The 53,514-nt window shown below is 72.2% G+C and carries 54 protein-coding genes, 3 tRNA genes and 1 pseudogene (2 of these 58 running past the window's edge); 34 read left to right on the top strand and 24 right to left on the bottom strand.

What is annotated here, in order from left to right; all coding sequences use genetic code 11:
* On the top strand, positions 1-978 hold the 3' portion of the coding sequence (gene mgrA, locus ACQPZZ_RS32500; RefSeq protein WP_432925384.1) for an L-glyceraldehyde 3-phosphate reductase. Its footprint begins 18 nt before the window's first position; 978 of the gene's 996 nt are visible here — the last part of the coding sequence; the start codon falls outside the window, past its left edge; its stop codon occupies positions 976-978.
* 90 nt (positions 979-1,068) lie between these two features.
* On the opposite strand, the gene ACQPZZ_RS32495 is transcribed toward mgrA, so the two are convergent.
* Positions 1,069-2,022: an SDR family NAD(P)-dependent oxidoreductase gene (locus tag ACQPZZ_RS32495; RefSeq protein ID WP_432925382.1), complete on the bottom strand. Its 954-nt coding sequence runs from the start codon at positions 2,020-2,022 to the stop codon at positions 1,069-1,071.
* Positions 2,023-2,077: 55 nt separating this feature from the next.
* On the opposite strand from ACQPZZ_RS32495, the gene ACQPZZ_RS32490 reads away from it, so the two are divergent.
* Positions 2,078-2,497: a MerR family transcriptional regulator gene (locus ACQPZZ_RS32490; RefSeq protein WP_432925380.1), complete on the top strand. Its 420-nt coding sequence runs from the start codon at positions 2,078-2,080 to the stop codon at positions 2,495-2,497.
* Positions 2,498-2,515: 18 nt separating this feature from the next.
* Here ACQPZZ_RS32490 and ACQPZZ_RS32485 read toward each other — a convergent pair whose 3' ends face one another.
* Genes ACQPZZ_RS32485 through ACQPZZ_RS32475 form a run of 3 tightly spaced genes read right to left on the bottom strand, consistent with a single transcriptional unit; the run spans position 2,516 to position 6,532 of the window.
* Positions 2,516-3,373 carry an NAD(+)/NADH kinase gene (locus tag ACQPZZ_RS32485; RefSeq protein WP_363646661.1) on the bottom strand — a complete coding sequence of 286 codons (858 nt, stop codon included), beginning with the start codon at positions 3,371-3,373 and terminating at the stop codon, positions 2,516-2,518.
* A gap of 55 nt (positions 3,374-3,428) precedes the next feature.
* Positions 3,429-4,877: an ATP-binding protein gene (locus ACQPZZ_RS32480; RefSeq protein WP_432925378.1), complete on the bottom strand. Its 1,449-nt coding sequence runs from the start codon at positions 4,875-4,877 to the stop codon at positions 3,429-3,431.
* Positions 4,874-6,532 carry an FAD-dependent oxidoreductase gene (locus ACQPZZ_RS32475; RefSeq protein ID WP_432925376.1) on the bottom strand — a complete coding sequence of 553 codons (1,659 nt, stop codon included), beginning with the start codon at positions 6,530-6,532 and terminating at the stop codon, positions 4,874-4,876. The genes ACQPZZ_RS32480 and ACQPZZ_RS32475 overlap by 4 nt, the downstream gene beginning before the upstream one ends.
* 129 nt (positions 6,533-6,661) lie before the next feature.
* On the opposite strand from ACQPZZ_RS32475, the gene ACQPZZ_RS32470 reads away from it, so the two are divergent.
* Both ACQPZZ_RS32470 and ACQPZZ_RS32465 read left to right on the top strand, forming a co-directional pair.
* Positions 6,662-7,360, top strand: coding sequence for a CBS domain-containing protein (locus ACQPZZ_RS32470; protein ID WP_432925374.1), 699 nt, complete (start codon positions 6,662-6,664; stop codon positions 7,358-7,360).
* Positions 7,357-7,836 (top strand): CBS domain-containing protein, encoded by a 480-nt coding sequence (locus ACQPZZ_RS32465; protein ID WP_432925372.1) that lies wholly within the window; start codon positions 7,357-7,359, stop codon positions 7,834-7,836. Before ACQPZZ_RS32470 ends, ACQPZZ_RS32465 begins: the two co-directional genes overlap by 4 nt.
* On the opposite strand, the gene ACQPZZ_RS32460 is transcribed toward ACQPZZ_RS32465, so the two are convergent.
* Together ACQPZZ_RS32460 and ACQPZZ_RS32455 are read right to left on the bottom strand one after the other, a co-directional pair.
* On the bottom strand, positions 7,823-8,827 hold the full coding sequence (locus ACQPZZ_RS32460) for a zinc-binding alcohol dehydrogenase family protein (RefSeq protein WP_432925370.1): 1,005 nt from the start codon (positions 8,825-8,827) through the stop codon (positions 7,823-7,825). The two genes, ACQPZZ_RS32465 and ACQPZZ_RS32460, sit on opposite strands and share 14 nt — an antisense overlap.
* 7 nt (positions 8,828-8,834) lie before the next feature.
* On the bottom strand, positions 8,835-9,260 hold the full coding sequence (locus tag ACQPZZ_RS32455) for a pyridoxamine 5'-phosphate oxidase family protein (protein ID WP_363646608.1): 426 nt from the start codon (positions 9,258-9,260) through the stop codon (positions 8,835-8,837).
* Between the two features lie 169 nt (positions 9,261-9,429).
* On the opposite strand from ACQPZZ_RS32455, the gene ACQPZZ_RS32450 reads away from it, so the two are divergent.
* The 10 genes and pseudogenes from ACQPZZ_RS32450 to ACQPZZ_RS32405 all read left to right on the top strand — a co-directional run bounded on the left by ACQPZZ_RS32450 (position 9,430) and on the right by ACQPZZ_RS32405 (position 18,041).
* Complete coding sequence (locus ACQPZZ_RS32450) at positions 9,430-9,837, top strand: VOC family protein (protein WP_363646609.1); 408 nt, start codon at positions 9,430-9,432, stop codon at positions 9,835-9,837.
* A gap of 73 nt (positions 9,838-9,910) precedes the next feature.
* Complete coding sequence (locus ACQPZZ_RS32445) at positions 9,911-10,123, top strand: hypothetical protein (protein WP_432925368.1); 213 nt, start codon at positions 9,911-9,913, stop codon at positions 10,121-10,123.
* 5 nt (positions 10,124-10,128) lie between these two features.
* Entirely contained in the window at positions 10,129-10,464 is a 336-nt protein-coding gene (locus ACQPZZ_RS32440; protein WP_432934626.1) for an ArsR/SmtB family transcription factor, read from the top strand.
* Positions 10,461-12,194, top strand: coding sequence for a SulP family inorganic anion transporter (locus ACQPZZ_RS32435; RefSeq protein WP_432925366.1), 1,734 nt, complete (start codon positions 10,461-10,463; stop codon positions 12,192-12,194). Before ACQPZZ_RS32440 ends, ACQPZZ_RS32435 begins: the two co-directional genes overlap by 4 nt.
* An 81-nt stretch (positions 12,195-12,275) precedes the next feature.
* Positions 12,276-13,598, top strand: coding sequence for a lanthionine synthetase LanC family protein (locus ACQPZZ_RS32430; RefSeq protein ID WP_432925364.1), 1,323 nt, complete (start codon positions 12,276-12,278; stop codon positions 13,596-13,598).
* A 210-nt stretch (positions 13,599-13,808) separates the two neighbouring features.
* A complete protein-coding gene (locus ACQPZZ_RS32425; RefSeq protein ID WP_432925362.1) occupies positions 13,809-14,771 on the top strand; it encodes a zinc-dependent alcohol dehydrogenase family protein in 963 nt (320 codons plus the stop codon).
* Between the two features lie 195 nt (positions 14,772-14,966).
* On the top strand, positions 14,967-15,236 hold the full coding sequence (locus tag ACQPZZ_RS32420; RefSeq protein ID WP_432925360.1) for a cellulose binding domain-containing protein: 270 nt from the start codon (positions 14,967-14,969) through the stop codon (positions 15,234-15,236).
* A pseudogene (locus ACQPZZ_RS32415) lies at positions 15,233-15,301 on the top strand (hypothetical protein); the annotation flags it as partial. The gene ACQPZZ_RS32420 and the pseudogene ACQPZZ_RS32415, both read left to right, overlap by 4 nt.
* Positions 15,302-15,523: 222 nt before the next feature.
* On the top strand, positions 15,524-16,498 hold the full coding sequence (locus ACQPZZ_RS32410) for a glycoside hydrolase family 5 protein (protein ID WP_432934624.1): 975 nt from the start codon (positions 15,524-15,526) through the stop codon (positions 16,496-16,498).
* Positions 16,499-16,766: 268 nt separating this feature from the next.
* Entirely contained in the window at positions 16,767-18,041 is a 1,275-nt protein-coding gene (locus ACQPZZ_RS32405; RefSeq protein WP_432925358.1) for a hypothetical protein, read from the top strand.
* 32 nt (positions 18,042-18,073) lie between these two features.
* Here the strand turns inward: ACQPZZ_RS32405 and secA2 are convergent, their stop codons facing one another.
* Positions 18,074-20,380, bottom strand: coding sequence for an accessory Sec system translocase SecA2 (gene secA2, locus ACQPZZ_RS32400; protein WP_432925356.1), 2,307 nt, complete (start codon positions 20,378-20,380; stop codon positions 18,074-18,076).
* Positions 20,381-20,469: 89 nt separating this feature from the next.
* Between secA2 and ACQPZZ_RS32395 the strand changes: the two genes are divergently transcribed.
* The 3 genes from ACQPZZ_RS32395 to ACQPZZ_RS32385 all read left to right on the top strand — a co-directional run bounded on the left by ACQPZZ_RS32395 (position 20,470) and on the right by ACQPZZ_RS32385 (position 22,953).
* Positions 20,470-20,826, top strand: a complete 357-nt coding sequence (locus ACQPZZ_RS32395; protein WP_432925354.1) for a VOC family protein — start codon at positions 20,470-20,472, stop codon at positions 20,824-20,826.
* A 147-nt stretch (positions 20,827-20,973) separates the two neighbouring features.
* A complete protein-coding gene (locus ACQPZZ_RS32390; RefSeq protein WP_432925352.1) occupies positions 20,974-21,936 on the top strand; it encodes a hypothetical protein in 963 nt (320 codons plus the stop codon).
* Positions 21,937-22,065: 129 nt separating this feature from the next.
* Positions 22,066-22,953, top strand: a complete 888-nt coding sequence (locus tag ACQPZZ_RS32385; protein ID WP_363646618.1) for a DMT family transporter — start codon at positions 22,066-22,068, stop codon at positions 22,951-22,953.
* A 24-nt stretch (positions 22,954-22,977) separates the two neighbouring features.
* On the opposite strand, the gene ACQPZZ_RS32380 is transcribed toward ACQPZZ_RS32385, so the two are convergent.
* The gene (locus ACQPZZ_RS32380; protein WP_432925350.1) at positions 22,978-24,135 is read right to left on the bottom strand and encodes an FAD-dependent oxidoreductase; all 1,158 of its coding nucleotides are present in this window, start codon (positions 24,133-24,135) and stop codon (positions 22,978-22,980) included.
* A gap of 68 nt (positions 24,136-24,203) precedes the next feature.
* On the opposite strand from ACQPZZ_RS32380, the gene ACQPZZ_RS32375 reads away from it, so the two are divergent.
* Positions 24,204-24,776 (top strand): TetR/AcrR family transcriptional regulator, encoded by a 573-nt coding sequence (locus tag ACQPZZ_RS32375; RefSeq protein WP_432925348.1) that lies wholly within the window; start codon positions 24,204-24,206, stop codon positions 24,774-24,776.
* A gap of 78 nt (positions 24,777-24,854) precedes the next feature.
* On the opposite strand, the gene ACQPZZ_RS32370 is transcribed toward ACQPZZ_RS32375, so the two are convergent.
* The 3 genes from ACQPZZ_RS32370 to ACQPZZ_RS32360 all read right to left on the bottom strand — a co-directional run bounded on the left by ACQPZZ_RS32370 (position 24,855) and on the right by ACQPZZ_RS32360 (position 26,138).
* The gene (locus tag ACQPZZ_RS32370) at positions 24,855-25,040 is read right to left on the bottom strand and encodes a GNAT family N-acetyltransferase (protein WP_432925346.1); all 186 of its coding nucleotides are present in this window, start codon (positions 25,038-25,040) and stop codon (positions 24,855-24,857) included.
* Positions 25,040-25,435: a GNAT family N-acetyltransferase gene (locus ACQPZZ_RS32365; protein WP_432925344.1), complete on the bottom strand. Its 396-nt coding sequence runs from the start codon at positions 25,433-25,435 to the stop codon at positions 25,040-25,042. Before ACQPZZ_RS32365 ends, ACQPZZ_RS32370 begins: the two co-directional genes overlap by 1 nt.
* A 106-nt stretch (positions 25,436-25,541) precedes the next feature.
* Entirely contained in the window at positions 25,542-26,138 is a 597-nt protein-coding gene (locus ACQPZZ_RS32360) for a GNAT family N-acetyltransferase (protein WP_432925342.1), read from the bottom strand.
* A 112-nt stretch (positions 26,139-26,250) separates the two neighbouring features.
* Between ACQPZZ_RS32360 and ACQPZZ_RS32355 the strand changes: the two genes are divergently transcribed.
* Genes ACQPZZ_RS32355 through ACQPZZ_RS32340 form a run of 4 tightly spaced genes read left to right on the top strand, consistent with a single transcriptional unit; the run spans position 26,251 to position 30,727 of the window.
* A complete protein-coding gene (locus ACQPZZ_RS32355; RefSeq protein WP_432925340.1) occupies positions 26,251-27,201 on the top strand; it encodes a phosphotransferase family protein in 951 nt (316 codons plus the stop codon).
* Positions 27,201-28,406: an acyl-CoA dehydrogenase family protein gene (locus ACQPZZ_RS32350; RefSeq protein ID WP_432925338.1), complete on the top strand. Its 1,206-nt coding sequence runs from the start codon at positions 27,201-27,203 to the stop codon at positions 28,404-28,406. Before ACQPZZ_RS32355 ends, ACQPZZ_RS32350 begins: the two co-directional genes overlap by 1 nt.
* 6 nt (positions 28,407-28,412) lie before the next feature.
* On the top strand, positions 28,413-29,585 hold the full coding sequence (locus ACQPZZ_RS32345) for an acyl-CoA dehydrogenase family protein (RefSeq protein WP_363646625.1): 1,173 nt from the start codon (positions 28,413-28,415) through the stop codon (positions 29,583-29,585).
* Positions 29,564-30,727, top strand: a complete 1,164-nt coding sequence (locus ACQPZZ_RS32340; protein WP_432925336.1) for an acyl-CoA dehydrogenase family protein — start codon at positions 29,564-29,566, stop codon at positions 30,725-30,727. The genes ACQPZZ_RS32345 and ACQPZZ_RS32340 overlap by 22 nt, the downstream gene beginning before the upstream one ends.
* A gap of 19 nt (positions 30,728-30,746) precedes the next feature.
* Here ACQPZZ_RS32340 and ACQPZZ_RS32335 read toward each other — a convergent pair whose 3' ends face one another.
* A complete protein-coding gene (locus tag ACQPZZ_RS32335; RefSeq protein WP_432925334.1) occupies positions 30,747-31,376 on the bottom strand; it encodes a TetR/AcrR family transcriptional regulator in 630 nt (209 codons plus the stop codon).
* 152 nt (positions 31,377-31,528) lie between these two features.
* Here ACQPZZ_RS32335 and ACQPZZ_RS32330 point away from each other — a divergent pair, with 152 nt between their 5' ends.
* On the top strand, positions 31,529-32,296 hold the full coding sequence (locus ACQPZZ_RS32330) for a nuclease-related domain-containing protein (RefSeq protein ID WP_432925332.1): 768 nt from the start codon (positions 31,529-31,531) through the stop codon (positions 32,294-32,296).
* Between the two features lie 39 nt (positions 32,297-32,335).
* On the opposite strand, the gene ACQPZZ_RS32325 is transcribed toward ACQPZZ_RS32330, so the two are convergent.
* Positions 32,336-33,670, bottom strand: a complete 1,335-nt coding sequence (locus ACQPZZ_RS32325) for a vWA domain-containing protein (protein WP_432925330.1) — start codon at positions 33,668-33,670, stop codon at positions 32,336-32,338.
* Positions 33,671-33,687: 17 nt separating this feature from the next.
* The gene (locus tag ACQPZZ_RS32320; RefSeq protein WP_432925328.1) at positions 33,688-34,536 is read right to left on the bottom strand and encodes an AAA family ATPase; all 849 of its coding nucleotides are present in this window, start codon (positions 34,534-34,536) and stop codon (positions 33,688-33,690) included.
* Positions 34,537-34,625: 89 nt separating this feature from the next.
* Here ACQPZZ_RS32320 and ACQPZZ_RS32315 point away from each other — a divergent pair.
* Positions 34,626-34,702, top strand: a tRNA-Lys gene (locus tag ACQPZZ_RS32315).
* An 81-nt stretch (positions 34,703-34,783) separates the two neighbouring features.
* On the top strand, positions 34,784-35,242 hold the full coding sequence (locus tag ACQPZZ_RS32310) for a hypothetical protein (protein WP_432925326.1): 459 nt from the start codon (positions 34,784-34,786) through the stop codon (positions 35,240-35,242).
* Positions 35,243-35,259: 17 nt separating this feature from the next.
* On the opposite strand, the gene ACQPZZ_RS32305 is transcribed toward ACQPZZ_RS32310, so the two are convergent.
* Positions 35,260-36,201 (bottom strand): helix-turn-helix transcriptional regulator, encoded by a 942-nt coding sequence (locus ACQPZZ_RS32305; protein ID WP_432925324.1) that lies wholly within the window; start codon positions 36,199-36,201, stop codon positions 35,260-35,262.
* 100 nt (positions 36,202-36,301) lie between these two features.
* Here ACQPZZ_RS32305 and ACQPZZ_RS32300 point away from each other — a divergent pair, with 100 nt between their 5' ends.
* Both ACQPZZ_RS32300 and ACQPZZ_RS32295 read left to right on the top strand, forming a co-directional pair.
* Positions 36,302-37,222 carry an oxidoreductase gene (locus ACQPZZ_RS32300; RefSeq protein WP_432925322.1) on the top strand — a complete coding sequence of 307 codons (921 nt, stop codon included), beginning with the start codon at positions 36,302-36,304 and terminating at the stop codon, positions 37,220-37,222.
* A 93-nt stretch (positions 37,223-37,315) separates the two neighbouring features.
* A complete protein-coding gene (locus ACQPZZ_RS32295) occupies positions 37,316-38,512 on the top strand; it encodes a hypothetical protein (protein ID WP_432925320.1) in 1,197 nt (398 codons plus the stop codon).
* A 53-nt stretch (positions 38,513-38,565) separates the two neighbouring features.
* On the opposite strand, the gene ACQPZZ_RS32290 is transcribed toward ACQPZZ_RS32295, so the two are convergent.
* The 7 genes from ACQPZZ_RS32290 to ACQPZZ_RS32260 all read right to left on the bottom strand — a co-directional run bounded on the left by ACQPZZ_RS32290 (position 38,566) and on the right by ACQPZZ_RS32260 (position 47,860).
* Positions 38,566-39,813 carry an endonuclease Q family protein gene (locus ACQPZZ_RS32290; protein ID WP_432925318.1) on the bottom strand — a complete coding sequence of 416 codons (1,248 nt, stop codon included), beginning with the start codon at positions 39,811-39,813 and terminating at the stop codon, positions 38,566-38,568.
* Between the two features lie 103 nt (positions 39,814-39,916).
* Positions 39,917-42,970 (bottom strand): AAA domain-containing protein, encoded by a 3,054-nt coding sequence (locus ACQPZZ_RS32285; RefSeq protein WP_432925316.1) that lies wholly within the window; start codon positions 42,968-42,970, stop codon positions 39,917-39,919.
* Between the two features lie 105 nt (positions 42,971-43,075).
* Positions 43,076-44,683 (bottom strand): SMI1/KNR4 family protein, encoded by a 1,608-nt coding sequence (locus ACQPZZ_RS32280; RefSeq protein WP_432925314.1) that lies wholly within the window; start codon positions 44,681-44,683, stop codon positions 43,076-43,078.
* Between the two features lie 45 nt (positions 44,684-44,728).
* Positions 44,729-46,213 carry a hypothetical protein gene (locus ACQPZZ_RS32275; protein ID WP_432925312.1) on the bottom strand — a complete coding sequence of 495 codons (1,485 nt, stop codon included), beginning with the start codon at positions 46,211-46,213 and terminating at the stop codon, positions 44,729-44,731.
* A gap of 29 nt (positions 46,214-46,242) precedes the next feature.
* Positions 46,243-46,315: transfer RNA gene (locus ACQPZZ_RS32270), tRNA-Gln, on the bottom strand.
* 16 nt (positions 46,316-46,331) lie between these two features.
* Positions 46,332-46,404: transfer RNA gene (locus ACQPZZ_RS32265), tRNA-Lys, on the bottom strand.
* A gap of 43 nt (positions 46,405-46,447) precedes the next feature.
* Entirely contained in the window at positions 46,448-47,860 is a 1,413-nt protein-coding gene (locus ACQPZZ_RS32260; protein ID WP_432925310.1) for a hypothetical protein, read from the bottom strand.
* A 100-nt stretch (positions 47,861-47,960) separates the two neighbouring features.
* Here ACQPZZ_RS32260 and ACQPZZ_RS32255 point away from each other — a divergent pair, with 100 nt between their 5' ends.
* The 3 genes from ACQPZZ_RS32255 to ACQPZZ_RS32245 all read left to right on the top strand — a co-directional run bounded on the left by ACQPZZ_RS32255 (position 47,961) and on the right by ACQPZZ_RS32245 (position 49,979).
* The gene (locus ACQPZZ_RS32255) at positions 47,961-48,464 is read left to right on the top strand and encodes a GNAT family N-acetyltransferase (protein WP_432925308.1); all 504 of its coding nucleotides are present in this window, start codon (positions 47,961-47,963) and stop codon (positions 48,462-48,464) included.
* 1 nt (position 48,465) lies between these two features.
* Positions 48,466-48,894 (top strand): hypothetical protein, encoded by a 429-nt coding sequence (locus ACQPZZ_RS32250; protein WP_432925306.1) that lies wholly within the window; start codon positions 48,466-48,468, stop codon positions 48,892-48,894.
* 128 nt (positions 48,895-49,022) lie between these two features.
* Positions 49,023-49,979 (top strand): DUF2332 domain-containing protein, encoded by a 957-nt coding sequence (locus ACQPZZ_RS32245; protein WP_432925304.1) that lies wholly within the window; start codon positions 49,023-49,025, stop codon positions 49,977-49,979.
* Between the two features lie 6 nt (positions 49,980-49,985).
* On the opposite strand, the gene ACQPZZ_RS32240 is transcribed toward ACQPZZ_RS32245, so the two are convergent.
* On the bottom strand, positions 49,986-50,663 hold the full coding sequence (locus ACQPZZ_RS32240) for a hypothetical protein (protein ID WP_432925302.1): 678 nt from the start codon (positions 50,661-50,663) through the stop codon (positions 49,986-49,988).
* 104 nt (positions 50,664-50,767) lie between these two features.
* The gene (locus tag ACQPZZ_RS32235) at positions 50,768-51,487 is read right to left on the bottom strand and encodes an SDR family oxidoreductase (RefSeq protein WP_432925300.1); all 720 of its coding nucleotides are present in this window, start codon (positions 51,485-51,487) and stop codon (positions 50,768-50,770) included.
* Between the two features lie 122 nt (positions 51,488-51,609).
* Between ACQPZZ_RS32235 and ACQPZZ_RS32230 the strand changes: the two genes are divergently transcribed.
* The 4 genes in view from ACQPZZ_RS32230 to ACQPZZ_RS32215 are tightly spaced (at most 52 nt apart) and all read left to right on the top strand, a layout consistent with a single transcriptional unit that may run on beyond the window.
* Positions 51,610-52,461 (top strand): LysR family transcriptional regulator, encoded by an 852-nt coding sequence (locus ACQPZZ_RS32230; RefSeq protein ID WP_432925298.1) that lies wholly within the window; start codon positions 51,610-51,612, stop codon positions 52,459-52,461.
* A 52-nt stretch (positions 52,462-52,513) separates the two neighbouring features.
* Positions 52,514-52,891 (top strand): hypothetical protein, encoded by a 378-nt coding sequence (locus ACQPZZ_RS32225; protein ID WP_432925296.1) that lies wholly within the window; start codon positions 52,514-52,516, stop codon positions 52,889-52,891.
* Positions 52,892-52,930: 39 nt separating this feature from the next.
* The gene (locus ACQPZZ_RS32220) at positions 52,931-53,242 is read left to right on the top strand and encodes a hypothetical protein (RefSeq protein WP_432925294.1); all 312 of its coding nucleotides are present in this window, start codon (positions 52,931-52,933) and stop codon (positions 53,240-53,242) included.
* A gap of 22 nt (positions 53,243-53,264) precedes the next feature.
* Positions 53,265-53,514, top strand: partial view of a HesB/IscA family protein gene (locus ACQPZZ_RS32215; protein ID WP_432925292.1) — the 5' portion only. It continues 26 nt past the right edge of the window; only the first 250 of its 276 coding nucleotides appear in the window; the start codon lies at positions 53,265-53,267; its stop codon lies beyond the right edge, outside the window.

The raw sequence follows: 53,514 nt of genomic DNA, 5'->3' as shown, positions 1-53,514 counted from the left end.
GCCCCCGTCCCCACCCGGTACGACGACATGCGGTACCGGCGCAGCGGGAGGAGCGGGGTGCTGCTTCCCGAGATCTCCCTCGGCCTGTGGCACAACTTCGGCGACGGGCACCCGTTCGACGTGCAGCGCGCCGTTCTGCGCCGGGCCTTCGACCTCGGCGTCACCCACTTCGACCTGGCCAACAACTACGGCCCCCCGTACGGCTCCGCGGAGGAGAACTTCGGCCGTCACCTGGCCGCGGACTTCCGGCCCTACCGGGACGAGTTGTTCATCTCGACGAAGGCGGGCTACGACATGTGGCCCGGGCCGTACGGCGAGTGGGGGTCGCGCAAGTATCTGCTGGCCAGCCTCGACCGGTCGCTGAGCCGGATGGGCCTCGACTACGTCGACGTCTTCTACTCCCACCGGCCCGACCCGGACACCCCGATCGAGGAGACCATGGGCGCCCTCGACACGGCGGTGCGCTCCGGCAAGGCGCTCTACGTGGGCATCTCCAACTACTCCGCCGAGCAGACCGAGCGGGCCGCCGCCGTGCTGCGCGAGCTGGGCACCCCGCTCCTGATCCACCAGCCGCGCTACTCCATGCTCGACCGCTGGGTGGAGGACGGGCTGCTCGACACGCTGGAGCAGGCAGGAGCGGGCTGCATCGCGTACTCGCCGCTGGCGCAGGGCCTGCTCACCGGGCGCTACCTCGACGGCGACGTGCCGGCCGACTCCCGGATGGCGATCGGCCATTTCCTCACGCGCGACCGGCTCACCCCCGAACTGCTGGAGACCCTGCGCGGGCTCAACAAGATCGCACAGGAGCGCGGCCAGTCGCTCGCCCAGCTCGCCCTGTCGTGGATCCTGCGCGACCCGCGGGTCACGTCCGTGCTGATCGGGGCGAGCTCGGTCGGGCAGCTCGAACAGAACATCGCGGCCCTCGACGCGCCCCCGCTCACCGCAGGGGAACTGGCCGAGATCGAGAACCTGCTGTAGGCCACACGGACGCGGTCCCCGGGGCCGGCGCGCACGCGCCGCCCCGGCCGGCCGCGTCAGGAGGCTGTCCGTGTCAGGAGGCTGTCCGTGTCAGGAGAACGCGTCGACGCCGGTGAGCTCGGACGACAGATCCCAGAGCCGCGACGCCTCCCCGGGGTCGATCGCCCACGGCTTGACCCCTCCGGTGTCCATGTCGTCGCCCGTGGCGAGCTCGGCGACGTCGCAGTCCTGGCAGTAGACCCCGCCCCGATCCGCGAGCATGGGAGAGGTCGCCGCCCAGACCGTCGTGGCCGCGCCCTGCTCCGGAGTCTTGAAGCCCTCCGCCGCCGTGCCGTCCGGAGAGATCCAGCCGAGGGCGATCTGCTCCTCGCGGGGGATGTGCCGCTGGAGGGGAGTGAGAATCTCGCCCGGATGCAGGGAGAAGGCCCGTACGCCGGCGGCGGCCCCGAGCGCGTCGAGGCGCACGGCGAACAGGATGTTCGCCGTCTTCGACTGGCCGTAGGCCAGCCACCTGTCGTACCCGTCGCGGAAGTGGATGTCGTTCCATCGGATCCCGGTCGCGAAGTGGCCGGCGGAGGACACCGACACCACCCGCGATCCTCCGCCGGCCAGGGCGGGGCGGAGGCGGTTCACGAGGGCGAAGTGACCGAGGTGGTTGACCGCGAACTGGGCCTCCCACCCGGGGCCGACGCGGGTCTCCGGGCAGGCCATGACGCCGGCGTTGGCGACGAGGATGTCGATGGTCCTGCCGGTCTCGACGAGCGTTTCCGCGAACACGCGCACGCTGTGCAGGTCCGCCAGGTCGAGCTCGCGGGTCTCCGTGCCCGGGATGTCGCGCAGCGCCTCCTTCGCCGCCGCCGGCCTGCGCGCGGGGACGATCACCTGAGCCCCCGCCGTGCTCAGCGCCCGCGTCGTCTCCAGGCCGAGCCCGGAGTACCCCCCGGTGACCAGGGCCGTCCGCCCGGACAGATCGATGCCCGCGAGCACCTCGCGCGCGGTGCTGCGGGCACCGAAACCACTGCCGATCCTGTGCTGTGTCGTCATGAGAAGGACGGTAGAAACTAGAGTGTGCTCCAGGTCAAGCTGTACGATCCGCCGCATGACCAGGCGTACGGAAGCTCTGTCCATCGGGCAGGTCTCGGAGGCGACCGGGCTGAGCGTGCACGCGCTGCGGTTCTTCGAACGCGAGGGGCTCTTCCTCCGCCCGATCCCCCGATCGGCCGGAAGGCAGCGGGTGTACGACCCGGCGGACGTGCAGTGGCTGGTCCTGTGCAACCGGCTGCGCGACTCCGGCATGTCCATCGCCACCCTGCGCAGGTTCGCCGAGCTCGTACGGTCGGGGCCGGGCAACGAGCACGAGCGCCTCGCTTTGCTTGAGGAGCACGAGCGCACCGTCAGGGCACGGATCGCCGAGCTCGACGCGAGCCTCGCGGTCATCCACGACAAGGTGGTCACCTACCGCGGGCACCTGCGCGACGGGACCGCGACGGGACTGTGGGCGCCCACGCCGTCCCCCTGATCGGCCCTTGAGGCCGGCTCAGTCGATCTCGGCGCTGCCGTTCACGCGGAGCTTGCGCCGGGCCCGCTCGTAGAAGGTGGTCGTCCCGAGCCGCACCACGCGGGCGGCGGCGCGCAACGCGGTCACGGTGAGCCGGTCGCCTGGGCACAGGTGGCCGCCGATGGTGCCGTCGACCTCCAGCGCGAGCTGTCCGCTGGTGGGGAGCACGTCGAGCGTCACCTCCTCGTCGGCCGACAGGACCAGCGCCCGGTTGAACGCCGAGTGGGCGGCGGCGGGGACGACGAGGAAGCCCTCGACGGTGGGGGAGACGATCGGGCCGCCGGCCGAGAAGCTGTACGCGGTGGACCCGGTGGAGGTGGAGACGATCACGGCGTCGGCGGCGTACCGCACGAACGGCTCGCCGTAGACCGAGACGGAGACGGCCGCGAGCCCGTCGCCGGGGATGCGGACGAGGGCGATGTCGTTGAACGCGGTCACCATCCGGCCGTCGTGGCTGGTCGCGCGGACCGCCATCCGTGGCTCGACCGTGTATCTGTGCTCGTCGATCGCGGACAACGCGGGCGCTAGCTCGTCCACGTCGATCTCGGCGAGGAAGCCGAGCCGTCCCAGGTTGACGCCGAGGACGGGGGTCGGCCGCCCGGCGATCAGGCGCATCGTGCGCAGCATGGTGCCGTCGCCGCCGAGGCTGACGAGGAGGTCGGACCGTCTCACCAGGGCCGGGGCGTCCACCGCGACCGCGCTGCAGTCGATGCGCCCGACCTCGTCGGGCAGCCCGAGCACCGTGCAGTCCCGCTTGCGCGCCCACTCGACGATCGTGTCGATCGCCTCCTTGGAGTCGCGTTGCGGATGCAGGACGAGACCCACGGTGCTGACCATGCCCACGCCCTCACTGTACGGCCACCGGCCCGTGCGTCTGTCCCCGCCGGGTTCCCTACGGCCGGTCCTCTCGGGGCGCCTGCACGAGGGGCAGGTAGACCCGGAACCGGGTGTCCCCGGGCGCCGACTCCACCCGGATGTCCCCGTGGTGCTTGTTGACCACGATCCGGTAGGAGATGTCCAGGCCCAGGCCGGTGCCCTCGCCGACGGGCTTGGTGGTGAAGAACGGCTCGAAGATGCGGGGCCGGATCTCGGGCGGGATGCCGGGACCGGTGTCGCCGACCTCGACGATCAGGTGGCCGTCCTTCCGCCGCGTGCGGAGGGTCAGCGTGCCCGTGCCGTCCATCGCGCCGAGCGCGTTGTCGATGAGGTTGGTCCACACCTGGTTCAGCTCCGCGGCGTACGCCGGGATGGGCGGCAGCGACCGGTCGTACTCCTTGACCGTGCACACGCCCTCGGGGATCTTGCCGTGCAGCATGGTCAGCGTGGCGTCGAGCAGGTCGTGCACGTCGACCGTCTGGTGCGGGGCGCGGTCGAGCTGGGAGTACTGCTTGGCGGCCGCGACCAGGCCGGAGATCCGGTTGACCGTGTCGTCGATCTCGCACATCAGCAGCTCGGTGTCCACCGTGTAGGTGAGCCACCGGACCGCGGCCTCCAGGTTCTCCTCGCCCACCGCCCCGGCGATCTGGTCGAGCCAGGCCGCGTCGAGGCCGCCGGCCACCAGCGTCGCCGCCAGGTCCCAGCCGCCGACGATGTCGTGGTCGTCCAGCCAGTCGGCGACCGCGTCCTCGGCGTCGGAGCGCGTCAGCGGCGTGAGGTCGGGGGCGGAGGCCGACCGCTTGACCGCGTCCTCCTGCAGCTCCACCAGGTCGTGCAGCTGACTGCCGTCCAGCCGCCCGTCGGCGATCATGGCGAGCTTGTGCCGCATGCCCGCCACCCGCTCGCGCAGCGCCGACGTCGCCCGTACGGCGGCGGCCGCCGGGTTGTTCAGCTCGTGCGTCAGGCCGGCCGACAGCGAGCCGAGCGCGAGCAGCCGCTCCCGCTCGCCGACGATCGTCTGGGTGGCGCGCATGCCGAGGAACAACCCCTCCAGCAGGTGCATCGCCATCGGGAACCACTCGCGCACGCAGGCACCGATCACCTCGGCCGGCAGAACGAAGAACTCGGCGTCGGTGAGCGCGGTGAGCGTGTTCAGGTAGAGCTGGGAGAACTCACCGGTGATGTACGCCTGGGTGGCGCCGCCGTACACGCCGCGCTGGCCGGTGCGGCTCACCTCGACCTCGTCGCCCTGCACCCGCCTGCTCATCGCGACCGTGCCGCTCAGCAGCACGAAGAAGCAGGTCGCGGGATCGCCCTCCTGGTAGACGAGGGTGCCGGCGAGCCGCTGCTCCACCCGGCCCGCCTCCGACAGCCGGACGAGCTGCGCGTCGTCCAGCGACTCGAACAGGAAGAGCGTGCGCAGTTCGTCGGGTGACAGGGTCGGCTCACTCGGATGGTCGGTCATCTGGCCTCCAGGTAACGGTGCACGAGCGAGACCGCCATCGCGCCCTCGCCCACGGCCGAGGCGACGCGCTTGACCGACCCGGCCCGTACGTCGCCCGCCGCGAAGACGCCGGGCATGCTCGACTCCAGGTGATAGGGGTCCCTGGACGGCGTCCACCCTGCCGGGCGGTTGCCGTCCGCGAGCAGGTCGGAGCCGGTCAGCACGTAGCCGCTCGCGTCGCGGGCGACCACGTCGCCGAGCCAGTCGGTGCGCGGTTCCGCCCCGATGAAGACGAACAGCCACGACGCCGGCACGGTCGTCGTCCGGCCGGTCCGCCCGTCGCACAGCGTCAGGCGCTCGAGGTGGTCGCGGCCCTGGCCGCCGACCACCTGCGTGCGCGGGTGGACCTCGATCGACGCGATGGCCTCGATCTGGTCGATCAGATAACGCGACATCGACCGGGTGAGGTCATCACCCCGGATGAGGATGTGCACTTTGCTGGCGAACCGGGAGAAGTACACCGCCGCCTGGCCGGCCGAGTTCGCCCCGCCCACGATGTAGACCTCTTCTCCGGCGCAGCTCGGGGCCTCGGTCGCGGCCGCGCCGTAGAAGACGCCGCGGCCGGTGAACTCGGCCAGGCCGGGCGCGTCCAGCAGCCGGTACGACACGCCGGTCGCCAGCACGATGGTGTGCGCCGTCACGGCGGTGCCGTCGACGAAGCGCAGCACCGTGGCCGAACCGCTGCGTTCGAGGCCGACGACCTCCCGGGTGGTGAGCAGTTCGGTGTTGAACTTGAGCGCCTGCCTGCGGGCGCGGTCGGTGAGCTGGGCGCCGGACACGCCGTCGGGGAAGCCGAGGTAGTTCTCGATGCGGCTGCTCTGCCCGGCCTGGCCGCCGGTGGCGCGCTGCTCCACGAGCAGGGTGCGCAGCCCCTCGGACGCGCCGTACACCGCGGCGCCGAGACCCGCGGGGCCCGCGCCGATCACGGCGAGGTCGTACAGATCCGCGGCCGGGGTGGTGGCCATGCCGACATGCGCGGCGAGGTCGGCCTCCGTGGGCCGCGCCAGGGCCTTGCCGTCCGTGGTGATCACCACCGGCACGTCCGTCTCGCTCATCCCGGCGGCGGTCAGCAGGCGCACGCCCTCGGCCTCGTCGGCCCGCAGCCAGCGGTACGGCACGAGGTTGCGGGCCAGGAAGTCGCGCACCGTGAACGAGTGCGCGGACCAGCGATGACCCACGATCTTGGTCTCGGGCATCGTCACGGCGGGGGTGGCGAGCCAGGCGTCGAGCAGCGCGTCAAGCACCGGGTAGAGCTTCTCTTCCGGCGGGTTCCACGGCTTGAGCAGGTAGTGGTCGAGGTCGACGATGTTGATCGCGTTGATGGCCGCGTCGGTGTCCGCGTAGGCGGTCAGCAGCACCCTGCGCGCCAGCGGGAAGACGTCCATGGCCGCCTCGAGGAATTCGAGGCCGTTCATCTGGGGCATCCTGTAGTCGGCCAGGATGACGGCGACCTGCTCGCCGCGCAGCTTGATCTCACGCAGCGCCTCGAGCGCGCTGGGGCCGGACTCGGCTCGGATCACCCGGTAACGGTCGCCATATCGGCGGCGTACGTCACGAGCCACAGCCCGGGAGACGGAAGGGTCGTCGTCGACGGTGAGGATCGCGGCATTCTGCACAACACACAAGGTACTGGCGGATATTCGCTTAATGGGACCCCCGGGACATAGGTCCCACGGTAGGGGGACGTTCGCCGGTCGCCCCGCCGCCGCTTGTGGCCAAGGCTGGGGAGAACGAGGGAGGGTGTCATGCCGATGACCGTCCGCGACGTCATGAACAGGTTCGTGGTGGCCGTCGAGGCGACTGCCTCGTTCACCGACGTGGTCACCGCGATGTGCCGGTTCCATGTCGGGGCCGTCCCCGTCGTCGACGCCGACAGGCGGGTGGTCGGCATGGTGAGCGACGAGGACCTGCTGCTCAAGGACCTGGACAGGCGGCTCGGCGATCTGCTCTTCGAGGGGCCGTCCCGGCACAGGGAGCGCAGGAAAGCGCACGGCCGCACCGTCTCCGAGATCATGAGCAGCCCCGCGATCACGGTCACCGAGGACACCCCGCTGAGGCGGGCGGCCATGCTGATGCACCGCAACAGGATCAAGGATCTGCCGGTGGTGGACGGGCAGACCGGGCGGATCACCGGAGTGGTCAAACAGTCCGACCTCATCAGGGCGTTCTGCCGGCCCGCCGAGGACCTTCGCGACGACGTCCTGGAGGTGGTGGCCCGCCACTCCCGGGACTGCGCCGTACGGATTGAGGGCGGGGTCGTCCACCTCGACGGCGGAGTGGAACGGCGGTCCCAGCTCTGCGCTCTGATCGGAGAGGTCTGGCGGGTGGACGGGGTGGTGGACGTCGAGTCCTCCATGACGTACGAGACGGACGACGTGGGCCGGGACGTCTCCGCGGGCGCGCCCCCGGGGACCGGCCCGGCGGAAGGCGGGAAAGTTCGATGAGCGTCGAGACCATGACCGCGTCAGAGGTGATGAGCCGGACGCTCGTCACGGTGGAGCCGGAGGAGTCGCCGCTCATGGCCTGGGAACTGATGTGGCGGGCAGGCGTCCACCACCTCCCGGTCGTGGACGCCTGCTCGCGGCTCGTCGGCGTGCTCACGCGTGAGGACGTCGCCGCGCACTGGTCGGGCGGCCCCGCCGAGCAGTCCCTGGCGGCGGTGCGCACGCTCGTGCGGGGGCGGTGCTGTCCCCGCGTCGCCCCGGACGCCCCGCTCCGCGAGATCGCCGCGCTGATGACCGACGCCGACTGCGGCGCGGTCCCCGTGCTCGGGCCTGACGACGTTCTTCGGGGCCTGGTCACCACCACCGACGTGCTGATGGCGCTCGCCGGGAGGACGGCGCGACCGGCCGGCGGCCCCACGGACGTGAAGGGCGGCCTGTTCCGCCTGGAGCCGGTGCCGCCCGTCACCGGTCCATGAGCAGGACGGCCGCCCCCTCGACGCGGTCGGCGGCCAGGTCGGCCAGGGCCCGGTCGGCGGCGTCGAAGGAGTAGGGCGTCGTCGCGACCCGCGGGTGGTGGCGGGCCGCGAGCCCCAGGAACTCGTGCCCGTCGGCGCGGGTGTTGGCCGTGACGCTGCGCAGCGTCCGCTCCTGGAACAGGTGGCGCCGGTAGTTCAGCACCGGGATGTCGGTGAGGTGGATCCCCGCCACGGAGAGCGTGCCGCCCCGGTCGAGCGCGGCCAGCGCGACCGGCACGAGGTCGCCCACCGGGGCGAACAGGATGGCCGCGTCCAGGGGCTCGGGCGGCGGGTCGGCGCTGCCCGCGGCGGAGGCCGCGCCCAGCCGGAGCGCGAGCTCCCTCGCCGCCGCCGACCTCGTCATCACGTGCACGGTCGCGCCCTCGGCGATCGCGATCTGGGCGGTCAGGTGCGCGGACGCGCCGAAACCGTAGATCCCCAGCCGCCCGCCCGGGGGCAGGCCGGCGCGGACCAGCGCGCGGTATCCGATGATCCCCGCGCACAGCAGCGGCGCGAGCGTCTCCGCCGGGGGGTCCTCCGGCAGCGGGTAGACGTACGCCGCGGGGGCGGTCAGCAGCTCCGCGTACCCGCCGTCGGCGTCCCAGCCGGTGTAGGCGGACGCGGGGCACAGGTTCTCCGCGCCGCGCAGGCAGTAGCGGCACCGGCCGCAGGTCGAGCGCAGCCAGGCCACCCCCACGCGGGCGCCGGGCGGCGGCCCCGCCGTGTCCGGGCCGAGCCCCGCCACCCGTCCCACGACCTCGTGGCCGGGCACCGTACGAGGGCGTCTCGGGGGGAGGTCGCCCTCGGCGAGATGCAGGTCGGTGCGGCAGACCGCGCACGCCTCGACGCGGACCAGCAGTTCCCCGGGCCCGGGCACGGGATCCGGCAGCGCGGACCGCTCCAGCGGCCGCGTCGAGACGGGCCCCGGCCGGGCCACGACCCAGGCGTCCATGACCCGGCTATCCGTGCTGGATGCGCCGGCCGCTGATCTCGACGGGCACGATCCGGATGTAGAGCTCCCGCTCGCCGCCCGCCCACGTCTCGACCTTCTTGTTCACGTCGCCGGTCACGTGGTGCGCCCCGCCGCGGACGAGCACGCTCCAGCCTTCCCGGGTGCTCTCGTCGATGTGGTCGACCTCGAAGGCCACCATGAAATCGGCCCCCTCGACCCCGGTGCGCAAATCGGCGTCCATCGGGCCGCCGAGTGCCGTCCGGAACAGCACGGCGCCCTGCTCGACCGTGTAGTTGACCGGCAGGATCACCGGCCCGCTGGGGTTGTTGAAGGCGATCCTGCCCACCCCGCCGGGCGAGATCAGCCGCAGGCACTCCTCGCGGTCGAGCTTGTCCAGGCGCGGCATGCCCGCGGGTGCGGTGTCTTCAGTCATGCGGACCTCCACAGTGATCTCATGGGCCGTCGGCACACTAACGTCCGGTACCCCTCGTGGCGGCAGGGCCGTCCGTCGTCCGCCGGAGGGACGAAGGGCCCGGAAGGCTTGGCCGCCGCTTGCCGTAATCCATCCTTAACCGCATGCCCCAGATGGGCACGACCGTCACGTGGAAGTGCTGAGCAGCCGCATACTCCTGCGACCGGCCGACGGTGTCGAGAGCCGCCGTTTCTACCGTGACGTCCTGGGCCTGGCCGTCAGCCGGGAATTCGGGCCGGCCGAGGACCCCGGGGTGGTGTTCTTCCTGGGGCAGGGGCTCCTCGAGATCTCCCCGCACGGCTCCGGCGCCGGACAGGAGGGCACGGCGATCTGGTTGCAGGTTCGCGACGTCCAGAAGGAGTACGACCGGCTGCTGGAGGCCGGCGTACGGGTGTCCAGGCCGCCCCGGCTGGAACCGTGGGGGCTGGTGGAGATGTGGATCGAGGACCCCGACGGCCTGCCGATCGTGCTGGTCGAGGTCCCCGAGGGCCATCCGCTGCGGCGCGATCACCGTTCCTTCGCGCCGTTCCCCGCCTGAGCCCCTCCGCCTCCCCGAGTGGGCCGAGTGGACTGCGGTGCTGCTGAATTGAAGAATTCTTCATATTGTGAATATGCTGGGCCTCGCCGACGAAGGAGAGGACGACATGCACGAGTTCACGGCGGAGCTGCGTGCCCGGCTCGCGGAGGCGCGCGAGGAACTGCGGCGGGCGCGGGAGAGCGGCGACGAGCACGGCATCCAGATCGCCTTGGGTCGACTGGACAACCTGAACCGCCTGGCCGCCGACCACGGGATCGGCCCGGAGGCGGCGGGAGGGGCGGAGTGAGCCCGATGCCCGTCCCGCTCTACCAGGCCAAGGCCGACTTCTTCCGCACCCTGGGACATCCGGTGCGCATCCGCGTGCTCGAACTCCTGCGGGACGGCCCCCGCCCGGTCCGCGAACTGCTGGGCGAGATCGAGGTGGAGGCGTCGAACCTGTCCCAGCAGCTCGCCGTGCTGCGCCGTACCGGCCTGGTGAGTGCGGTCAGGGAGGGCGGCACGGTGGTCTACTCGCTGGCCACCCCCGACGTCGTGGACCTGCTCGCGGCGGCCCGGCGGATCCTCACCGAGATGATCACCGGCCAGGGTGAGCTGCTGGCCGAGCTCCAGGCGGAGGCGGCCGAGTGACCGGCACGGCCAGGCGGTTGTACGGGCGGGTCGCGCGGCTGCTTCCCTCGCCCGCCGATTGGCGGCCGGCCCGTCGCAGCCCCGGCCGCGACCTGATCGCCGGGCTCACGGTCGCCGTGGTGGCCCTGCCGCTCGCGCTCGCCTTCGGGGTCGGCTCCGGGCTGGGCGCGCAGGCCGGCCTCGCGACCGCGGTCGTCGCGGGCGCGGTCGCCGCCGTCTTCGGCGGCAGCAACCTCCAGGTGTCGGGCCCGACGGGCGCCATGACCGTCGTCCTCGTCCCGATCGTGCACGGTCACGGCCCGGGCGGAGTGCTCGCGGTCGGCCTGCTCGCCGGACTCGTGCTCGTCGTGCTCGCGCTGGCCCGCGTCGGCAGGTACGCCCGTTACATGCCGGCACCGGTGATCGAGGGCTTCACCGCGGGCATCGCCGTCGTGATCGCGCTCCAGCAGGTGCCCGCGGCGCTCGGGGTGACCGGCCGGGGGGAGCGGGTGTGGCAGGCGGCGGGCGACGCGCTCGCGAACTTCGCCCGCGATCCGCGCCCGGCGCCGGTCGCGATGGCGCTCGCGGTCGCCGGGGTCATGCTGCTGGGGGCGCGGTGGCGGCCCGCGGTGCCGTTCTCCTTCCTCACGGTCGTGGCCGCCACGGTCGTGGCCGAGATCGGCGGACTGGACGTCGCCCGCATCGGGACTTTGCCTGCCGGGCTGCCCGCGCCGTCGGCGGGTTTCCTCGACCCCTTCCTCGACCCCGGCGCCATCACCGCGCTGCTTCCGGCGGCCTTCGCCGTGGCCGCCCTCGGCGCGCTGGAGAGCCTGTTGTGCGCCTCGGTCGCCGACGGGATGAGCGTGGGGGAGCGGCACGACCCCGACCGCGAGCTGTTCGGGCAGGGCCTGGCGAACGTCGTCTCCCCGCTGTTCGGCGGCATCCCCGCCACCGCCGCGATCGCTCGTACGGCGGTCAACGTGCGGTCGGGCGCCCGCTCGCGCCTGGCCTCCCTCACGCACGCCGTCGTGCTGGCCGTCATCGTGTTCAGCGCGGGCGGCCTCGTCGGGCGCATCCCACTCGCCGCGCTGGCCGGGGTGCTGCTGGCCACGACGGTCCGCATGGTCGAGGTCGGCTCCCTGCGCGCCATCGCCAGGTCCACCCGGGGCGACGCCGCGGTCATGGTCCTCACCTTCGCCGTGACCGTCGTCTTCGACCTCGTCACCGCGGTCGCGACCGGCGTCGGCGTCGCGGTCGTGCTCGCCCTGCGGGCCGTCGCGCGCAGCGCCCAGATCGAGCAGGTCCCGCTGGAGACCGGCGACCACGGCGACGAGGAACGGCGCCTGCTGACCGAGCACATCGTGGCCTACCGGTTCGACGGGCCGCTGTTCTTCGGCGCGGCCCACCGCTTCCTGCTGGAGTTGTCGGAGGTCGCCGACGTGCGGGTGGTCATCCTGCGCATGTCGCGCGTGTCCACGATCGACGCCACCGGCGCGGGCGTTCTCGGCGACGTGATCACGCGGCTGGAGGGCAGGGGGATCACCGTGCTGCTGTCGGGAATCCGGCCGGGTCACGACGAGGTCCTCAGCCGGCTCGGGGTGGCCGGGCATCTGCGCCGCGACGGGCTCGTCTTCCCGGACACGCCGGCCGCGATCACCCACGCGAGGACGCTGCTCGTCCTCCCGTCCCGGCCGCCCGGATCCCCGGTTGCCGTCGCACGTCACCCGAACGTTTCCGCGCCGACGGTGTGATCGGTGCGCCACTGCCCGTAGGCTGCGGAGTGGAAGAGTTATAGCCTTAATTTCCTACCAGCTTTGTGGGAGACTGGGGTGATGAGCGCCTGGCCCCGTGAGACCCCTGTCACCGCCGCCGTCACGGCCGCGCGCTGGGTGCGGTCGGCGGCGGTCGACGACGACCTGGGACGGCGATGGCGGGCCAACCCCGATCCCCGGGGGCGGTCCGCCGCGGCCGGTGACGACGCGTCCCTCTACTCCGGCGCGGCCGGTGTCGTGCTGTTCTTCCTCGAGCTCGCCGCGGCGACCGGCCACGAGGCGTACCTGGAGGACGCGCTCGCGGGGGCCCGCCGGCTCGCCGTCGTCTGGCGCGAGCGGCGCGACCCGACCTTCTACCACGGGCTCGCCGGTGTGCTCTTCGCGCTGGCGGAGACCGGATGGGCGACGGGCGACGAGGAGGTCTTCGGGGCGGCCCGCGCCGCCGCCGCCCGTCTCGCCCGCGACGCCCGCTCGTTCGGCGACGGCGTCGGCTGGACGGGGGACCCGGCGCAGCGCGGCGACGGGGGGATCGTGCTCGCCCTGCTGCACGCGGCGGGCATCCTCGGCGTCCCCGAGTACGAGGAGGTGGCGATCGAGGCGGGCAGGCGCATCGCCGGCCTCGCCGTCCCCGGGCACCGCTTCGGCGGCGACGCCTGTCCCGACCTGCCGGTGGACGCCGTCACCCCCGGATTCCTGTCCGGCACGGCGGGCACGGCGTTCCTGCTCGCCCGCCTGTACGGCGTGACCCGCGACGAGCGGTTCCTCGCGGCGGCCCGCCGGGGCGCCGACTTCGTCCGGACGGTCAGCGTGGTCACCGATAGGTGCGCGCTCGTGCCGCATCACCTCCCGCAGGGGCGCCGGCTCCACTACCTCGGCTTCTGCTCGGGGTCCGCGGGGGTCGCCCGGATGTTCTTCGAGCTGCACCGGGTGACCGGCGACCCGGGCGATCTCGACTGGGTGGAACGGCTCGCGCACGGGATCGTGCAGAGCGGGGTGCCCGGGTCCCGGCCCGCGGGTCACTGGGACGTGGCCTGCCTGTGCTGCGGCACGGCCGGGCTGATCGAATGCTTCGTCGGCCTGTACGCGGCCACGGGCCGCGAGCGGCACCTCGACTTCGCGCGCGCGCTCGCCAAGGACCTGATCGGGCGCGCGACCGCGGGCGACGAGGCCGGCTTCCGCTGGTACCAGGCGTACCGGCGGCTGCGCCCTGGGGAGGTCACGGCCGACACCGGATACATGGTGGGAGCCGCCGGCATCGGGACCGCCCTGCTGCATCTGGACGCCGCGGAGCAGGCCGCGCCGCGCCGGTTGATCCTCCTGCCGGACAACCCGTTCCCGGCCATCCCGATCCCCGCCGCCGTCCTGCGCGGCGACCAAGCCTAGTTCTGGCCGGGTCGTGTCTTCTCGCGTTCTCTCGCGGCTCCCCCGGTGCCGGCCGTGCCCCGCGCGGGAGTGGTCACGGTTGTCCAAGGGGTCGGAACGCAGGATGTGAGGCAAACGGCCGGTCATCGCTCTCACTTCAGCCATGCGGACGGCGGCGTCCGTTACGGTCCGAAGGCAGTGCCGATCGATCCGAGAATGTGGTGACGACCCGTGAAAGCAGTGGTAATTCAGGCGTTCGGAAGTCCCGAAGGCCTGGCCATCGTCGACCTTCCCGCCCCGGCTCCCACCGCCGGGCAGGTGCTGGTCGCGACCGAGGCGATCGGCGTCGGCGGCGCGGACGTCGTGATCCGAAGCGGTGCTCTGGCCGCCTACGGTTTCGAGGAGGGCCTCATCCCCGGCAGCGAGGTGGCGGGCACCGTGGTCGCCGTGGGCGACGACGTCGACACCTCATGGATCGGGCAGCGGGTGTGGGCGTTCACCGGCGTGGGCGGCGGCTACGTCGAACAGGCGATCGCTCCGGTCGAGGAGATCCTTCCCCTCCCCGCGAACCTGTCCTCCGTCGACGCGGTGACGCTCGGGAGCTCCGGTGTGGTGGCCCACTTCGGCCTTGCCCATGCCCACTTCGCTCCCGGCGAGTCGGTGCTGGTGCGTGGCGCGGCCGGCAGCATCGGGATCATGACGGTCCAGCTCGCGGCCCGTGACGGCGCCGGCGCGGTCGCGGTCACGACGTCGTCGGCCGAGCGCGGCGAGCGCCTGCGCACGCTCGGCGCGACCCACGTGCTGGACCGCTCCGGCGAGGGGGGCTCCGACGCTCCCGCGGGATACGACGTCATCATCGACGTCGTCGCCGGCGCGGACCTGCCTTCCTTCTTCGGCAAGCTCAATCCGAACGGCCGCCTGGTGGTCGTCGGTGCGGTCGGAGGCCAGCCGCCGGCGGATTTCGGCACGACGATGATGGCGGCGTTCCGGAAGTCGATGTCGTTCGCCACCTTCAGCGCCGACACGGTCGCCGGGCCCGCTCGGCGTGCCGTGAGGACCGAGCAGTTCGCGGCCGCGAGTCGCGGCGAGTTGCACATGGTGGTGCACGAGGTGCTGCCGTTGGAGGAAGCCGTGTCGGCGCATCGGAAGATGGACGCCGGCGAGGTGTTCGGCAGGATCGTGCTGACGCCGTAGCCCTCGCGGTTCACGCCACTCGCCGGTCACACGCGCTGCTGCCCATCCAGCGAGCCAGATTTTCCCGGCGGGCTGAAAATTTCACCTGTCCGCGTCCCGTACGCCCAGTTCAGCGGGGGCGGCTGCCCTGACGCCGTTGACTTAACCGGTCTAGTTCACGACGCTTCGCTCCGGTCTTCCATGGAAGGACGGAGCATGCGACGGAGAGGCGCGATCCTCACCGCACTGGGGCTGATCGCCGCGGGCGGACTCGCTCTGGGCAACACGCCGGCGGCCCAGGCCGCCGTGGCGTGCAAGGTCGCCTACACGGCCAGTGAGTGGCAGGGCGGCATGTCCGCCAACCTGAGCATCCAGAACCTGGGCGACGCCCTCAACGGCTGGACGCTCACGTTCACGTTCCCCACAGCGGTCAGAAGGTCACCCAGGGCTGGTCGGCCACCTGGAGCCAGTCGGGCGGCACCGTGACCGCGACGGCCATGGACTGGAACAAGTCCCTGCCCGCCGGCGGCTCGACGAGCATCGGCTTCAACGGAGCCTGGTCGGGGAGCAACCCGGCGCCGGCCGGCTTCACGCTGAACGGCGTCGCCTGCGACGGCGGCACGCCGCCCCAGTCCCCGTCGCCCTCGCCTTCCCGCTCACCGAGCCCCTCGCCCAGCCCTTCGCCCAGTTCGTCGCCCAGTTCGTCGCCCTCGACGTCGCCCAGCCCGTCGACCGGGGCGGCGCCGAAGCTGAAGGTGTCGGGCAACAGGATCGTGAACGCCGCGACCGGCACGCCGTACCGGCTGCTGGGGGTCAACCGGTCGGGCGGCGAGTTCATGTGCGTCCAGGGCCGCGGCATCTGGGACGGCCCGGTCGACAACGCGGCGATCGACGCGATGAGGGCGTGGAACGTCCGGGCTGTCCGCGTCCCGCTGAACGAGGAGTGCTGGCTCGGCCTGAGCAACATCCCGTCCTCGTACGGCGGCGCCGCCTACCAGAGCGAGGTCAAGGCGTACGTCGACCGGCTGGTCGCCAAGGGCATCACGCCGATCGTCGAGATGCACTGGAACTACGGCCAGTACACCGGCAACTCCTCGGGCTGCTCCGACGTCCACGCCTCCTGTCAGAAGCCGATGCCGGACGCGCAGTACGCCCCGCAGTTCTGGACGGGGGTGGCGAACGCGTTCAAGGGCCGCGACGAGGTCGTGTTCGACCTGTTCAACGAGCCCTACCCGGAGCGCGCGACCGGCAGCGCCGCCTCGGGGTGGGCCTGCTGGCGCGACGGCGGCACCTGCTCCGGCATCCCCTACCAGGTGGCGGGCTTCCAGTCGCTGGTGAACGCGGTGCGGGCCGCCGGCGCGACCAACATCATCATGCTGGGCGGCCTGGCCTACTCCAACGACCTGTCGCAGTGGCTGCAGTACAAGCCCACGGACTCGCGGAACAACCTGGCCGCCGCGTGGCACGTGTACAACTTCAACTCCTGCGTCAGCACCTCGTGCTGGGACAGCCGGCTCGCGCCCGTGGCCGCCCAGGTCCCGCTGGTGGCCGGCGAGATCGGTGAGAACACCTGCTCGCACGGGTTCATCGACCAGGTCGTGAACTGGTTCGACGCGAAGGGCGCGTCCTACCTCGGCTGGACCTGGAACGCCTGGGACTGCTCCACCGGCCCGTCTCTGATCAGCGACTACAACGGCACCCCGACCGCCTTCGGGGCCGGGCTGCGGGCTCGCCTGCTGTCGTCCTGATCCCGATACGTGGCGTGCCCTCCTTCCCTCCAGCCCCCCGGGAAGGGGGGCGCGTCCACTCCAGACTTTGCCACTTCATGGGAATTTCGTCCAGAAAGTAAAGTTTTCATCCGAGATGTCGAGATTTGGGGTGTTCTTGGCTTAGTGTCCGGTTACCCAGCCGTGACCAGTCAGGAGATCCCCCATTTCCAGCTACGCGGACCCCCACACCGACGCCCTCCGGGAGCAGACGAGCCCGGCGAAGGGCGAGACGCACCACGCGACCGCCGTGCCTCCGCACCGGCAGGACGCCTCCGCCCGCCCCGCCCCGGCGGGCTCCCCGCACATGCCCGCCGACGTCACACTCGTCGCCACCGGATGGTTCCCGGACGCGGACGACGCGACGGACCCGCAGCCGCGGGAGGCCGTTCCCGAGGCGGCGATCCCGGACGCGGCCACCGCGCCCGCCATTCCGAAGGTCGGCTGCCCGACGGCCGACGGCCAGACCGTCCTGCACGCCGGCAAGACGACCGCGTCGTACTTCTGGGACGACGGGTCGGGCATCAACGGCGACACCGGGGCCCCCGCGTCTGGCGAGCCGATGCAGAAGGGCCTGGCCGCCAGCCCGAGCTGGCCGATGGGCACCAAGGGCTACGTGGTCTACAAGGGGAAGAAGGCCGACTTCTTCGTCGGCGACCGCGGTCCCGGCGTTCCCTCCAGCAGCGGGGTCATGCTCGACCTCGACGGCAAGACGTTCGCCGAACTCACCGGCGGCACCTGGAACAAGCACTCGCTCACCGTCGAGGACGCGGGCGGTCTCGGCCACATCCCGGTGCAGTACGTGATCACCCAGTGGGGCAGGGGCCTCGGCAAGACGGGCGCGCCCAAGCCCTTCTCGACGGGCGCCTACGGGGTGAAGGACCACCCGGAGCCCCCGCCTCCCTGCCCCACGGCGAATCCCGCCCCATCACAGGACTCGGCTTCACAGGGCTCGGCATCACAGGGCTCGGCTTCACAGGACGCCGCTCCGGCTCCCGCGTCCACGCCGTCCACGCCATCCACGCCGGGGGCGGAGGAGAGTCCCGCCTCCGTGGCCTCCCCGTCGGTGGCTCCCGCCGCCACCACCGAACCCGCCACCGCCACCACCGCAGCGGCCGCGCAGGCCGAGGCAGCGGCCACCACCACCGCCGCCACCGCGGCACCGGGCACGCAGGCCGAGGCGGCCGCCGTAGGGATGACCCCCCTTTCCGGTACGGCAGGGGCGAGGAGCGTCGCGTCCCCCGCGCCCGCCGCGGCGAAGGCCCCCGCGAAGGCCCCCGCGAAGACCGTCGAGAGGGACGTGAAGGGAGCCGCGAAGGGGACGAGGACCGGCGAGACGACGGCCTCCCCGGCGTTCACTCCCGCGTCGGCGGTGGACGGACAGCTCGAAAACGCCGCCGTTCCCGCCTTCTCGGTCGCGATCGTCGTGTGCGCCCTCGTCGCCGTGGGCGCCAAGGCCCTGCTGAGCCGCCCCGCCCACGCTCACGGCGCCTCCCACCAGCCAGGCCGTCACCGCAAGCGGTAGGAAGACGGCCGCCTTCCCGGGCCGGGGGACGTCTACCGTTTGCGGCCCTTGAGCGCTCCGGCCACGCGCTTGAGCACGCGGTCCCACTCCGAGCCGAACGGGTTGTCCTGCACCAGGTAGGTCCAGGTGGCCGTGGGCCGCTTCAGGCCCTGCTCCGCGAGGTCGCGGGTGACGTCGGCCTTCTCGAAGGTCTCCCGGGCGCGCCGCTCGACCTCGTCGAGCATCGCCCGGTAGGCCGGAACGGCCTCGCGGTTGAACTCGTCGAGCGGATTCAGCCGCCCGAGGGCCCGCAGGTGGATGCCCTCGCGCAGGTCGGCGAGGAAGCCGAGATGCTCGGTCCAGCAGCGGTCGAGGTGATACAGCACGATCTGCCGGGCGGCCCGCTCGACCGTCTCCTCGCCCGCCGTCTCGCACAGCTCGCCGTAGCGCTCCGGGCAGGCACGCTCCAGGGCCCGCGCCCCGGCGTCGCCGTGCAGGACGCGGTCGCGCTGCTCCAGGACCTCCGCCCGCTGGCGCTCCTGCAGTCGCGTGTAGCGCCAGGTGTTGCGGTGGATCTCCAGGTTGACGCCCTCGGCGACGCGCTGGGCGTGCGCCACCAGCCCGGCGGCGTCGGCGCCGGTCACGACGCCGTCGCGGCCGGCCGGGGGCAGCGACTGGTCCGGCGCGTACGCGGTGAGGAGCGTGTCCTCGCCACTGACGAAGAACACCGAGCCGCCGGGGTCGCCCTGCCGTCCGGCCCGGCCCCGAAGCTGGTCGTCCAGCCTGCTGCTCTCGTGCCTGCCGGTGCCGACGACGTAGAGCCCGCCGAGCCCGGCGACCTCCTGCTCCTCGTCGGGGTCGCCGGCGCCGAGCCGGATGTCGGTGCCGCGACCGGCCATCTGTGTGGAGACCGTGATCGCGCCGCGCCGGCCGGCCTTGGCGATGATCTGCGCCTCCTCGGCGTCGTTCTTCGCGTTGAGCACGGCCGCGCTCAGCCCCCTGGCTTGCAGGGCCTCGGCCAGGCGCTCGGACTCGGCCACGTCGAGCGTGCCGACGAGGACCGGCTGCCCGGTGGCGTGCCGGGTCTCGATCTCCTCCAGCAGCGCCCGCTCCTTGTCCTCCAGCGTGGCGAAGATCCGGTCGGGCTCGTCCACCCGTACGCACGGCTTGTTCGGCGGAATGACCGCGACGCTGAGGTCGTAGAACTCCCGCAGCTGCTCGTGCACGGCGATCGCGGTGCCGGTCATGCCGCACACGCGCGGGTAGCGGCGGATGAGGCTCTGCACGGTCATCGAGTCGAGGATCTCGCCCGTCTCCGACGCCGGCAGGTGCTCTTTGGCCTCCACGGCCGCCTGGAGCCCGTCCGGCCAGCGCTGCAGCACCGCGACCCGGCCGCGGGAGGTGTTGATCAGGTGGACCCTGCCGTCCCTGACGATGTAGTCGACGTCCCTGGTGAGCAGCGCGTGGGCGTGCAGGGCGAGGTTGACCTGGGTGACCACGCCGGGATGCTCGTAGAGGTCGATTCCGAGGGCCTTCTCGACCGTGTCGGTGCCCTTGGGGGTGAGGAAGACGCTGCGCCCCTCCTCGTCGATCGTGTAGTGGTAGCCGCGCGACAACCGCCGTACGAGGGCCGCCATCTCGGGCAGCGCCGTGCCCGGGTCGGCCGTGCCGGCCAGCACGAGCGGCACGCGGGCCTCGTCCACCAGGACCGAGTCGGCCTCGTCCACCAGCGCGACCTCGGGGGCGGGCACGACCAGCTCTGCCGGGTCCGTGCCCAGGCGGTCGCGCAGCACGTCGAACCCCAGCTCGCTGACGGCTCCGTATGTGACGTCGCAGGCGTACGCCGCCCGGCGATCCTCGGGGGTGGAGGTCTCGGCGATCCATCCGGCGGTGAGGCCGAGCGTCTCGTACAACGGTCCCATCCACTCGGCGTCACGGCGGGCCAGGTAGTCGTTCACCGAGACCGCGTGGACCCGGGCGCCGCGCAACGCGTACCCGGCCGCCGTCAGGGCGCCGACGAGCGTCTTGCCCTCGCCGGTGGCCATCTGCACGACATTGCCCTCCAGCATGGCGAGCATGCCGACGAGCTGCACGTCGTACGGCCGCTGGCCGAGCGCCCGGCGGGCGGCCTCCCGCATCGCGGCGCAGAAGTCGGCGGAGCCGACCCACGCGGGATCGACCTCCGCGGGGCGAAGGGCGGCCCGCCGGGCCACCTCGCCCTCCAGTTCGCCCGCCTCGGCCACGATCCGCTGGAAGGGAGCCAGGTCGACACTTCCCGGCTTGTCCAGGAATCGCCTGATCCATGCACCTACCCGCGCCACACCCGCTCCAACGACTCGCCTGCCGGACTGGTTCCACATGCCCGGTTCATGGTCCCACTATCGGTGAGGATTTCAGTGGTGGGGCGTACCTGACACTCCCTGACAGGTACGGGCGGCAGGATGGCGGCATGACAACGATCGCCAAGCTCATCGCCGTGACCATCGACTGCGCCGAGCCGAAGAAGCTCGCCGAGTTCTACTCTCAGATCACCGGATTCGCCGTGCAGTACGCCGAGGACGAGTACGCCGGGATCGGCGACGGCACGACGAGCATCTACTTCCAGCGCGTGCCCGAGCGGAAGGCGCCCTCCTGGCCGGGCGGGGACAAGCAGTTCCACCTCGACTTCCGGGTGCCCGACGTGGCCAAGGCGGTTGAGGAGTACATCGCGCTGGGGGCGTCCAAGCCGGAGTTCCAGCCGGGCGACTGGGTGGTGCTCGCCGACCCGGAGGGCCACCTTTTCTGCGTGTGTCCGGAGAGGTCATGAAGTGGCCTCGGTGGTCCTCGATGGGCACAGTGTGGCTGACTCTCCTGACGATGCAGGAAGCGTGATTACATCGCGTGAGTGAATCTAGTCTCTCCGTGATCGATTTCGGCGGGCAGGGGGCCCGCCTGATGCGATGCGGAGGCACTCATGACGACTCGATCGGCGACCCGTCCCGGCCTGGTTCTCCTCGGGGCGGGACTCGCCTGCGCGGCGGGCCTGCTGCCGGCCGGATTGGGCGCGACCGCGGCGAGCGCCCAGCCGAGTACCCAGTCGGGTACACCGTCGCAGGCACGGGGGCCCGCGCAGGCGGCCGTCGCCCTGCCCCGGATCGGCGTGCTCAAGGCCGGGGGCGACGCCCTGGTCAAGGAGGGCGGTCTTTCGGCGAGCTGGGTGCTGGAGCACGACGGGGTCGTCCAGGTCGCGCTCGCGGGCGACCGTATCGGCGTCCTCACCGGGGACGGCCGCGCCTGGGTGAAGGAGGGCGGCCTGTCCACGAACTGGGTCCTGGAGCACGACGGCGTCAAGCAGCTCGCGCTGTCGGGTAACCGGATCGGGGTGCTGACGGCCGACGGCAGGGCGTGGGTGAAGGAGGGCGGCCTGTCCACGAACTGGGTCCTGGAGCACGACGGCGTCAAGCAGCTCGCGCTGTCGGGTAACCGGATCGGGGTGCTGACGGCCGACGGCAGGGCGTGGGTGAAGGAGGGCGGCCTGTCCGCCACCTGGGTCCTGGAGCACGACAGCGCCATGCAGCTCGCGCTGGCCGGCGACCGCATCGGCGTGGTCCGGGCGGACGGCGTCGCGCTGGTCAAGGAGGGCGGGCTGTCCGCCACCTGGGTGACCGAGAACACGGTCGTGAAGCAGCTCGTCCTGGCCGGCGACCGCATCGGGGTCGTCCGGGGAGGCGGGGCGGCATTCGTCAAGGAGGGTGGTCTGTCGGCTCCCTGGGTGACGGAGAACCTGAACGTCCTCGAGCTCGCGCTCGCGGGCAAGCGGATCGGCGTGCTCAAGGTCAACGGCGAGGCCCTGGTGAAGGAGGGCGGCCTGTCCGCCACCTGGGTGACCGAGAACACCGGGGTCATCGACATCGCCCTGTCCAGCGGCGTCGACTGAGCCGCACACACCGCTCGTTCCGGGAAGGTGGCCTGCCCGGAAAGCCCTACTTGTGTCGCAGGCTCCCGTGGCGCGTGCCGGGTCCCACTAAGCTTGCGTGGTGATTTCTCGACACACCGGCGGGCGCGCATGACCTGGGTGGGAGTGGCCATCGCCCTCGTCGGCGCGCTGGGATACGCCCTGGGTGCAGCGCTGCAGCAGTTCGAAGCGGTGAGCGAGGGGGCCACCCTCGCTCTCGTCAGAAGGCCCCGCTGGTGGATCGGCGGGGTCATCGGTTTCACCGGGGCGTCCCTGCACGCGGTGGCGCTCAGCCTGGCTCCGCTGGTCGTCGTCCAGCCCGTGAGCGTGGCGACCCTCGTCTTCGCGGTGCCGCTCGCCGCGACGCTGCACGGCAGACGCCCGCGCCGGGCCGAGATCGCCGGGTCGGTCGCGGTGGCGGTGGGCCTGCTCGGCCTGATGCTGCTGGTTCCGGCGCACAACGTGACCCCGGTCCTGTCCGACGCGCACGCCCTTGAGCTGATCGGCTGCATCGCCCTGGTGGTCGCCGTCACGTTCACCGTGGCCCGCCGGCTGAGGGGCCCGGCGAAGGCGCTGCTGATGGCGATCGGAGCCGGTGCGGTGACCGCGACCGTGTCCACGTTCGTCCGGGTCGTCGGCGGCGGGCTCGAAGGCGACCTCGGCCGCCTGATCCACTGGTTCACCCTGGCCATCCCGGTGCTGCTGGTCTGCGCCGTGGTGCTGCTGCAGAAGTCGTACGCCGTGGGCTACTTCGGCATCGCCTACGCGGGGGTTCAGGTCGTCGATCCCATCACCTCGGTCACCGCCGGAGCCGTATTGCTCGGGGAGTCGCTGCCCACCGACCTGGACAAGGCGATCCCCGCACTGCTCGCGGCCGGCCTGCTGATCGCCGGGACGATCACGCTGGGCCGGCTCGCACCCGACCATGCCAAACCCGCCGCCGGACCTGCGGGGCCGGACAGGATAGGTGCCCCGGTGGGCGCGTCCGAGGCGGCCTGACCTCCTCGCCGCGTCTCTCGGCCGTCAGGGCGACCAGGTGAAGATCTGGTCGCCCTGTCGCAGAGCGACGTTCGGCCCGAGTGCGCCCGCCGCGCGCATCGCGCCGTCGCGCAGGGCCACCGCCACCGGGTTGTGCCAGGCGGTGAGCCGGCCGACGGCCCGCGAGCGCCGCACGATCGGGGTCGTCCGCGCCAGCCGTTCCCGGCTGTAGACGGCCAGGCCGGCGGCCGGATCGCCGTCAGGTGAGACGCGCTCGGCGAGCACGACGGCGTCCTCCATGGCCTGGCAGGCTCCCTGTCCGAGGTTGGGCGTCATGGGATGCGCCGCGTCGCCCAGCAGCGCGACCCGGCCCGCGTGGAAGGCGGGCAGCGGGGTGTCGAGGCAGTGAATGTCGTGGCGGAGCACGGCCGCCGGGTCCGCGGCCTCCAGCAGCGCCGGGATCGGATCGTGCCAGCGGCCGAACAGCCGGAGCAGCTCGTCCCTCTCGTCCGCCGCCCGCAGGCCTGCGGGGACCTTCGCGGTGGCGTAGCAGTAGACCTGACCGCCGGCGAGCGGCATGACCCCGAAGACCAGCCCGGGGCCCCAGGTCTCTGAGGCCAACACAGTCTCCGAGGCGCCGGTTACACCGGGAAGCGGCACGATCGCCCGCCAGCTCGTCACGCCCGCGTAGACCGGAGCGGGATGCCCGGGGAACAGGGCCTCGCGGGTCCGGGACCGGATCCCGTCGGCCGCCACGACGAGGTCGGCATCGATCGTCTCCCTCGTCCCCGCCACGGTGACGCGGCCGGTCGCGGGCTCGACGGACTCGACGCGGGTGTTCACCCGCAGGGCGCCCCGTGGCAGGCGCCCGGCGAGGATGCCGACCAGCACCGACCGGGTGAGCAGCACGATCGGGTCGCCGTATCGGGCGGCGGCGTCCCCGGCCGTGGTCCACGACAGCCAGCCGCCGCCCGGCACGCGGATGCCGCTGCGGCCCTGAATGGCGGCGAGCCTCCTGACCTCGTCCCCGGCCCCGATCACGTCGAGCGCCCGCAGCGCGTTGGGTGCGACCGCCAGCCCGGCGCCCACCGGCTCGATCGACGCCGCCCGTTCCAGGACGGTCACCGACCAGCCCTTCCGCGCGAGGGCGAGCGCCGCCGTCAGTCCGCCGATGCCCGCCCCGATCACCACCGCGTGCGCCATGCCCGCCTCCTCGTCACTACATCTGTAGTGAGCGTACTACAAGCGTAGTGCGCCTCTACGATGTGGGGGTGAGCAGTCAGCGGGAGGTCCTCGTCGCGGACGCGGCCATCGCGATCCTGGCCGAGCGGGGGATGCGCGGCCTCACTCACCGGGCGGTCGACGAGGCCGCGAAGCTGCCGCCGGGCTCCACCTCGAACCACGCGCGCACGCGCGCGGCGTTGCTGGAGCTCACGCTGGCCCGGCTCGCCGAGCGCGAGGAGGCCGTCTTCGCCGCCGCGGTGACACCCGATGGCCGGATGCCCGAGGGCGAGGCGGCGGCGCACCTCCTGGCGAAAATGACGTACGCGGCGGTCACCGTGCACCGGGAGACCACGATCGCGCGATACGAACTGGCGCTGGAGGCGACCCGCCGTCCCGAACTGCGCAAGACGTACGACGAGATGGGGCGCCGCTTCCGCGAGCACGCGGCCGCGATGCTGGCCGCCGCCGGCTCGCCCGACCCCGTACGGCACGGCCGTCAGATGGTCGCGTACGTCGAGGGGCTGCTGTTCGACGCGGTCGTGGGAGCGGGGGGCGTGCCGCCCGTCGAGGAGCTGGACGCAGCCTTCCGGGAACTGCTCCGCATCTTCGCCGGGATGTGATCTATCGGAGGGTCAGGGAGCGTCTGACAAATGCTGCCCGTCACGAGCCTGGGCCATGGGCGGCAGGGCCATGATTTGTCAGACACGATCCAGCAGGCGGGCGCGGTGGGCGGGCCACTCGTCGTCGAGGATGGAGTAGACGGGGCTGTCCCTCCAGGTGCCGTCGGGGCGGCGTCGCTGGCGCCGGAGCACGCCCTCCCGCACGCCGCCGATGCGCTCGATCGCGGCCTGCGACCGGAGGTTGAGGACGTCGGTCTTCAGCATCACCCGGACGAACCCAGGGCGAAGGCGTGGTCGAGCAACGCGATCTTGCAGTCGGTGTTGACGGCCGTACGCCAATAGGCTCTCGCGTACCAGGTGGACCCCACCTCCACGTTCTCGTCGCAGCGGCAGACGTCCCAGTAACCCGTCGAGCCGACCGCCCGTCCGGTCGCCTTGAGAATCACGGCGAACTGGGTGGTCTGGCGATCGGCGAGGAGGCCGGCCACGTGGCGGTGCATCTCCTCAGGTGAGGCGGGGAACGGCCTCGGCTCGAACCGCCACACCTCCTCGTCGCCCCGGCCGGCCGCGTACAGGTCGGCGACGTGGTCGAGGGTCAGCGGCTCCAGCCGTACGACGCGGCCGTCCAGCACGACGGGCGCGGGCATCGTCGCGGTCATGCGGCAGACGCTACCGAGGCCACGCCGCGGGGGACGGCCACTTGGGGCGGAACGGCGGCGACGACACCGCCATCCGTGCCGGCCGGTCCATCGACACCTGCTTCTCTCAGCCGGGAAGTCCCGGCTGATGGGCGGCCAGCAGGCGGGCGCGGTGGGCGGGCCACTCGTCGTCGAGGATCGAGTAGAGGGGGCTGTCGCGCCAGGTGCCGTCCGGGCGGCGGTACTGCCGCCGGAGCACGCCCTCCCGCACGCCGCCGATGCGCTCGATGGCCGCCTGCGACCGCAGGTTGCGGATGTCGGTCTTCAGCACCACACGGACGAACCCCAGGGTGAAGGCGTGGTCGAGCAGCAGGACCTTGCACTCGGTGTTGACGGCGGTGCGCCAGTAGGCCCTGCCATACCACGTGGAGCCGATCTCCACGCTCTCGTCGAAGCCGCCGACGTCCCAGTAGCCGGTCGAGCCGATCGCCCGGCCGGTCTTCTTGAGAATCACGGCGAACTGCGTGGTGCGGGGATCAGCGAGCAGTTTGTCCACCAGCCGGCGCGTGTCGTCCTCGATCTGAGGCACGGGCTCCGGCCGGTGACGCCAGATCTCCTCGTCCTGCGCTGCGAGGAACAGGTCGGGCACGTGGCCGGGAGTGAGCGGCTCAAGGCGTACGACGTGGCCGTCGAGCACGGCCGGTGAGGGCATCTTCGCGGTCATGCGCCCGACGTTATCGGGGACGTACGGTGCGAGCGGATGGCCACTACGACCCGATCGGCGGCGACCACTTCGCCTGTCGACACACATACCGTCTGGTCGGTACGCTGACGGAGTGAACGCTGACCCACCCGGCCTCGACCTCACCCGCCTCGCCGAGCACCTGCGGCGTGAGGGCCTGACCGAAGGGCCGCTCACCGCCGAGCTGATCGTGGGCGGCAAGTCCAATCTGACGTACGTCGTCAGGGACGGCACGAGCACGTACGTCGTCCGCAGGCCGCCCCTGGGGCACGTCCTCGCGACGGCGCACGACATGGGCCGCGAATACCGGGTCATGAGCGCGCTCCAGGACACGGGCGTTCCGGTGCCGCGCACCTATCACCTGTGTCAGGACCCCGACGTCGTCGGCGCGCCCTTCTACGTGATGGAGTACGTCGAGGGCGGGCAGCCGCCGCTCACCCCGGCCCTCGCCCACGGGCTGGTGGACGTGCTGGCCGCGCTCCACTCGATCACTCCCGAGCGCGTGGGCCTCGGTGACTTCGGCAGGCCCGACGGCTTCCTGCAGCGGCAGGTCGCCCGGTGGAAGCGGCAGCTCGACGCCTCGCGCAGCCGCCAGGTGCCCGGCATCGACGATCTTTACGAGCGGCTCGCCCGCGACGTGCCCGTCTCCGGTGCACCGGCCATCGTCCACGGCGACTTCAAGCTCGGCAACACGCTGATCGCCGGCGGCGAGGTGCGCGCCGTGCTCGACTGGGAGATGTCCACGCTCGGCGACCCGCTGACCGACCTGGCGCTGTTCCTCCTGTACGGCGAGGTCGCCTCGCTCGACCGGGGCGAGGCTGGGGAGGCGCCGCCCGGCTCGGAGCTGGCCGCCCACTACGGCGAGGCGTCCGGCCGTGACCTGTCCCGGCTCGGCTGGTACGTCGGCCTCGCCTGCTTCAAGCTCGCGGTGATCGCCGAGGGCATCCATTTCCGTTTCACGAAGGGGCTCACGGTGGGGGAGGGCTTCGCCGAGGTCGGCGACCAGGTCGCCTCTATCGTCGCCCGCGGGCTGATGGAGGTCTGATGGACTTCGGGTTCGACGCGACCACGAACCGTTACCGGGAACGGCTGCTGGCCTTCATGGACGAGTGCGTCCACCCCGTCGAGCACGCCTTCCACGAACAGGCGGCCGGCAGCGGCTGGAGCCCGCCGCCGCTGCTGGAGGACCTCAAGGCCGAGGCCCGCTCGCGCGGCCTGTGGAACCTTTTCCTTCCCGGAGAGCAGGGCGCGGGGCTGACCAACCTGCAGTACGCCCCGCTCGCCGAGATCATGGGCAGGTCGCCCGCCATCGCGCCGCCCGCCACCAACTGCGCCGCTCCGGACACCGGCAACATGGAGGTGCTCGCGGAGTTCGGCAGCGAGTGGCAGCGCAAGGAATACCTGGAGCCCCTGCTGGCCGGCGAGATCAGGTCGGCCTTCGCGATGACCGAGCCCGATGTCGCCTCCTCCGACGCGACGAACATCGCGACCTCCATCAGGAGGGACGGCGGGGAGTACGTCATCAACGGCCGCAAGTGGTTCATCACCGGCGCGATGAACCCCAACTGCAAGATCTTCATCGTGATGGGCAAGACCGACCCGGAGGCGCCCAGACACCGGCAGCAGAGCATGGTGCTCGTCCCGCGTGACACCCCCGGCCTGACCGTACGGCGCGGCATGACGGTCTTCGGCTACGACGACGCCGACCACGGGGGCCACGCGGAGGTGGTGTTCGAGGACGTACGGGTGCCGGTGGACAACCTCATCGGCGAGGAGGGCGGCGGCTTCGCCATCGCCCAGGCACGGCTGGGGCCCGGGCGTATCCACCACTGCATGCGGCTCATCGGCATGGCCGAGCGGGCGGTCGAGCTGATGTGCCGCCGGGTGCTGACGCGGGAGGCGTTCGGCAAGCCGCTGGCCCGGCAGGGGGTGATCCAGGACTGGATCGCCGAGTCGCGGGTGCGCATCGAGCAACTGCGCCTGCTGGTGCTGAAGACGGCCTGGCTGATGGACACGGCCGGCAACAAGGGCGCGCACACCGAGATCCAGGCCATCAAGATCGCCGGCCCGGCGACGGTGGAGTGGATCCTGGACAAGGCCATCCAGGCGCACGGCGCCGGCGGGATCAGCCAGGACTTCCCGCTGGCGGCGCTGTGGGCGGGCGCGCGGTCGCTGCGCTTCGCCGACGGTCCCGACGAGGTGCACAAGCGGTCGCTGGCCTACCGCGAACTCAAGAAATACATGGGGTGATGTGTCGTGGCATGGGATGAGGCGTCGGTCGCCGAGCGCGCCAGAGCCTTCCTCGAGGAGCACGATCCGGCGGCCACGGACCGTCTGGAGTTCCTGCGCGCCCGGTTCGACGCCGGCCTGGCCTGGGTGCACTTCCCCGAGGGCCTCGGCGGGCTCGGCGCGCCCCGGGAGCTGCAGGCCGTGGCCGACCGGGAGCTGAAGGGCACGCCCGACAACCGGCCCGGCCGGATCGGCATCGGCCTCGGCATGGCTGCCCCGACGATCCTCGCGTTCGGCACCGAGGAGCAGAAGAGGCGCTTCCTGCGGCCGCTGTGGACGGGGGAGGAGGTGTGGTGCCAGCTGTTCAGCGAGCCGGGCGCCGGTTCCGACCTCGCCACGCTGGCCACCCGCGCCGTACGCGAGGGCGACGAGTGGGTGGTGGACGGCCAGAAGGTGTGGACGTCGAGCGCGCACACCGCCCGCTGGGGCATCCTCGTGGCCCGCACCGACCCGGGCGTCCCCAAGCACCGCGGGCTGACCTACTTCGTCTGCGACATGCACGCCCCCGGCGTCGAGGTGCGACCGTTGCGCCAGATCACCGGTGAGGCCGAGTTCAACGAGGTCTTCCTGACCGAGGTGCGGCTGCCCGACGCGCTGCGGCTGGGCGAGGTGGGCGACGGCTGGCGGGTCGCGCAGACCACCCTCATGAACGAGCGGGTGGCGATCGGCGGCACCCCCGCGCGGCGCACGATGATGGGCGTCGTCGCCGAGACCTGGCGTTCCCGGCCCGAGCTGCGCACCCACGACCTGCACCAGCGGCTGCTCAGGCTCTGGGTCGACTCGGAGGTCATGCGCCTGACGGCCGTACGGCTGCGCGAGCAGCTCGCCGCCGGGCATCCGGGGCCGGAGGGGTCGGGCATGAAACTGGCCTTCGCCCGGCTCCACCAGGAGCTGTCCGGCATCGAGGTCGAGATGCTGCGCGAGGACGGCCTGGCCTACGACGACTGGACGTTCCGCCGCCCCGACACGGTCGACTTCGTCGGCCGCGAGGCGGGCTACCGCTACCTGCGCGCCAAGGGCAACTCGATCGAGGGCGGCACGTCCGAGATCCTGCGAAACATCATCGCCGAACGCGTCCTCGGCCTGCCCGCCGAGCCGCGCGCCGACAAGGACGTCGCATGGAAGGACCTCCCCCGATGACGCTGCTGTACACGGAGGTGGAGGAGGAGCTGCGGGCCGCCGTGCGCGACCTGCTCACCGACATGTGCTCCCCGTCCGCCGTGCTCGACCGCGTGGAGTCCGGCACGCCGTACGACACGGAGCTGTGGAAGGCGCTGGCCCGCGACATCGGCGTCGCCGGGCTGCTGATCCCCGAGGACCTCGGAGGTGCGGGCGCCTCGGCCCGCGAGGCCGCCGTCGTGCTGGAGGAGCTGGGCCGGGCCGTGGCTCCGGCGCCGTTCCTCGCCAGCGCCGTCCTCGCGACCCAGGCGCTCCTGGCGGCGGGGGGAGAGGGGGCCGGCGAGCTGCTGGGACGGCTGGCCGCGGGGGAGGCGACGGCCGCGCTCGCGGTGTCGTTCGCCGCCTCGCCGTACGCGCCGCCGGCTCCGGTGGCGACCTTGGGCGAGGACGGCACCGTGTCCGGCTCGATCACCGCGGTGATCGGCGCGGAGGCCGCCGACGTCCTGCTCGTGCCGGTACGGCTCGCCGGCGGCGTGGGGCTGTGCGCGGTGGAGGCGTCTCCAGCCGCCGAAGAGGCCGTCCGGGTGACGCCGGTGACCTCGCTCGACCTGACCCGGCCGATCGCGACGGTGTCGTTCGACTCGGCGCCGGCGCGGATCGTCGCGAGGGCGGACGGGCCGGAGGCGCCCTGGGCCCGGGAGGCACTGGTGCGCGGCGCCGGACTGCTCGCCTCCGAGCAGCTCGGCGTCGCCGAGTGGTGCCTCACCACGACGGTCGCGTACGTGAAGGAACGCAGGCAGTTCGCCCGGCCGGTGGGGTCGTTCCAGGCGGTCAAGCACCGGCTGGCCGACCTCTGGCTGGAGGTCGTGGGGGCCAGGGCGGCGGCACGCAACGCGGCCGCCCGGCTGGCGGAGGCGCCCGCGCCGGGACCGCTTGGCGACGACGCGGTGGTGGCCGTCGCGGTCGCGCAGGCCCACTGCGGAGCTGTGGCGGTGCACGCCGCCGAGGAGTGCGTGCAGCTCCACGGCGGTATCGGGATGACCTGGGAGCACCCGGCGCACCTCTACCTCAAGCGGGCCAAGGCCGATCAGATCGCGCTGGGCACGCCGGGCGACCACCGCGAGGCGCTGGCCGGCCCCGCGGACCTCCCCGCGCCCGCGTGAGCGGTGTTTCCGGGCCCGCTCAGGGTCGCAGCGAGTTGAGCAGGAGGTCGGCGAAGTGGCGGCCGACCTCCTGGCCGGTCAGCGGGCCCTCGGGGTGATACCAGGTGCCGAGGTGGTGGACCGAGCCGAAGAAGAAGTCGACCACCATCTCGGCGAGGATGTCGCCGCGGAAGACGCCGTCGCGCTGCCCCTCGACGACGAGGTCGCGGAACCGCTCGTGGTAGCGCCGCCGCTCGGCCCGCACGCTCTTGTACGTCTCCGGCGCGAGCTGGTGCATCGACCTGAAGAAAATCTTGGAGTCGTCCAGGTTGTCGACCGTGGTCACCACCACGTCCGTCGCCGCCGCGTGCAGCCGCTCGGTCACCGGGCCCTCCGCGTCGGCGAACCGGTTGAGGCGCTCCATCTGCAGGCGCAGCACCCGGGCGTAGATCTCGTGGAGCAGGTCGTCCTTGGAATCGAAGTAGTGGTACATGGCGCCCTTGGTGACGCCGGCCGCCGCGACGATCTCCTGTACCGACGTGCTCTCGAAACCCCGCTCGGCGAACAACCGGGTCGCCTCGGCGAGCAGGCGTTGCCGTACCGGCTCCTCCAGGGAGCCGTTCACGGGACGCTCCCCGTTCGCGCGATCCCCCGTAACGCGGCGGGCCATGCCGACCTCCTTCGTCTCTCGGGTAAAGCGTACCGACTGGTCGGTCAATGGGCGGCACTGGCGTAACTGCGCTACTTCCCTCACCTTAGGAGGGTTGGGATTCCCGCTCGGGTATCCCGGAGAAAGCCGCATGCCTAGTGTGGGGGGTTCGCGTGCCTAGTGGGTCCATCTATGTCCCGAGGGACGAGAAGTTCACCGGCGCCTCGCCGCAGAACCTGTACGAGACGTTCTGGTTCGCCGGACGCAAGAACCGGATCCGGGTGCGGGCCGTCATCACCGCCGCGGGGTTCGTCGTCGGCAATCTGGTGGGTCCGCGGCTCGGTCTCAACATGCTCGCCGCCGGCATCGGGCTGGCCCTTCTCGCGGGCGGCACCGACCTGTTCATCGCCTGGCGCCTGCACGAGCGTACGGCGGTGTGGCGGGGCAAGCGCCGAGGCGAGGTGCGCACCGGGCGCCTGCTGCGCCTCGGCCTGCGCCGGCACGGCTACCGGGTCATGGACGGCCGGGCCGTGCCCGGCGAGGCGTCGATCGACCACCTCGTCATCGGGCCGGGCGGCGTGTGGATCGTGGACAACGAGGCGTGGTCGCCCGACACCCTGATCGCGCGGTACGGCGAGCGCCTGTTCTTCGACGAGAAGTTCGGCACCTCGGTCGCCAAGGGGCTCATCTCCGCCGCCGGGTCGCTGGCCGCGCTGCTGACCAAGGAGACCGGCATCGAGGTCTCGATCGCCCCCGTGCTCGCCGTGCACGGCGGGAAGATCAAGGCCAGGGGCGGCGTGCTGCACGGCGAGGGGCTGACCGTCGCCTATCCGCGCAGGATCGCCCGCTGGGTCCGAACCCACGGCTCCGCGGAGTTCACCGAGGACCAGATCGAGCTGCTGGCCCGTACGGCGGCCCGCATCCTGCGCCGCATGAGCTGAGCACTTCCGGCCGTGTCGATTCGGGCGAAGGGAACCGACTCAGGCCAGAGTCTCGACGAAGGCGGCGAGCTGGGCGACGTTGCGGCACTCGTGCATGGGGACGACCGAGCCGTACGACGTGGCGAGGGAGTCCCCGGTGTCCCACTGGGCGCGAGGCTCGGGGTTGAGCCAGTAGGCGTGCCTGGCCTGCCCGGCCAGCCGCTTCAGCGTGCCCAGCGCGGGCGCCTGATAGTTGGACCGGGCGTCGCCCAGGATCAGCAGCGACGTCCGGGGACCGACCGCGTCGGGGAACCGTTCGGCGAAGCGCTCGAAGACGTGGCCGTAGTCGGTGCGGCCGAACCTGACGATGTCGGCCTCGTCGGTGAGGCGTCCGATGGCGTCGAGCACGTCCGCGCCCGGGGCGAACAGGCGGGTGATCTCGTCCACGGTGTCCACGAACGCGAACGCCCGCACCTTGGTGAACTGCTCCCGCAGTGCGAACGTCAGCAACAGCGTGAAGTGCGAGAACGTCGAGACCGAGTCGCTGGCGTCGCACAACACGACCAGCTCGGGCCGGTGCGGGCGGGGCGGGCGCAGATGGGTGGTGAGCGGCACCCCGCCCGTGGACAGCGAGGCCCGCACGGTGCGCCGGAAGTCGAGCCGTCCGCGCCGTCCGCGCCTGTGCCGGATCGACAGCCGGGTGGCCAGGCGGCGGGCGAGGGGATGCACCTCCCGCCGGAGCCGGGCCAGCTCGTCCTTGGTCGCGCGCAGGAAGTCGACCCGGTCGATCGGCGGCCGGACCGCCGACCTGGCGATCTTCTCGACGCCCGACTCCTCGGCGATCCTGCGGCGTACGTCGGCGGCGACGGCCTCGGTGAACGCCCCGACGGTCCGCTCGACGTGCCGCCGGGCGACCTTCTCCGGCAGGCCGCCGCGCTCGTCGAGCATGGCGTTCAGCATCCGGGCCACCAGCGTCTCGGGCGACAGCGCGCGCAGCACCGGGAAGGAGAACCACGACTGCCTGCCCGGCGCCGCCCGCACCTGCCCGAACCGGCCGACCATCGCCCGGGCGAACTCCCGGAACGCGGGATCGGCCGGATCGCCCATCAGCAGCTCCGCCAGCCGCTCGCGAAGCTCGGGCAGCTCGGCGTCCGCGGCGACGGCGGTGCCTTCGGCGCCGGTGATCACCGGTGGGAACCACAGGTCGAAGAGCGTGTCGAACCCCGGCCGGTGCGCGGGCCGCTTCACCAGCGTCGCGGCGTACGCCTCCCGGAGCGTCTCCCGCTGAGCCAGGTCGACGACCATGAGCGCGCGGGCCGCGTCCAGCCCCTCGGCCGGGGAGACCGGCAGCCCGGCCGCCCGCAGGGCGTGGACGAACCCGACGTGCCGGTCCACGAGGGACTCCGGGGAAGTCACGACCGTGTCGGCAGGCCGAGCTCCTTGGCGGCCCGCACCTGGTCGGAGTTGTGCTTGAGCACCACGCCCAGTGTCTCGCCGATCAGCGCCTCGTCCAGCTCCGTACGGCCGAGGGCGAGCAGGGTGTGCGCCCAGTCGACGGTCTCGGCGATCGACGGCGACTTCTTCAGCTCCAGCCCGCGCAGCGTGGCCACCGTACGGGCGAGCTGCTCGGCGATGCCCGCGGGCAGCTCGGGCACCTGCGCGAGCAGGATGTCGCGCTCCCGTTCCGGCGTGGGGTAGTCGAGGTGGAGATAGAGGCAGCGCCGCTTGAGCGCCTCCGACAGCTCGCGGGTCGCGTTCGAGGTCAGCACGACGTAGGGCCGGCGCACGGCGGTGATCGTGCCCAGCTCGGGAATCGTGACCTGGTAGTCGGACAGGATCTCCAGCAGCAGACCCTCGACCTCGACGTCGGCCTTGTCGGTCTCGTCGATGAGCAGCACGGTGGGCTCCTCGCTCCTGATCGCCTTCAGGAGGGGACGCTCCAGCAGGAACTCCTCGGAGAAGATGTCGTCCCAGGCGCCGTCGTCGGCCTGGATGCGCAGCAGCTGCTTCTTGTAGTTCCACTCGTACAGCGCCCGCGCCTCGTCCAGGCCCTCGTAGCACTGCAGGCGGGTGAACCGGGCGCCGGTGGCCTCGGCGACGGCCTTGGCGAGCTGGGTCTTGCCCACTCCCGCGGGTCCCTCCGCCAGCAGCGGCTTGCCCAGCGCCCCGGCGAGGAACACCGATGTCGCGATGCCGTCGTCGGCAAGGTAGTCGACGGCCGCCAGCCGCCCGCGGACCTCGTCAGGCGAGGCGAACCACATGTGCGCTCCCAACCGCTGATAACCGAATGTTGTTCTACTCTAGCCCGATTTTGACCGCTCTGAGGTGTGCGATAACCTCTAAGAGCTCTGCGCCGCTAGCTCAGTTGGTTAGAGCAGCTGACTCTTAATCAGCGGGTCCGGGGTTCGAGTCCCTGGCGGCGCACCAGCGAGAAACCCCAGGCAGGTGTCACCGGCCTGGGGTTTTTCATTCAGTTTTCCCAATCAGGACGGCAGTAACATGGGCGCCATGCATCCGCCGGTGCCACCCGCCCCATGGAGCCAGCCGCCCCCACCCGCTCCTCCGGGGGCGCAGGGGCACCTCATTCTCGACGTGCAGCGGCACTGGCTGAGCTTCATGCTGGCCATCCTCACGCCGAAGATCGTCATCAACGGGCATCAGGTGCCGGGCCGGTGGGGACGCAACACGATCCCGCTTCCTCCCGGCCAATACCATCTTCACGTCCATCTGCCCTATCTCCTCCCCCCACAGGTCGGTCCGGCGGATCTGACGATCTGGCTCCAGCCCGGCATGGCGCTCGAACTCGAATACCGCGCCCCCATGTGGACCTTCTTCAGAGGCGCCCTCGGCCCCGCCCCCCAGCCGTGGAACGGAAAGGGCTGCGCGATCACGTCCCTGGCGCTCGCGGGCGGCATGCTGCTGCTTCTGCTGGTGCTGATCGTCGTCGCGGTGCTCTCGATCGGCTGACGCCGGGGAGGGCCTCGTCACGGAGAACCGTGCGCCGAGGCCCCGGTCCGTCTCCGGCGCACCACGTCGGAGAGCCCAGGTCGTCCTCCGGCCTGGGCTTCCCGCGGCGCCCGGGTGGCGTACAGGGACGCGAGCAGTTGCAGGCGTTCGGCGTCCGCGGTGCCGGGCTCGGCCGTGTAGACGAGCAGGACCGGACCGGGATTGCCGGGCAGGGGATAGACGTCCCAGTCGAGGGTGATGTCGCCGGCCTGAGGGTGCCGGAACAGCTTCGTCCCGTGAACCGTCTCGCGCACCTCGTGCCGGGCCCAGAGCCGGCGGAAGTCCGCGCTGCGGATGCTCAGCTCGCCGATGATCGTGGTCGCGCGCGGATGGGTCGGATCGGTCGCGACGGCGGCCCGCAGCATGCCGATGTACTCCAGGGCGGTGGTCTCCCAGTCGGGGCAGCGCGCCCGGGTTCCGGGGTCCTCGAACAGCACCATGAGCATGTTCCGCCGCCCCGGCGGCAGGGGCTCCGGATCGCCGAGCAGCGCCTCGGCGAGTGTGTTCCACGCGAGCACGTCGAGGTGCCGGCCGAGCACGACCGCGGGGGTGTGCATCACGTGCAGCAGGCGCCGGGTGCTGTCCGGCACGCGTTCCGGGGCCCGGCGGGTGCGAACGGCCGCCGGCCGGCGTGCCGCCCGCGCGAGGGTGAACAGATGCCGGCGTTCCTCGTCGTCGAGGTCGAGCGCGGAGGCGAGGCCGTCGAGCACCTCGTCGGAGGGCCGCACCTCACGGCCCTGCTCCATGCGCTGGTAGTAATCGGTGCTCAGCCCGGCCAGCAGCGCGACCTCCTCGCGCCGCAGGCCGGCCACCTTGCGCCGGGGCCCCGGCTCGAGGCCGACGTCCTGCGGGCGCAACCGGCCGCGCCGGGCACGCAGGAAGTCGCCGAGTTCGCGGGCGTACGGGTGGTTGACGGCCATGACGCCAGTCTGCCGCTGCGGTCCGCGCCCAAGGTAGGTCTGGCGTTCCCAGGCAAACGCGTGCGACCGAACTCCGGTGACTCCGTCCTAGCGTCGTCGCATGACCGAATGGAACGCCAGTCACATCCCCGACCAGCACGGCCGGGTCGCCGTCGTCACCGGCGCGAACTCGGGGCTCGGCCTGGTCACCGCGACCGAACTCGCCCGGCACGGGGCACACGTCGTGATGGCCGTGCGCGACACCGCCGCCGGCGAGCGAGAGGCCGAGGCGATCCGGCGCTCCGCGCCACGGGCCGAGATCGAGGTGCGTGAGCTCGACCTGGCCTCTCTCGCGTCGGTGCACGCGTTCGCGCAGGACCTGACCGCCGATCTCCCGGCGATCGACCTGCTGGTCAACAACGCCGGCGTGGTCCTCCTCGGCCCCGCCCGCACGACGGCCGACGGGTTCGAGCTGCAGCTCGGCACCAACATGCTCGGCCACTTCGCCCTCACCGGCCTGCTGCTCGACACCCTCGGGCGAGCGGACGCCGCACGGGTGGTCAGCCTCAGCTCGATCACCCACAAGAACGCCCACCTCGACTTCGACGACCTGATGTCGCGGCGCGACTTCAAGGCCGGCCGGGCGTACGGCCGATCCAAGCTCGCCACCACCGTCTTCGGCCTCGAACTCGACCGCCGGCTGCGCGCCGCGGGCTCACCGGTCGTCAGCGTCATCGCCCACCCCGGACTGTCCAGGAGCAATCTCACCCCCAGGGCCTGGGAGCACCGCGGCCGGATCGGGCGTGTCTTCGCCCGGGGCGGGCTGCTGATGACGCAGCCGGCCGAGCGGGGGGCGCTGCCCCAGCTCTTCGCCGCGACCGCGCCCGATGTGCGCGGCGGCCAGTTCTTCGGACCGTCCGGCTTCATGGAGACGCGCGGCCGGGTCGTGGAGGTCCGCCCCAGCACGGAGGCGGCCGACCCGGGTGTCGGGCGGCGCCTGTGGACCGCGGCCGAGGCGCTGACCGGCGTCACCTACCTCTGATCCCGGCCGGGACTGTCCCTGCACCGCCCCGGATTGTCGGTGCGCCGTGAGAGGCTCCCGCTCACCGAGCGAACGATCTTCGAAAGGGGCGGCATGGCGCGGATGATCCGGGCGATCGACGACGAGGTCTACGTCGAGGACGACGCCTTCGGGCTCTACGACACCGATGTCTCCATCGACAGCGCGGGAAGCGATCACTGGGCCGCCGTCCGTCTGGAGGCCTGGGACGGCGAGCCGCCACCCGCGGACGAGTCCTGGGAGACGGCCGACCGGCTGACGTTCGAGGCCGAGACCGGGATCGTCGCGCTGGTCATGCCGGAAGGGACGGGTCATGACTTCCTGATCGGCCCGCCGTACTTCGAGTACGCCGTCGCGGTGTACAGCAAGGGCGGAGGCGACCTGGAGGAGGCTCAGGAGCGCTGGTATGAGGCGTTCGAGGAGGGCGTCGAAGAGCCCGTACGCGGAGTGGAGAGGTGGCTGCTGCGCTTCTGGCCCCTTCGTGACGTCTTCGACCCCCTCCGGCACATGCGGGCGTTTCCGTACAGTGAGTCAAGGCAGATGGAGCAGGTCACCCGGCAGACCGAGCCCGTCGAGGTGCCGGTGCCGCTGTCGGAGGCGTCGCAGTGGCCGGCCTCGCAGCCGAACGAGATGCGGCCCACCTTCGAGGAGTGGCTGCGGCGCCAGGAGACGCTGCTCCTGAGCACGGACGGCGTCACCGTCCACCAGTGGCTGCGCGACCACGGCGTGCCAGTCGAGGACGGAGCCGAGATCACTCCGGAGATCATGTGGTCGCGGACCCGCCCGGGACGCTACCGGGACCTCCTCGTCGACCGGCGGTACGCACGGGAGTCCGAGACGGACGGGCTTCCCAAGGGTTTCGACGAGTGGGAGGAGCACGAGCAGGTCGAGCACCTGCGCCGGCTGGAGGACGACGAGCGGATCGCGGATGAGCTGAACCCCCACCAGCGGCCGACCTTCTACGTCTACTACGGCGACCCGATGGCGCTGCCGGGGGCGGTTCGCGGCCTGACCTGCCGAATGTGGCGCTGGGAGCCCGAGATCCCGTGGAAGCCGGTCAGGGACGGCGAGATGACCTGCCACCGCGAGGTCCTCGCTCGCGACATCCTGCGGCGCAGGATCCTCGTCACCGCGATCGTCACCATCGTGCGGGTGGAGGAGATCGGCGGCCTCATCAGCCCGCGCTACGTGGTTCGCGACGCCGAGCCCGTGGAGGCCGCGCGCGTCCTGTGCGCCGAGGCGACCTGGCGCGACGACCGCGACCCCGCCTGACCCCGTGGTGTGAGGAGCCTGCGGAGGACGCCGCGTCCGGCCCGCGGGCCGGGCTAGGCCGCCGGGTCGAGGGTGCGGATCACGCCGAACTCGCCGTCGTAGCCGGGGTCCTTCGACACCTCTCCCCGGCGCAGACGGCCGACCGCCTCGGCGAGGCGCGGCGACTGGGCGGCGATGTCGTCGAGAGGGAGGTCGCCGAGGATCGCGAGCTCCGGTCCGAGCGCGGCCACGAGCCTGTCGGTCTCGGTGCTCACCTTCTTGCTCTTCGCCCCCACGCCGAGGATTTCGGCCAGGAGATCCGGCAACGGGACGAGGTTGCGGAAGCCCGCCGCGTGGCGGGGAGGGCCGCCTCCCGGGCGGTCGGCCAGGTCCTCGACCCTGCTGAGCACGCCGACCGTGAGCGTGCGGCCGCACACGGGGCAGAGCCCGCCGAGCTCGCGGGTCTCCTCCGGATCGAGGCGCACGCCGCACTTGCGGTGGCCGTCGACGTGGTACTTGCCCGCCTCGGGAAAGAACTCGGTCGTGCCGCACAGGCCGGAGCCGGTGCGCAGTGCGCGCTCGATCGCGAAGTAGTCGAGCTCGGTCTCGAACACCGTGGTCTCACGGCCGACGATCGGCGGCGAGTGCGCGTCGGAGTAGCTGACCAGCCGATACCCGTCGAGGCCGGAGACGCGCCACATCATGGCCGGATCGGCCGACAGCCCGGTCTCCAGCGCGAAGATCTGGCCGGTGAGGTCGCCGAAACACTCCTCGAGGTCGTCGAACCCCGATTTCGAGCCGAGCAGGCCGAACCACGGCGTCCAGACGTGCGCGGGCACCAGGTAGGCGCCCTCGCCGCAGGCCAGGACGGCCTCCAGCAGGTCACGGGAGCTCATGCGCACGGTGGGCCGGCCGTCCACGGAAAGGTCGGCGACTTTCGCGAGGCCGCGGTTGAACTCCTCGGCCTGGTCGAATCCGGGCAGGTAGACGAGATGGTGGATCTTCCTGGAGCGGCCGCCCCTGGAGTAGACGGTGGAGATCTCCACCGACAGCATGTACCGCACGGGGGAGCGGGCCACGCTTTCCGGCAGCGCCGCGGCGACGTCGCGATCGAGGTCGTCGCGCAGCCGGAACAGCCCCGGCTCGGCCGGCACCAGAGCCGTGCGCAGCCGGTCCAGCCAGGCCGGATGGGTGAAGTCGCCGGTGCCCATCAGCGTGACGCCCTTGCGCCGGGCCCACCAGGTCAGCTGCTCCAGGTCGCTGTTCTTGCTGCACGCGTAGGCGTACCTGGAGTGCATGTGCAGGTCGGCGTGGAAACGCACGGTGACCTCTCCCGATCGGCTTGACTCTGGATCTACCAGGTTGCCGGTCAGGGAAGGGCCAAACGTGCCCTTGCTCTGAGATGACGCGACAGGGGGCCGCTCGTCACGTGCCGGGCAGCCATCGCTCGATCGCCTCGCGCGGCAGGTCGGCGTCGACATGCCACAGTTTCCGCTCCCGATCCCAGCCCGGTGTGCCGCCCGCGTTCCGTACGGCCTGCTTGAACTCGTCCTTCTCCTCCCGCGGGACCTTGATGTAGAGCTTGCCGCCGGCCGCACCGGCCGGTCCGGCGCCGTCGTCCGGCGACGTGCGGGGCCTCGCCCAGTCCGGCCTGCCCCGCGCCGGGCGCTCCATCCGCGCGCGGTCGACGATGTGCCGGACGCGGCGGCAGGAGGCCGGATCGGTGATCCGCATCATCAGGTCGGTGGGACCGACGTTCGCCAGCAGGTTGAGCGACCCGTGCCACAACACCGTGTCGTCGATGATGAGCACCTTCTCGTGCATGCGCTCGCGGACGGCGACCCGGCACCCCGCCGCCTCCAGCTCGCGGACGAGGGCGTCCCGGCGCGGGTCGTCGGACTGGTCGCGGGTGTGCACGGTGATCCGCACGCCCGCCCGCGCCCGCGGGCCGAGATGACGGAGCCATCTGCGCACCGGAGCCGGGTCGAGGAAGGCGCAGTAGACGTCGATGCCGGTCTGTGCGCGGGCCACGTCCCATTCGATCGCGCGGGGAACCTCGTCCGCGGGAAAGAAGGCCGGACGCGCGAGTTCCTCGTCGGGGAGCCCGGCGAGGTCGGCCGCGCAGCGGAACGGGACGAGATCGTCCACGGACAGCGCACGCGCGTGCCGTTCCAGGTGCGCGAGCATGCGGGCCGCCTCGCTGCCGGGCGGGAGCCGTTCGTGGAGGAATCGGGTGTCGGCGACGACGACGAGATGGTCCTGGGCGCGGCTGAGCGCCACGTTGAGCAGGCGACAGGTCGACGAGGCCAGCCCGGTGTGCTCGTAGAAGTAGCCGACCCTGTCCCCGGCCCCCGCGACGGTGTCGATGACCACGAGCGGGCGCTGGCTGCCCTGGAAACGGTGAACCGTGTCGACCAGACCCTCGTATTCCTGACCGAATCGGTAGGTCAGACTGTCGCGGAGCGCCTTCACCTGGTCCCTGTACGGGGCGATGACGGCCATCCGATCGCTCGGCCGTGTGCCGGCCGGCACTCCCGTCCACTTCCTGGCCGGGAGGACCTCGTCGTACTGCAGGCCACGGACGAGCTCGTGGATGACGGCCTCGTGCACGGGGTTGGTCTTGTGCCCGCCCGTCCGGCCGCCGCCGTGCGGCAGGCGGCGTGGAGCCGTGTCGACGAGGACCAGCGGAGCGTCGATCAGCGGGGACGCGGGGAGCCGGCCGAGGTCGTTCCGGCCGGTCCGCAGCGGCGCGTCGGGATAGGCCACCGCGTTGACCAACTCGCAGATCACCGGACGCATCCGGTATTGGGTGTCGAGGCACACCAGGCGCGGGTCGGTCCGCCGGACCGTGCCCGCCGCGTCCAGCAGACCGGCGGTGGAGAAGGGATCGCGGTCCATCCAGAGCTCGGCATGCGCCCGGTCCGCGGGCGAGGCCTGACGGTCGCCGGAAGCCTTCGTCACCGCGGGCAGCTGCCGGAAGTCGCCCGCGACGACGACCCTGCGGCCGGCGAGGCCGGCGGCCCACCAGGCCGACGGGGTGTTCACCATGCCGGCCTCGTCGAGGATCACGACGTCGATCGCGTCGAGGAGCCTGCGCGACTGGACCGCCCTGGCCACGGTGGCCCCCATCACCCGGCAGTTCGCCCGGACGAGGTCGGCGGTCTTGCCCAGTTCCTGTTCGAGGGCCGTCAGCCGCTCGCGCAGCGCGTCCGCGGCCTGCTGAAGGGGGGCGCGCGCGGGAACCCGGCGAAGCCGCTCACGCAGACTCTCCACGCGGGACTGCGCCGAGCTCACCTCATCCGCGTGGAGCCGCTGAGTCGTGAGGGCGTCGTGCAGGCGCCGGTCGAGGACGATCAGCGCGTCGCCGTGCTCCCAGCGGGCCTGGCCGAGCTGATCCAACCTCGCCTGCTTCCTGCGCGCGAACAGTCCGGACGGCGTGCCGATCTCCCGTGTCTCCTGGTCGATCCCGGCGAGGGCGGCCTGCCGTTCGCGGATCTCGTTTCCCAGGGACGTCACCTCGTCCGCCGCCTGGCCGAGCCGGGCGCGCAGGTCCCGCAGGTGACGCTCCGCCTCCTCCGCCTCTCCGTAGAGTGCGAGGTCGCGCACCGCCGCCTCCAGCCGCTCGCGTACGTCGGCGATCTGGGCGGTCAGCGCGGCGGCCAGCCGGGGTGCGATCCTCCTGGGATCGATGTGCTCACCGAATTTGGCGGCGAGAGAGGCGAGTTCGATGTCTCCCGCCCGCTGCACGAGCCCGGCGCCGAAGCTCTCCTCCCCCGACAGCAGGTCGCAGACGCGCTCGAGCGCCTGGTCCACCGCCACCTTCGTGGGCGCGACGAAGAGCACCCGAAGGCCCTGCCGGCAGCAGCCCTCGGCGATGGAGGCCACCACGTCGGTCTTACCGGTGCCAGGCGGACCCCAGATGAAGGTGATCTCGCTGCCGAGCGCCTGCTCGATGGCGCGGCGCTGTGCGGCGTTGAGCGCACGCTCCCGGTAGCCGCGGATGAAGCGCTCCGGGGTGGCGCAGCGGTCGAGACGGGGCCGGCCCATGCCGACCATCCATCCCGCCGTTGTGAGGTTCACCGCGTCGTCGCCCGCCCCTACGGATGCCAGGCGATCGGCGAGGCTCTCCCAGCCGGCCGAGTCGTCGAGGCGCACCTGCGCGTTGCCCGGCCGGCCGCCCAGGTCCGCATCGGTGCAAACTTTTATCGTGCCGTCGGGCATCCGCGTCGCCTCGGCCCTCGACCACACGCCACGTGAGCGTGACAGCCGGACGAGGAGCTTCGCTCCCGAGAACGCGTCCTTCCACCGCTTGCAGTGGAAGAGGTACTCCCGCGTTTCGCCCGTATCGGCAATTTTCTGTCCGGATGTCAACGACACCTTTTCACCGTCGCCCTCGCTGCGCAGCTCGGCGGCGATCTCCAGTCGCACCGCTCGCAGCAGCTCATCGGCCGGAAAAGGGACGTTCCGCGAACCTGTCATCGATCTCCCGGAGGAAGCAGGGCAGGATGCCGGCGCAGATCTCGAACATACCCGTGCGGCGCGCGGTGGGCAGGGCCAATCGTCATCCCGGCGTCAGGCGGGCCGTCACCCGGACGTGGTGCTCTCCCAGTCCAGCTCGCCCTTGGCGACCTTCGGCCGCCAGCCGCGGATCGGCCTGCCGGTCTCCAGCGACCTCGTGGTCGCCTTCAGCAGCGCCAGGTAGGACGGCCACACGACGTCGCCCTCCACGGTGAGGCCCTCCTCGTTGAAGAACTCGCCGGTCTTCCCCGTACGGGTGTCGACGAACAGGTTCCCGCCGTCGATGGCGTACGCGAAGGGGATCAGGCGGCCGTGCCACCAGTAATCGTCGGAGCCTCCGCCGATGTCGCAGAGCATCTTCCACTCGCTGCGGATGTGCCTGGCGGACATCAGCTCGTAGAACGGGGCGGGGCCGAACCCCAACGAGCCCGCGCCGTCGTGCCGCAGCAGCGACGCCCGCAGGTCGTCGGGGAAACGCAGCCCCATCGCCGCCTCCGACCTGGCGATGTCCAGAGGCCGGGCCGGCGGCCGCAGCCGTTTGAACGTGACGGGCGCCTTCCGGGCCAGCCACCGCTCGACGCGCCGCCACACCGCGTTCACCTCGGCGGTGACGCGCGGCCCCGGCATACGCACCCGGGGCGTACGGCGGGGCGGCAGGCACCCCCCGGCCCGCAGCTCCTCGGCCGTCGGCTTCTCCGGGGTCGGTTCCACGGTGGGCGTGGGGCTGGGGGACGGCCGGGGGCCGCCGGCGCAACCCGGCCGCGCAGGGGCGGGCTCCCCGGCCCAGCGCAGCTCGCAGCTCCCGGTGACGACCGGATACCAGTCCCGCAGCGCCTCACCCCGCTCCAGGGCGCCCGCCAGCGCCTCCAGCATCGCCAGATGCGACGGCCAGCCCATCGGGCCGTCGTACCTCAGCTTCTCCTGCGACCTGGCCTCACCCACCCGGCCGGTACGCGGCTCGACGAACAACTCCCGGCCGCGGGCGTCGCTGCCGATGGCGAGGAGGCTGCCGTGCCACGTCCCGTCCTCGGGGTCGGCCGCGTCCAGGTCGCCCTCCATCACCAGGTCCTCGCAGTTGCCCCAGTTGATGTAGTCGATGTCGGACAGACCGAGCAGGCCGTACGACGAGGGGAGCTGGAACCCGGCCCCCAGGTTGCCGCCGGCGCCGTCGTGCCGCAGATAGGAGGCATACAGGTCGTCGGGCAGGCGGCGGCCGTGATCGGCCTCCCACCCGGCGAGGCGCTGGGGGCCGGCGCCGAACTCGAGCGCGCGCAGCGTGGCCGAGGCGTGCGCACCGAGCCAGCGTTCGATGCGATCCCACGCCTGGTTCACCCGCGCCGTCACGGCGGGGTCGAGCGGACGCGGGGTGTACGTGGGCTCGTCGTCCACGAAGACCGGCTCCTGCGCCTGGCCGGGCCCGGCCGCGCTCTCCTCGTCCTCCCACTGGATCGGCGGGCAGCCGACGGCCTTCGCCTCCTCCGCGGTGAGCGCGCCGGCCTTCATGTCGGCTTCGAACGCGGGGTCGTCGCAGGACAGCGACACGGTGCCGCCCATGGACATGGAGGAGCACATCACCGTCTCCTCCAGGAGATCCGGCTCGCCGGCCGCCCCCGCCAGGAGGAGCACGGCCACGAGCACCGGCCGTACGACGCGTGCCCACCGCGGTGCGATCACCCGCGCACTTTATCGATCTTGTGACTCTCGTACCGGGAAAATCGCCTATAACCGCAGATGCCAGCGCAACAGGTGCGCGGTCTGCTCACCCAGCGCGTCGTACGCCCGCTCGACCAGCGCCGCAAGCTCGCGGCGGAGCGGCTCGGATGGTTCCGCGTACGCGGTGGCCGCCCAGCGGGCGAGCCAGTCGTCCACGCCCACCCGGGCCCGTTCGCGGAGTGGCTCGTCCGATCCGGACAGGAGGATCAGGTCGGTCTTGAGCCTGTTCCACGTGCCCGTCCCGGCGAGCAGCCGGCGGGCCGCCCGTCGTACGTGCGGGGGACGGCCGTCGCCGAGCAACGGCCACAACCGGTCGGCCGGCGGAGGCGTGTCGCGCAGCGCCTCGGCGACGTGACGGACGACGACCGGCGCGGGATCGACGAGCATCGCGGCGAGGTCGATCCGCGCCCCCAGACGGACCGTGGCGCGTACGGCCTCCGCCCGGACGCGGGGGCTCTCGTCGGCCAGGTACGGCAGGACGATCGGGGCGTCGGCGGAAGTGCCGCACTCACCCAGCCCGGCGACCAGGCGCCGCAGCCCGTGACCCGGTCGCTCGCCGAGCAGGCGGCGGTAGAACTCCGCGGGGTCGCCGCCCGCGCGCCGGACCGCCCACTGCGCGGTCAGTCGCACCACCGGGGAGTTGTCGCCGAGCATCCGCTCCCCGTGTTCCGGCGCGCCGAGCCGCACCAGGGCGGCCAGCGCGGTGGCACGCACCCGGGCCGCCCGGTTCGCCAGCAGTCCCCGCAGCAGGTCGGGGCGGTCCAGCCCGGCGACCGCCTCCGCGCACAGCGTTCGGCAGACGATGTCCTCCTCGTGTCGCGCCGCGTGGACCAGGCCCGCCTCGCTCAGACGACCGGCGTCGAGGCAGGCCCGGTAGGCGAACCGGCGCGTGGGGATGTCGGGGCTGCCGCGCAGGGTCGTGAGGATCTCGTCGCCCGCCCGCGTGATCGCGTCACGCACCATGCGGACGGCCGCTTCGCCGCGTCGCCGTTTCCGGAGCCGTACGGCGACCGGCGCGACGGCCGCCAAGACGGTCGCGGTGGGCTCCACGAGCACCTGTTCCAGGGCGCCCGCAGCCGCCGACCGCACCTCGGGCACCCAGTCGGCGGTCCGGATCGCCAGGATCGGCAGCAGCCGCGAGTCGTGACGCATGGCGGGATGCCGGACGGCGCGCTCCCGCTCGTGACCGTCGTGAGCGCAGGCCGCGGCCAGCACCGCGAGCGGGGTGTCCGGTGCGGGGGGCCTGCGGCGGAGGCGCCACAGGCCGCGCGGCTCAGGCACTGGAGCGACCGTGGGCGCCGAGTACCACATCGCACGCCGCGCGAGATCGAGCTCGAGCCACAGCCAGGGTGGGGCCGCCGCGAGGGCGTCGAGAGCGCGTTCGGCGTGCTCGCGATCGGCCGCCGCCAGGAACAGGCCCTTCCACAGGTCCCACAGCACGTACCGATGGCCCGGCGCGGCCCTGGCGACGAGCGTCTCGAGGGAATTCATCACCTCACCATGGTCCAGGCTGTGGAGGTCCTCGCCGGCCGGGCTCGAACCGGCGCCCACCCGGTCCCAGAGCCGGGCGCTCTACCGCTGAGCTACGACGAGGACGCTCCATCATGGGCACCGCCGGCCGGGCTCGAACCGGCGCCCACCCGGATGAAGAGCCGGGCGTTCTACCCCTGAACTACGGCGGGACCGGGGTCCAGTCTGCTCGACCGCCCCCGGCCACGCCACGGATTAATCCGTCTCCAGGGCGGAGGGCAGGTCGCCGATCACGACGCCGCTCTGAAGTCCGTGCAGGGCGTCCGGAGCCGTGTCGGGCCTGACGGGACGGCCGCTGAACACCCCTGCCCGGCGCAGCAGTGCCGCCCACACCGGATCGGCGACGGCGACCCCGTGCACCAGCTCGGGCGTCGGCCGGAACACCGCGACACGGCGCTTGGGCGCGGGCGCGGTCCAGCCCGACTTCTCCGGGTCCAGCCCCGCCGTACGGCAGGCCGCCTCGACGTCCGCTCGGGTGCAGGACGCCGTGCCGTCCAGCACCGCCCAAGGCGGCGGCAGAGCGGCCCAGACCCGGGTGGCGGGATCGACGTCGCCGCCGGTCGAGCGGTGCCAGGCCGTCAGGTCCGCGGCCATCAGCCGCATCGCCTTTCCCGGACAGGACGCGTCCAGCAGCTCAAGCGCGTTCAGGGAGGCGAGGCACGCGAGCCACCCGGCGCGGGCCGCGTTGTAGGCCCCCGCCAGGGAGTTCCACGTGCTGGAGTCGTCGCCGGGCCGGACGACCATCGTCGCCCGGTCCGTGGCCGGCCGCCACCGGTCGCCCAGCAGCCGGGCGGCGTGCCGCATGACCGCCGACCACTGACCGAGCAGCCGTCCGCGCTCCCCGTCGTCGAGACGGTCCAGCACATCGGGTGTGGGCCGGACCTGCGCGATCAGCCACCAGTCCGCGTCGTCACCACATCGGTTGAGAAGGACCTCAGCGATCTCGTCGAAGGGATTGTCCCGCCCCGAGAGGCTGAACTCGCGGCGCAGCTTGCGGCGTGCGGTGTAGTACGCCACGAAGCAGGCGGCGTCCGGGTCCGCGACGAACCTCTCCAGCGAAATGTCCGCGCCGAAGCCGGTGACGCCGATCAGCAGCAGCCGTCGCTTGTCCTGCTCGGTCTCAAGCGTGCCCGCCTTCGCGGCGATGCGGCGCAGCATCCGGAACCTGCGGTTGTACTGGCGCTTCGACAGGTCCATCCCGGCGGCCTCCCGGGCCTCGCGGTTGAGCCGGTCGGCCAGGAAGTCACTTCGGCCGGGTGTCCATCCGATCGAGTGCCCGACCGCGCTCGCGTACTCCAGCAGGGACCCGGGGTCGTCGGGGTCGACCTCCGCCGGTCCGTCGAACAGCCGGGCCGCCACCGCCACCTGGCGCGCTCCGCCCACGGGACGGGCGTAGTCGCTCGGCATCGAGGTGAACCACGCGGCGCCGCGCGAGGAGTGCCGCGCGGCACGGGCGAGTACGTTGCGCTCGCGGCCCGACAGCCGTCCTGCCAGCGCCCGGAGGACCAGCTCGGCGACGTCCTCGGGCCGGTAGCGGCGGTCCAGCGAGCCGTGCAGCTCGGCCAGTGCCTCCTCGCGGGAGCGCTCGGAAGCCTTGCGGTGCTTCATGCCCGCCATGATGTCCACAGTGCCCGCCGGGAAGCGATCGGTTATCCGCGCATGGAAAACCGCTGGGCGTACGGCCCGCGGACGGGGGAGACTTCGGCGCATGCACGACACCATCGCGGCGGACCGGCTCACGTTGCGGCCACTGACCGTGCAGGACGCGGACGAGATGGCGGAGGTGCTGACGGGAGAGGAGCTGTACGCCTTCATCGGCGGGGCCGCGCCGACCGTGCCCGAACTACGCGCCCGGTACGCCAGGCTGGAGACCGGCCGGTCCCCGGACGGACGGCAGGAGTGGCTCAACTGGATCATCCGCCGCGACACGGACGGGCGGGCGCTCGGCTATGTCCAGGCGACCGTGACGGACGAGGGGCGGAGGGCCGAGGTCGCGTGGGTCGTGGGGACCCCCTGGCAGGGCCGTGGGTACGCCTCCGAGGCCGCGGCGGCCCTGGCCGGATGGCTGCGTGCACGCGGCGTCGCCCGCATCGAGGCCCACATCCATCCCGACAACCACGCGTCCATGACGGTGGCAGGCCGGATCGGTTTGCTGCCCACCGACCACATCGAGGACGGCGAGCGCCTGTGGGCCTGGGACCGACCGGCCTGACATGTCCTCGAACAGCCTCAATAAGCCCGGTGTCATAGCCGCGTGTGCTGCCTTGCTGTTGTTCGCGGCGCTTGCCATGACGGCGAATGTTCGCAAAGCGCACTGGCATACGATCGCCTGGGTGACGCCGTCACCCGATGAGCGGACGCTGACAGCGACGTTCACCGTCTACGGGCCCAAGGACGGCGACGGCCGCTTCTGCTGGGAAGTGACGGACACGGAAGTGCAGGAGTCGCTCTCCCAGGTGACGATCGGCGTTCAGATGAGCAATCCGTGTGCGCCCCTGCTGTCCTGGGGGACGATAAAACTGCCGGACAATGGACGCCGCTTCGATGTGCAGCTGCATCTTCGTGCTCCTTTGAGGGGACGGACTGTCATCGAGAAAGAAAGCAGGCAGGAGATCGAGGTCGTCCGGCCGGACGAGGGTTAGCGGCAGGGCGGTTGCCGGCGATATGGCTCGCGGCAGTAGCCCGGAAACGCCACCGGGACCGATACCCCGGCGCGGACCGGGCTCGGACTGATTCGATGGGGGCTGCGGCGTTTCTCGGGGAGGCGGGCATGGAGACGGCGGAGTGGTATCGGTACTTCGCGGAGCGGGAGGTCAGGGGGCACAGCCCGGCGTACGAGTCGCTGGCCCTCGGGATCGCCGCCGACCCCGGGCTGCTCGAACTGGTCGACGGCCTGCCTGAGCCGAAGCGGCAGCCGAACCTGCTGCTGGCGGCGGTGCGTTTCCTCGGCGGGCCGTACGACGAGTTCGGCCGTTTCCGGCAGTGGACCGTGAGCCACTGGGCCGAGGTGCGGGAGACGATGCTCGCCCGGCGGACGCAGACCAACGAGGCGGGCCGGTGCGCGAGCCTGCTGCCGGTGCTGGCGGCGCTGCCGCAGCCGCTGGCCCTGATCGAGGTGGGGGCGTCGGCGGGCCTGTGCCTCTGTCCGGACCGCTACCGCTACCGCTACGACGACGGGCCCGAGATCGGGCCGGCCGAAAGCCCGGTCCTGCTCACCTGCCGGACGAACGGCAAGGTGCCGGTGCCGGAGCGCCTGCCCGAGGTCGTGTGGCGGGCCGGGCTGGATCTCGACCCCGTCGACGTACGCGACGACGAGGCGGTGCGCTGGCTGGAGTGCCTGGTGTGGCCGGAGCAGGAGAACCGGCTCACGCGGCTGCGCGGAGCGGTGCGGATGGCGAGGCGCGACCCGCCGCGCCTGGTGCGCGGGGACGCCCTGGCGGCCCTGCCCGGTCTTGTCGCCGCCGCGCCCGCGGGGGCGACGACCGTGGTCTTCCACAGCGCGGTCATGCCCTACCTGGACGCCGAGGCGCGGGACCGCTTCGTCACGCTCGTACGCGGCCTCCCCGTGCGGTGGATCTCCAACGAGGGCTCGCCCCGGCTGCCCGCACTGCTCGCGAAGCTGACGGCCGAGCTGCCGGACGGGCGGCTGGCGTTCCTGCCCGCGCTCGACGGGGAACCGCTCGCGATGGCGGGACCGCACGGCGAGTGGCTCGACTGGCTCGCCTGAGGAGTCTCACCAGGTGAGCCACAGCTCCTCCGGCCCCCTGTGGATGAGCGTGGGGGCCATGACGACCGGCCGGTCCGCCGCGAGCCGCAGCCCGGGCAGCCGCCGGGTCAGGATCTCCAGGGTGATCAGCACCTGTTCGCGGGCGAGCTGAGCCCCCGGACAGGAGTGCACGCCGTGCCCGAAGGTGCAGCACCGCGGTGCAGAGCGGTAGCCGACCTCCACCGCCATCGGCACGTGCTCGGGGTCGAGACCCAGCAGGTGCCCGATGACCTCCCCGGGCAGCCTCCTGGCGTACGCGCCTACCAGCTCGACCGGAGAGGCGAAGGCGTCGACGAGCGACTCGGCGCGTTCCCGGATGAACGGTACGACCGAGGCGACCCGGGCGGGTGACAGCCCCCGGACGAGCGGGACCTGGTAGCGCTGGTGCGCCGCCCCGTCGGAGGTGACCACCACGGGCGCGCCGCCGACGCCCTTGCCGAGTTCGGCGAGCACGGACGGCTCGGCGACGAAGTCTCCGCGCAGCGCGTTGGCCGAGGAGAAGACCTCCGGACTGCGCAGCACCTCCCGCACGTCGGCGTCCCTGGCGACCAGCCAGGCGTTCATCTCGGGGAGAAAGGTCAGCCCGGGGGTCTCACGGGCCTTCGCGTAGACCGGGTAGGGGTCGCGGAGCAGCGCGTCGGACATGCGGGGGCCTCCCGTGATCGGACTCCGGTTCCTCCCGCCATACTGATCGGCTCCGGCCGGTACGTGAACGGTCCGCGCGGACACCGAGGATCAAGGCAAGGTACTCAGACCAAGATGGCGCCTCCGTCGACCGTGATGACGGTGCCGGTGGCGAACGGCTGGGTCATGGCGAACAGGTAGGCCTGGGCGACCTCGTCGGTCTCGCCGACGCGGCCGGCGGGGACGGCGGCGGCGGTCTCCTGGTACATCCGCTCGCGGTCGGCCTCGTCCATCCGGCCCCACAGCGGGGAGCGCACCACGCCGGGTGAGATCGCGTTGACCCGGATCGGGGCGAGTTCGACGGCGAGCGCCCTGGTGAGGGACTCCATCGCGCCGCAGACCGCGGCCGCGACCGCCCAGCCGGGGCCCGGCCGGTCCTTGGCGATCCCGGTGGTCAACGTCACCGAGCCGCCCGGGCGCAGGTGCGGGGCCGCCGCCCGCACGGCCGCGAGCGCGCCGAAGAAGCGCACGGTGAAGAACGACTTCGCCTGCTCGGGGTCGAGCGTCGCGAGAGGGGTCAGCTCCAGCGGTTCGCCCGCCGTGTAGACGAGGTGGTGGATCTCGCCGAGGTCCTCGAACAGGGAGCGGACGCGTTCGGTCCGGGAGAGGTCGGCGACCCGGCCCTGGGCGCCGGCCGGCAGTGCCGCCAGGGCGCGGTCGACGCCCGCCGAAGTGCTGGAGGCCACGAGGACCTCGGCCCCCTCCTCGGCCGCGGCGCGTGCCGTGGCCAGTCCGATGCCCGAGGTGCCGCCGAGGACGACGACGCGCTGCCCGTGAAGCTTCATGGTGGTGACCTTTCAACAGAATCGGAGGTGTCTCCACTTTGCGATCGCACATGGGCGGGCGTCCAAGACCTGTCCGGGCGCCTGTAATACCCTCAGGGCATCAGTCCTGCGAGGAGGCGCCGGTGGACGTGGACCTGCGCAAGCTGCGTTACTTCATGGCGGTCGCGGAGCGGCTGCACTTCGGGCGGGCGGCCGAGGCGCTGCACATCGCGCAGCCCGTGCTGTCCCGGCAGATCAGGGCGTTGGAGGGCGAGCTCAGGGCCCAGCTGTTCGTCCGCACCAGGCGGGGCACCGAGCTGACGCCCGCCGGCGAGCAACTCCTGGAGGACGCCCGGCCGCTGCTCGCCGCCGCCGAGGCGTTGCGGCGGCGGGTCGGCCGGGCCGCCCGCGGCCCCCGGACCTTCACCGTGGCCTTCATGCCCGGCCTGATCGTCACCCCGGCCGTGCGCGCCCTGTCCGCCCGGCATCCCGAACTCACCGTCGAGGTGCTCCGCACGAGCTGGGACGACCAGATCGACGTCATCCGGGACGGGCGGGCCGACGTCGGCTACGTCCGGCTGCCGGTGGACCGGCGCGGGCTGCGGCTGCGGCCGCTGTTCGCCGAGCCGCGCGTCGTGGTCCTGCCGGCCGGCCATCCGCTGGCCGCCAAGGACGCCGTCGACGTCGCCGACCTGGCGGGCGAGTGCCTGCTGCAGAACCCCGCCACGGTGCCGGAGTGGCCCGGTGACGCTCCCCGGACGGAACCCGCTGTGCGAACGGTCGAGGAGAAGCTGGAGCACGTGGCGGCGGAGCGTGGCGTCGTGATCCTTCCGCTGTCCGCCGCGACGTTCTACACCCGTTCCGATGTGGCGCACGTGCCCGTCCGGGACCTCCCGCCCAACGAGGTCTGCATCGCGTGGGACGCCGGCCGCCGCGGCCGGCTCATCCAGGAGTTCGTCGACCTCGCCGCCGATCTGCAAGGGGAAGGGCCGTGAGGGCGTGGGATCGGCACCGCGGGGGGTAAGGACAGACCGGAAGGAGAAGGGCATGCCTGATCCTGCGGAAACGGAGCGGCTGCGCCAGGTCGTGGACGAGGTCTTCCACGACCGTCCCCGCGTGACGCGCCGCGACCTCTACTCCGCCGCCGCCGCGGACATCCGCGTGCCGGCCGAGACCCTCGCCCTTCTGCATGAGATCCCCGAGGCCTCCTACAGCCGGCAGGAGATGCTGGAGGCCATCGAGGGGGCCGTACGAGACCGGGACGAGGCGGGGCGGGCGGCACGGCGACCGGAACAGATCAGCGCGCTGGAGGACACGGCCGAGGCCGAGCACGCCATCGCCGACGACACCACGTTGAGCGCGCTGATGCAGGAGTCCTCCGGCCCTCCGCCGGACGCGCCGCTGTTCCGGGAGCCGGGCGAGTGAGAGTCCCGGCGGCGCACGAGAAGGCGCACGAGGAGGAGGGTGACGCGATGCGAACCGGCCGCCGACGGGCGTACGGTGACCGGGCAGGCGCCGGTCCCCTCGTCGGCCAAGGCCGGCACGCCCGTGCGGATCTGGCTGGACCGCGACGGCAGGCCGGGCGAGGGCCCGCGGAGCCGGATCGACACGGTCGCCGACGGCGTCGCGTCCGGAACGGCCGCGGCGGCGCTGTCGCTGACGGCCCTGCTGGCGTGCCTCGCCCTGGCCCGGCGCCGTCTCGATCACCGCAGGTACGCCGCCTGGGACGCCGGATGGACCGCGATGAACCGGCGGCGCAAGCCCGAGGACGCGTGAGCAGACACACAGGAGGCGCGTCGTGCTGACAGTCACCGACCACGCCGTTCAGGCGATCCGCGATCTGATGGTGGGGGAGTACCTCCCCGAGGAGGCGGGCCTGCGCATCGCGGCCAAGCCGGGCGAGCCCGCCTCACTGGAGCTCTCGCTGGTGAGCGCGCCCTTCTCGGGCGACGAGGTGATCGAGAGAGCGGACGTGCGCGTTTTCCTCGAACCGGAGGTCGCGCAGGCCGTCGGCGGCAAGACGCTCGACGCCGAGACCGGTCCCGGCG

The organism is Microbispora sp. CA-135349 (assembly GCF_050947365.1).
Lineage (GTDB): Bacteria > Actinomycetota > Actinomycetes > Streptosporangiales > Streptosporangiaceae > Microbispora.
Note: the sequence above shows the minus strand (reverse complement) of the source record. Positions and strands in the feature narration are given on the sequence as shown.

Excerpts from the sequence above, each read along its gene's own strand:
- ACQPZZ_RS32370 (WP_432925346.1), bottom strand. The coding sequence starts at position 25,040 with ATGCTGAAGACCGACGTCCTCAACCTCCGGTCGCAGGCCGCGATCGAG.
- ACQPZZ_RS32365 (WP_432925344.1), bottom strand. The coding sequence starts at position 25,435 with ATGACCGCGACGATGCCCGCGCCCGTCGTGCTGGACGGCCGCGTCGTA.
- ACQPZZ_RS32310 (WP_432925326.1), top strand. The coding sequence starts at position 34,784 with ATGCATCCGCCGGTGCCACCCGCCCCATGGAGCCAGCCGCCCCCACCC.
- ACQPZZ_RS32235 (WP_432925300.1), bottom strand. The coding sequence starts at position 51,487 with ATGAAGCTTCACGGGCAGCGCGTCGTCGTCCTCGGCGGCACCTCGGGC.
- ACQPZZ_RS32490 (WP_432925380.1), top strand. The coding sequence starts at position 2,078 with ATGACCAGGCGTACGGAAGCTCTGTCCATCGGGCAGGTCTCGGAGGCG.
- ACQPZZ_RS32360 (WP_432925342.1), bottom strand. The coding sequence starts at position 26,138 with ATGACCGCGAAGATGCCCTCACCGGCCGTGCTCGACGGCCACGTCGTA.
- ACQPZZ_RS32440 (WP_432934626.1), top strand. The coding sequence starts at position 10,129 with ATGCCCGTCCCGCTCTACCAGGCCAAGGCCGACTTCTTCCGCACCCTG.
- ACQPZZ_RS32395 (WP_432925354.1), top strand. The coding sequence starts at position 20,470 with ATGACAACGATCGCCAAGCTCATCGCCGTGACCATCGACTGCGCCGAG.
- ACQPZZ_RS32350 (WP_432925338.1), top strand. The coding sequence starts at position 27,201 with ATGGACTTCGGGTTCGACGCGACCACGAACCGTTACCGGGAACGGCTG.
- ACQPZZ_RS32305 (WP_432925324.1), bottom strand. The coding sequence starts at position 36,201 with ATGGCCGTCAACCACCCGTACGCCCGCGAACTCGGCGACTTCCTGCGT.
- ACQPZZ_RS32485 (WP_363646661.1), bottom strand. The coding sequence starts at position 3,373 with ATGGTCAGCACCGTGGGTCTCGTCCTGCATCCGCAACGCGACTCCAAG.
- ACQPZZ_RS32460 (WP_432925370.1), bottom strand. The coding sequence starts at position 8,827 with ATGGACGCCTGGGTCGTGGCCCGGCCGGGGCCCGTCTCGACGCGGCCG.
- ACQPZZ_RS32465 (WP_432925372.1), top strand. The coding sequence starts at position 7,357 with ATGAGCGTCGAGACCATGACCGCGTCAGAGGTGATGAGCCGGACGCTC.
- ACQPZZ_RS32285 (WP_432925316.1), bottom strand. The coding sequence starts at position 42,970 with ATGACAGGTTCGCGGAACGTCCCTTTTCCGGCCGATGAGCTGCTGCGA.
- ACQPZZ_RS32420 (WP_432925360.1), top strand. The coding sequence starts at position 14,967 with ATGCGACGGAGAGGCGCGATCCTCACCGCACTGGGGCTGATCGCCGCG.
- secA2 (WP_432925356.1), bottom strand. The coding sequence starts at position 20,380 with ATGTGGAACCAGTCCGGCAGGCGAGTCGTTGGAGCGGGTGTGGCGCGG.
- ACQPZZ_RS32225 (WP_432925296.1), top strand. The coding sequence starts at position 52,514 with ATGCCTGATCCTGCGGAAACGGAGCGGCTGCGCCAGGTCGTGGACGAG.
- ACQPZZ_RS32240 (WP_432925302.1), bottom strand. The coding sequence starts at position 50,663 with ATGTCCGACGCGCTGCTCCGCGACCCCTACCCGGTCTACGCGAAGGCC.
- ACQPZZ_RS32470 (WP_432925374.1), top strand. The coding sequence starts at position 6,662 with ATGCCGATGACCGTCCGCGACGTCATGAACAGGTTCGTGGTGGCCGTC.
- ACQPZZ_RS32250 (WP_432925306.1), top strand. The coding sequence starts at position 48,466 with ATGTCCTCGAACAGCCTCAATAAGCCCGGTGTCATAGCCGCGTGTGCT.
- ACQPZZ_RS32380 (WP_432925350.1), bottom strand. The coding sequence starts at position 24,135 with ATGGCGCACGCGGTGGTGATCGGGGCGGGCATCGGCGGACTGACGGCG.
- ACQPZZ_RS32300 (WP_432925322.1), top strand. The coding sequence starts at position 36,302 with ATGACCGAATGGAACGCCAGTCACATCCCCGACCAGCACGGCCGGGTC.
- ACQPZZ_RS32260 (WP_432925310.1), bottom strand. The coding sequence starts at position 47,860 with ATGAAGCACCGCAAGGCTTCCGAGCGCTCCCGCGAGGAGGCACTGGCC.
- ACQPZZ_RS32390 (WP_432925352.1), top strand. The coding sequence starts at position 20,974 with ATGACGACTCGATCGGCGACCCGTCCCGGCCTGGTTCTCCTCGGGGCG.
- ACQPZZ_RS32275 (WP_432925312.1), bottom strand. The coding sequence starts at position 46,213 with ATGAATTCCCTCGAGACGCTCGTCGCCAGGGCCGCGCCGGGCCATCGG.
- ACQPZZ_RS32385 (WP_363646618.1), top strand. The coding sequence starts at position 22,066 with ATGACCTGGGTGGGAGTGGCCATCGCCCTCGTCGGCGCGCTGGGATAC.
- ACQPZZ_RS32245 (WP_432925304.1), top strand. The coding sequence starts at position 49,023 with ATGGAGACGGCGGAGTGGTATCGGTACTTCGCGGAGCGGGAGGTCAGG.
- ACQPZZ_RS32495 (WP_432925382.1), bottom strand. The coding sequence starts at position 2,022 with ATGACGACACAGCACAGGATCGGCAGTGGTTTCGGTGCCCGCAGCACC.
- ACQPZZ_RS32255 (WP_432925308.1), top strand. The coding sequence starts at position 47,961 with ATGCACGACACCATCGCGGCGGACCGGCTCACGTTGCGGCCACTGACC.
- ACQPZZ_RS32445 (WP_432925368.1), top strand. The coding sequence starts at position 9,911 with ATGCTGGGCCTCGCCGACGAAGGAGAGGACGACATGCACGAGTTCACG.
- ACQPZZ_RS32340 (WP_432925336.1), top strand. The coding sequence starts at position 29,564 with ATGGAAGGACCTCCCCCGATGACGCTGCTGTACACGGAGGTGGAGGAG.
- ACQPZZ_RS32295 (WP_432925320.1), top strand. The coding sequence starts at position 37,316 with ATGGCGCGGATGATCCGGGCGATCGACGACGAGGTCTACGTCGAGGAC.
- ACQPZZ_RS32455 (WP_363646608.1), bottom strand. The coding sequence starts at position 9,260 with ATGACTGAAGACACCGCACCCGCGGGCATGCCGCGCCTGGACAAGCTC.
- ACQPZZ_RS32480 (WP_432925378.1), bottom strand. The coding sequence starts at position 4,877 with ATGACCGACCATCCGAGTGAGCCGACCCTGTCACCCGACGAACTGCGC.
- ACQPZZ_RS32335 (WP_432925334.1), bottom strand. The coding sequence starts at position 31,376 with ATGGCCCGCCGCGTTACGGGGGATCGCGCGAACGGGGAGCGTCCCGTG.
- ACQPZZ_RS32430 (WP_432925364.1), top strand. The coding sequence starts at position 12,276 with ATGAGCGCCTGGCCCCGTGAGACCCCTGTCACCGCCGCCGTCACGGCC.
- ACQPZZ_RS32320 (WP_432925328.1), bottom strand. The coding sequence starts at position 34,536 with ATGTGGTTCGCCTCGCCTGACGAGGTCCGCGGGCGGCTGGCGGCCGTC.